Below are 57,377 nucleotides of genomic sequence, written 5' to 3' on the forward strand. Positions count from 1 at the left end.
CGGAATCGAGGTGTCGATGCACGATTGGGAGCGGATCGGCTTCGACGTGCCGCTTCTCGTCGACATGCAGCCGGCCGGCAAGTATCTCGGCGAAGAATATTATCGCGCCGGCGGATTGCCTGCCGTGCTGCATGAGCTGATACAGGCCGGCCGCATCCATGCGGATGCGCAGACAATCAATGGCAGGAGCATCGGCGAAAATGCTCGCGCGGCCAAGGCGCAGGATGCCGACGTGATCCGCCCTTACAAAACTCCTCTGAAAGAGGAGGCAGGGTTTCGCGTGCTGCGCGGCAATCTGTTCGACTCCGCGATCATGAAAACCAGCGTGATCTCGGAGGATTTCCGGACCCGCTACCTCTCGAATCCGGACGATCCGGAGGCGTTCGAAGGGCGCGCCGTGGTGTTCGAGGGACCAGAGGATTATCACGCCCGGATCGACGACCCCGCGCTTGCGATTGACGAACAATCCATTCTGGTCATTCGCGGCGTGGGACCGATCGGCTATCCCGGCTCGGCCGAGGTCGTGAACATGCAACCGCCGGCCGCACTCATCAAATGCGGCATCGAGGCGCTTCCCTGCATCGGCGATGGCCGCCAGTCCGGCACCTCCGGCTCGCCCTCGATCCTGAATGCTTCACCGGAAGCGGCCGCGGGCGGCGGCCTCGCCTTGCTCGCGACCGGCGACCGTTTGCGAATCGATCTTCGCAACGGCACCGCCGACATGCTCGTTCCTGAAGCGGATCTGGCACGGCGCCGGGCTGCACTGGAAGAAGCGGGCGGCTTCCCGGTGCCGAAGAGCCAGACGCCCTGGCAGGACATTTACCGCGGCACGGTCACGCAGATGGCCGATGGGCAGGTGATCCGGGGAGCCGACCGGTATCAGCGCGTCGCGCAAAAAAGCGTTCCTCGCGACAACCATTAGCGGCTTTCAGACTGCGAAAACGCGCCCGATCGTCAGCGTCGCACGCCGTCGATAGTGTTTGACTCGCCCCCCGCCTCCCGTCGATGCTTGCGGCATAAAATAAAACAAAGCCGCGACATGCGGCATCGGGAGGAAAACATGAACCTGCGAAGTCTTGTGGGCTCGTTTGCTGTTGCCGCGCTGGTGACGACGGCGAGCACGGCGTCGGCTCAGGAAACGATCCGGCTGCGGATCGCGTCCGGCCATCCGCCGGTGAACACTTACGTCAACCTGATGCAGAATTTCTTCGTGCCCGAAGTCACCAAGCGCGTGGCGGCAAAGACCAAACATAAAATCGAGTTCGTCGAGGGTTACGGCGGCGCCATGGTGAAGGTGGCCGACACGCTCGAAGGCGTGCAGTCCGGCATCATCGATATCGGTGGCTATTGCTTCTGCTTCGAGCCCTCGAACCTGCCGTTGCATGCCTTTCAGGTGATGCTGCCATTCGGCACCATGGATCCCGTCGCCAGCGTGAAGATCGCACGCGAGGTCTATGACCAGGTGCCGTTCATGTCGAAGGTGTTCGAGGACAAATACCGGCAGAAGCTGATCGCGCTGATTGCCGACAACGGCTACAACCTCGGCACCAACTTCGAGTGGAACAGCGTTGCCGACCTGAAAGGCCAGAAGCTTGCGGGTGCCGGCCTCAATCTGAAGTGGCTGGAATTTGCCGGCGCAACGCCGGTTCAGTCGTCGCTGCCGGAGGCCTACACGGCCATGCAGACCGGCGTCTATAACGGATGGATCATGTTCCCATCCGGCTGGGTGAACTTCAAACTGTTCGAAGTCGGCAAGTTCTACACCGAGATCGGCTTCGGCGCGATCACCTGGCACGGCCTGACCATCAACAAGGCGCGCTTCGACAAGCTGCCGAAGGAGGTCCAGGACATCATCGTCGAGGTCGGCAAGGAATACGAGGCGATGACCGGCACCGTGAATCAGGCGAATTATCCCAAGCAACTCGAAGACCTGAAGGCCAAAGGCACCAACGTCCGCAAGCTGCCGGACAGCGTTCAGGCCGATTGGGCGAAGTCGCTTGCGGCCTGGCCGAAGGAGAAGGCCAAGGAACTTGACGCACAGGGTCTGCCGGCGACGCAGGTGCTGGAAGCCACGCTGGCCGCGGCCGAGAAGAACGGGCACAAATGGCCGGTGCGCTACAGCGTCAAGTGAGGCACCGATCGACGCATACAATGCGCCCTTTCCATCACCCTCAGGCGCTCGCTCGACGTCGTCGGGCGAGCGTCGATGGGCGACGGCCCGGTCAGCCTCTGAATGGCATCCGGGAGGCAAGGCCCAATGCTTGAACAATTCGTCACCCGCCTCGTCCATACGCTGCTCGCGGTTGCCGCCGCAATCATCTTCCTGCTGAGCTTTCTTGTCGTCGCCGACGTGATCGGGCGCGCCGCGTTCAACTCACCGGTCAAGGGGACGCCGGAAATCGTCTCCATGTCGATCGTGATCATCTGCTTTCTGCTCGCGGCCTATGCGATCCAGAGCGGCGGCATGCTGCGTACCGACGTGATCGTCTCGCTGTTCGGACGACGCGGTTATGCGTTCGCCGATTTTGCCTCCGGCTTGCTCGGCGCCGGCTTTTTCCTGCTGATCGTGTGGGGCAGCTTCGAACCGGCCCTGCATGCATGGACCAGCAACGAGTTCGAGGGTGAAGGCGCCTTGCGTGTACCCGTGTGGCCAGCACGCTATGTGGTCATGCTTGGCTCGGCGCTCGTGGTTACGATCTATCTGGGACAGGCCCTGCTCGCTTTCCTCGCCCTGATACGTCCCGACAGCGCTCCGCCGCCGAAACCTTCCGCGCACTGATCGGGACACCAGCGATGTTCGGCCACAGCGAAATGATCCTGGTCATCGTGGTGTTGCTGGCGCTGGTATTTGCCGGCGTCCATATCGCGATCGCGCTTGGCGTCACCGCCGCGATCGGCATCTATCTGATGCTGGGCGACATCGAGGTGGTGCGGACCTTCGTCGCCAACACGGCCTACGAAGCGCTGCGCGATTATGTGTTCGCAGTCATCCCATTGTTCATGCTGATGGGCGATTTCCTCGCCAAATGCGGTGCCGCAACCGATCTTTACACGCTTGCGCACCGGCTCAGCCGCTGGCTGCCCGCAAGGCTTGCAGTCGCCACCATCGTCGCCAATGCGATTTTTGCTTTCGTCACGGGCGTCAGCATCGCCGCCGCAGCCGCCTTCTCCCGCATCGCCTATCCGGAGATGCGCCGCTACGGCTACAATCGTCAATTCGCGCTCGGCTGCATCGCCGGCAGTGCCTGCCTCGGCATGCTGATTCCGCCCTCGGTGCTGATGATCGTCTGGGGGGTGCTGACCGAACTATCGATCGGCAAGCTGTTCCTCGCCGGCGTATTGCCGGGGCTTCTGCTGGCCTTCGGCTTCTGTGCGTATGTCGTGATCGCAGCAATCATGAATCCGGCGTTGGTCGGAGGGTCAGGCAACACGATACGGACGGCTCCGCTCGGCGCTGCGGTTGCCTCTTCTCCCGATGACGAGGACGACCGTCCCCTCGGCGCGCTGCTGTTCAGCACAGCGCTGGTGCTGGCGCTGATCGCGGCGGTGCTCGGCTCGATCTGGCTCGGGCTCTGCACGCCGACCGAGGGTGCCGGCGTCGGCGCGGTCGGCGCGCTGGTGCTGGCTCTGATCAAGGGGATCACCTGGCGCGAAATCTGGCAGGTGGTTCTGAATGTCGGGCGCACGTCCGGACCGCTGCTGCTGCTGCTGTTCTGCGCGCAGCTTTACTCCCGCGTTCTCTCGATGACCGGCTTCACCGAAACCGCCAAGGCATTCCTCCTCGGCACCGGGCTCGGCCCGACCGGAATTCTCGCCGTCATGCTGCTGATCTGGTTCGTGCTCGGCTGCCTGATCGACTCGATCTCGATCATCCTGCTCACCGTGCCGATTTTCGCACCGATTGCTGCCACGCTCGGCATCGATCCGCTCGCCTTCGCCATCATCGGAATCCTGGCGGTCGAGACCGGTCTGCTGACGCCGCCTTTCGGCATTCTGGTCTTTACGGTGAAGGCGGCTGTGCCTGAGCCCAATGTGCCGCTGGCGGAGATTTTCCGCGGCGCCATTCCTTATTGGTTGATACTGCTCGCGGTGATCGTTGCGATCGTCATCTTTCCGCAGATCGCAACCTTTCTGCCGACGCTGTGATCGTTACTGGCTGGCCGGTCGGAGAGCGCCAATCCCCCCAGACCTGCCCCTCAGAACTCGCCTGTTGAGTGATCCGGCAGCGCCGGCTTCTTTCGCAGATGCGAGAAAATCCGAGGCAAGCGAGCGAGATGTCGGGAGGCGCCGGCATGTCAGCGATGCGCCGCACGGATACCTGACGACGGCGATTGTGGTTTAACAACCGCTCCTGCTGACCCACAATGCATATCCATAAGCCTCGAGCCCGGATTTCAGCATGCCATCGATCGCCGAAAAGCGCCGCACCTTTCGACAGCTTCACGACAGCGGATGCTTCGTCATCCCCAATCCGTGGGACATCGGGAGCGCACGCTATCTGCAGCATCTTGGATTCAAGGCGCTGGCGACCACGAGCCTCGGCTACGCGTTCGCAGCAGGCTACGCCGACGGCGCGGTTCCGCGCGACCTCATGCTCCCCCATATCGCCGAGCTTGCCGCGGCCAGCGACGTTCCATTCAATGCTGATTTCGAGGGCGGCTACGCGGACGATCCGGAGGGCGTGGCTGAGAGCGTGACGCTGTGCGTGAAGACCGGCGTCGCCGGGCTGTCGATCGAGGATTCGACCGGCGACAAGGCAAAACCGCTCTATTCGTTCGACCTCGCCCTTGCCCGCATCAAGGCGGCGCGCGCCGCCATCGACAAGACCGGCGAGGACGTGATGCTGACCGCGCGCACCGAAGGCTTCATCCGCGGGCGTCCCGACATGGACGAGACGTTGCGTCGTCTCAGGGCTTTCGCAGAGGCGGGCGCCGATTGTCTCTATGCGCCCGGCATCCGGACCCGCGAGGAGATCGAGACGGTCGTTAAGGCGGTGGCGCCAAAGCCGGTCAACGTTCTGATCGGATGGCCAAGCGACCTGACCGTGAAGCACATCGCAGCACTCGGCGCGCGACGCATCAGTGTGGGTGGGTCGCTTGCGCGGGCCGCGTGGGGCGGCTTCATCCGTGCCGCCCGGCAACTCGCCGACGGTGGCTGTTTCGGCGGCTTTGCGGATGCAGCGCCCGCAGCAGATCTGAACACCCTTTTCCGCGAGGACCGCGCCAAGCGGCCGGCAGCGTGACGGACCTTTTCTTCGCTGGCGCGGCACGGCCTGGGCCGGTCGTACTGACGGGACGATACGGCCGGGTCGAGAAACTCGATCCAGCCCGGCACGGCGCCTCCCTCTGGGAATCCGTCAGCGTGACGCCGGCGATGTGGGACTACATGCCCTATGGCCCGTTCGAAGATGTAAGCGCATTCCAGGCGTGGCTCAGAGAACGCGCGACACTCGATGACCCCTATGTCTATGCCGTCGTTGCACCGGATGGCCGCGCAATCGGCATTGCGGCGCTGATGGCCATACGCCCCGATATGGGAGTGATCGAGGTCGGACACATCGCCTACGCGCCGGCGCTGCAACGCACACCGCTCGGCACCGAGGCGCAGTATCTGCTCGCCCGCTACGCCTTTGATACGCTCGGCTATCGGCGTTATGAGTGGAAATGCAATGCGCTGAATGCTGCGTCGCGCCGCGCCGCAGAACGTTATGGATTCACCTTCGAGGGAATGTTCCGGCAGCACATGATCGTCAAGGGCAAGAACCGCGACACCGCGTGGTTTTCCATCATCGATTCTGAATGGCCTGACCGCCGAGCCGCCTTCGAGCGCTGGCTCGCACCGGCGAATTTCGATGCCGACGGGCGGCAGAAAGCCAGCCTCGCGTCTTTCATGGCGGCGAAAGCCTAGCCATGGCGGGCCGTCTGACGAACAAGATTGCCGTCATCACCGCTGCGGGCCAGGGCATTGGGCGCGCAATCGCCGAAACCTTTGCCGCCGAAGGGGCCCGCGTCATCGCCAGCGATCTCGAAGCCTCCAAACTGGCAGGGCTTTCAACCGAACGATCGCTCGCCCTGGACGTCCGCTCCGATGTGGCAATCGCGGCATTGGCCCGCGACGTCGAGCGGGATTATGGCGGCACCGATATTCTGGTGAATTGTGCGGGCTTCGTGCACCACGGCACCGTCCTCGACTGCAGCGACCCGGATTGGGACTTCTCGTTCGATCTCAATGTCAAATCGATGCATCGAACCATCCGCGCGTTCCTGCCGGCGATGCTCGCGAAAGGCGGCGGCTCGATCGTCAACATCTCCTCGGTGGCATCGTCGATTACGGGATTGCCGAACCGCTACGCCTATGGCGCATCCAAGGCGGCCGTGATCGGACTGACCAAGGCGGTCGCCATCGACTTCATCAAGCAGGGAATCCGCTGCAACGCCATCTGTCCCGGCACGATCGAGTCGCCGTCGCTCGAGGGACGGATCGAATCGCTGGCGGTAAATTCGGGACAATCTTTGGAGGCGGCGCGACAATCTTTCGTGGCCCGTCAACCAATGGGCCGGTTGGGCACGGCTCCGGAAGTCGCGGCGCTGGCACTTTTTCTCGCCTCGGATGAATCGCTCTACATCACCGGGCAATCGCATCTGGTCGACGGCGGGCTCGCGTTGTAAGGTTCGGACTGCCCGGAGAGATCCATGCGTATCTTCCCTCTCGCGATCCTGCTTGCGCTTGCGCCAAGTCTCGCGCTCGCGGCGAACTGCAAGCGTAACGGCAACGCCGTGATCTGCGATGACGGGCGCACCGGCATTTTCGCGGGCGATGCGATCATATGGCCGGACGGCACCCGCTCCTCGAATGCGGCACATCCAAGCCTCCGTATCGGGCACAAGGACTCCGTGCGCGTCGGGCCCGGAGTGTTTGTCGGATCACCATCGGGCCGTGGATCGGTCCCACTGGACGATCCGAATGCGCCGCACAAGCGCGACTGTGCCGTCCTCGACGGTATCAAGTACTGCTGACGGAAATCGAAACCATGCATGTTCTCGTCACCGGCGCGGCCGGCATGATCGGCCGCAAGCTGCTCGAGCGGCTCTCACGCGACGGTGGCCTGAACGGCCAGGCGATCGACACCCTCACCCTCACAGACATTGCGCCGCCGGAAGCGCCGGACGGGCTTGCCGCCAACACCGTTCTTAAGACCGCCGATCTCGCCATGCCGGGCGTGGCCGAAGACCTCGTGCGCGACCGGCCCGATGTGATCTTCCACCTCGCTGCCATTCCATCCGGCGGTTCCGAGACCGATTTCGAGGCCGGCTATCGCGCCAATCTCGACGGCACCCGCAATTTGCTGGAGGCGATGCGCAAGACCGGCGACGCCTACAAGCCGAAGGTGATCTACACATCCTCCATCGCCGTCTATGGCGCGCCGTTTCCGCCCTCGATCCCGGACGATTTCGTTCTCACACCACTGACCAGCTACGGCGCCCACAAGGTGATCTGCGAAACGCTGCTGGCCGATTACAACCGCCGCGGCTTCCTTGACGGCGTCGGCGTCCGGCTGTGCGGCATCACCGTGCGGCCGGGCAAGCCGAACCTCGCGGCATCGGGCTTCTATTCAGGCATTATCCGCGAACCGCTTGCAGGCCTCGAGGCAACGCTGCCGGTGACGGAGGACGTCACCAACACGCATGCCTCGCCGCGTGCGGCGGCAGGGTTTCTTGTGCATGCGGCAACGCTTAAACCGGAGCAACTCGGTCACCGCATCAACATGACGATGCCGGGCGTCTGCTGTACGGTCGGCGAGCAACTGGCAGCGCTGCGGCGGGTCGCCGGCGACCGGGTCGCCGACCGCGTCAAGCCGAAGGCTGATCCCTTCATCATGAAGATCGTCGAAGGTTGGCCCAGCCGGTTCGATTGCACCCGCGCCCGCGAGCTCGGATTTACCGCCGAATCCTCGTTCGACGAGATCATCCGCGTACATATCGAGGACGATCTGGGCGGCGATTTCGTGCGGTGACGGCGGTTTCCGGCCCCGAGTCTCGGGAAGGGCAGCCATCCGGATGTAAACTTGCATCGCCGTTCCGATCGCATACATTGCGAGAAAATCCCCTCCTCCGAGGACCTGCATGAATTATGTCGATGCCGCCCTTGCGCCGATGCGCAAGACCGGACAGATCAAATTGCACAAGGCGGAAGCATTCGCCGGCATGCGCAAGGCTGGCCGCCTGGTTGCCGAATGCCTCGATATGCTGGTTCCCGAGGTGCTTCCCGGCGTACCGACCGAACGGATCGACCGGCTGGTGCACGACTTTGCGATGGACCATGGCGCGCTGCCCGCGACGCTGATGTATCGCGGCTATCGCAAGTCCACCTGCACCTCGATCAACCACGTCGTCTGCCACGGCATTCCCAGCGACAAGCCGATGAAGGAAGGCGACATCGTCAATATCGACGTGACGCTGATTCTCGACGGCTGGCACGGCGATTCGAGCCGGATGTATGCGGTCGGCGAGATCCCGCGCCGGGCCGAGCGGTTGATCGACGTGACGTTCGACTCGATGATGCGTGGCATCGCCGCGATCAAGCCGGGCGGCACCACCGGCGATATCGGAGCCGCTATCCAGTCTTTCGTCGAGGCGCAGCACATGAGCGTGGTGCGCGATTTCTGCGGCCACGGGCTCGGTCGCCTGTTCCATGACGAGCCGAATATCGTGCATGTCGGGCGCGCCGGAGAAGGCACCGTGCTGCGGCCCGGCATGTTCTTCACCGTCGAGCCGATGATCAATCTGGGCCGTCCGCACGTGAAGGTGCTGTCGGATGGCTGGACCGCGGTCACGCGCGATCGCTCTCTCTCCGCCCAGTTCGAACATACCGTGGGCGTGACCGCAGACGGCGCGGAGATTTTCACGCTGTCGCCGAAAGGGCTCGACAAGCCGCCCTATGCCGTAAAGGGGTGATCCGGCCGATGCCGCGATCTTGCCCGCGGCGAAACCATCAGTTCACCGCGCGGTAAAGCCGCTCATCGTAGAGACTGCCGCTTTTCGGCAGCAATTGCTGACGAAACTCTTTCGTCGACGTTGCGGCGGTGTGGCGCTTCCAGGCTTCGAGGTTGTTCCACACCGCAACCAGCGTCATGTGGTTTGGGCGGCTGGCCTGCGTGAAGACATCGAAGCGGGCGTTGCCATCGCTGCGGCGCCCTTCGAAGGCAAAATCCTTCAGCATCTCTTCGCCCTGCGGACGGAACGTCGGCACGAAATCGACGTGAGTGACCGCGTAGATCGTTCCGCCTGGATTGTTCTGGCCGGTCGAAAGCTCCCGATGCGGCCGCTCGTCATAGGGTGCGGTCTCGATCGCCTGCAGGGCCTGGAGCGTGGCCTTCACATGCGGCTGATCGGCATGGGCCTCTCTGGCCTTGTTGTCTTGCCAATGCTCAATCAGTGCAAAATGATTGGGCTGGCCGTTGCGCTGAAGCACGATCATCGACTGGAAGCCGTTGTCCTTCGCGCTGGCCGTCTTGAGCGCCTTCAGCGCCGCAAGCGCTTTTGGTTCGCTGCCCGGCGCAACCTCGATATAGGTGATCACCCAATTGCCCAATGCCGGCTGCGAGCCCGGCGGCAGGCCCCCCTGCGGTGCCGGCGTCTGGGCCTGCGCGGCGCCGATGCCTGCCAGCAGCAACGCAAAAACGATCCCGCGTATCATCATGGTCAATCCTCCCGGCAGCCGATTGGCGGCGTCAGCCGGCTCCCGTTTCGATCGAAGCCTAGACAATTTTCCGCCCTGATGAAACGTGGTCGGCGACGCCCCATCGCGACATCCCCCGATCATTTCCGCATTGCAAATGATCGCAATCCCGTCATGCTTGGGACGCGAGGACATATGCGGCGAGTGCAAAAACCCAGCGGCGACGGCGAGCCTGCCACCGGTCTTGAGGACGCTACGCCGCATTATCACGGGCATCGTGAACGATTGCGCGGGCGCTTCCGCGAGGCCGGCCCCGATGCGCTCGCCGATTATGAACTTCTGGAACTGATCCTGTTTCGCGCCATCCCGCAGCGCGACGTGAAGCCGCTGGCCAAGAAGCTGATCGAGACATTCGGCTCGTTTGCCGAAGTCATCGGTGCGCCCGAGACGCGGCTGAAAGAGGTGAAGGGGCTTGGCGAGGCCGCCATCACCGAGTTAAAGATCGTGCACGCATCGGCCAGCCGGCTGGCGCGCGGCCAGGTGAAGGCCCGCACCGTGCTGTCGTCATGGTCCTCCGTGCTGGATTATTGCCGTACCGCGATGGCCTTCGCCGACAAGGAGCAATTCCGCATCCTGTTCCTCGACAAGCGCAACCAATTGATCGCCGATGAAGTGCAGCAGACCGGGACGGTCGATCACACACCGGTCTATCCGCGCGAGGTGGTGAAGCGCGCGCTCGAATTGTCGGCGACCGCGATCATCCTGGTGCACAATCATCCCAGCGGCGACCCGACGCCGTCGCGCGCGGACATCCAGATGACGCAGTCGATCGTGGAGGTGGCGAAGCCGCTCGGCATTTCGGTGCATGACCACATTATCGTCGGCAAGGACGGCCATGCGAGTCTGAAGGGGCTGCGGTTGATTTAGTCGAGGCGTAGCGTGATCACTGGTTCCGCAACGCGCTGCAGGGACCTAACCTCGATTGGACGGCGGCCGCTATTTCTTCTGCAGCACGATCTGGTCGCCGCCTTCCGGCACCCGCCACCATTTGCCCGGCTCGCGCTCCTCGAACCGCCACGCCTGACCGTTCGGAGACACCAGCACAAGCTCGCCCTTGTCGAGCCGCCACACATTCGGATTCAGCCGCGACATCGCCGGATCGCAAGGCTGCCGGACCTGCAGGCGATACTCGTCAAAGCCCTTGGTCGCTGTGGTGGTGAAGTTCAGCGAGCAGACCGGCTTGTCGGCTCTCACCATCGACCATTCGCCCGCGATCTGGTCGACCGAGCGCTTCGGTGTGAACACCGCCGCCGAAGCCGCAGTTTGCAGGAAGTAGAGCCCCTCTTCTTTCCGCTCGCCCTCGAACATGCCGATCTCCACCTCGGAGAATTCGAACACCACGCGCCCGCGTGCATCGATCAGCTTCAGCGTATGGTTGGCGAGGCTCCAGCCCTCCACATCCTTCAGCGCCGGAATGGCATCACGGCAGGTGGAATCAAATTCGACCTGCGAACCGTTGCGTGCCGGCTCCGGCTTGAAGGTGAGGTTGCAGACGCGATCGCGTTCGGAATTGGACAATTCCCATACGCCGGTCATCCCCTTGCCGGTATCGCCGGCCTGCGACGCGGGGGGCTCGGATTGCGGCGCCTGCGGGCTGGGCGCCTGCGCGAGAGCATGGCCCGCCGCAGCAACCAGGAACAGACTAAGGAGAACCCGACGCATCGCCGCCCTCGCTACCGATCGCGAAACGCGTTTTAGCACAGCGCTTGCGGCGAAATCACGCCGGCTTGCGCGGCGGATAAGGCGTTTCCGGAACCGGGGTTAGCGGACCCTTGCCCGAGAACCACGATTTCAGGTTGTCGACCACCAGCTGGTCCATCGCCTTTCGGGTCGCGACCGAGGCCGAGCCGAGATGCGGAAACAGCACGATATGCTCCATCTCGATCAGTTCCTGCGGCACCTGCGGCTCGTTGACGAACACATCAAGGCCCGCCGACATGATGGTGCGATCCTTGAGTGCCTTGATCAGCGCCTGCTCGTCCACCACCGAACCGCGCGCCATGTTGATCAGCACACCGTCCGGCCCAAGCGCCTCGAGCACCTCGGCGTCGATCAGGTTCCTGGTCGCCGCGCCACCGGGCACGATCACCATCAGCGTGTCGACGTCGCGCGCCATGTCGACCAGCTTCGGATAATATTTGTACGACACGCCCGGCTGCGGATTGCGCGAGTGATAGACCACCGGCACACCGAACGCTTCGAGGCGCCGCCCGATTGCACGGCCGATCCGCCCCATGCCGACCACGCCCACGGTCCGACCGCGCAGCGTGGGTGACAGCGGATATCCGCTCTTGAGCCATTTCCCGGCGCGGAGATAACGATCGGCCTGCGGGAATTCGCGAAGCGTGCAGAGCAGGAGGCCGAGCGCGGTGTCGGCCACTTCCTCGTTGAGGACGTCCGGCGTGTTGGTGACGACGAGGCCGTGCTCTCCCGCCCATTTCGCGTCGACATGGTCATAGCCGACGCCGAAGCTCGACACGATTTCGAGCTTCGGAAAGCGCGACATGAAGGCGCCGTCGATCTTGTTCGCGGTATAGGCGATCGCGATACCGCGGATGCGCGGGGCGACCTCCTTGACGAAGGCATCCTGATCCTTGGCTTCGGCCAGTTTGTGGACGGTCGCGAACGGTTCGACACCGCCGACTATGACCGGCTTGGCCTGTCCGATCAGCAAAATCTCGGGCTTTTCGGCGGCCATGTGATTCTCCATTCGCATTGATCTCGGTCAAAATATTGCGGCCGGTTTCGGCCGCATTTCATCTATACTAGTGTGCGCCCGTCCGCAAAATCGACGGTCTCTATCGGCCCTCCAGATCTTTCGGCTCCATGAAAATCCATACCGTCCAGGCGATCCGCAAGATCGTCCTCTATGTCGTGGTCGCGCTCGGCGCATTTGTGTTCGCTGTCACCACGTCGATTTACCCAAGCGGCGAAACCACCCATGAGATGGTCGAGTGGTTCGGCATTGTGCTGATCGTGAGTTGCATCCTCGGCCGGACCTGGTCCTCGCTTTACATCGGCGGGCGCAAGATCGAAGAATTTGTGCGAACCGGACCGTATTCGGTCATGCGCAATCCGCTCTATTTCTTCTCTTTCCTCGGTGCCGCCGGGGTCGGCATGCAGGTCGGCAGTGTAATCCTCGGCCTGATCTGCGCGACACTGGCCTGGTTGGTGTTCTATGTGGTGGTGCTGCAGGAAGAACAGGTGCTCGCCGATCGTTACGGCGACGCGTACCGGGACTACCTTCAGCGCGTGCCGCGGTTCTTTCCCAATCCGTCGTTATGGCATGACGAGCCAACGCTGACGATCCGGCCGCCCCGCGTGCTGATGACGTTTGCCGACGCCCTGGTGTTTCTGCTTGCGGTGCCGCTCGCAGAGCTTTTTGAGCATCTGCAGGATACCGGCGTCATTCCCGTGCTGCTGCGCCTGCCGTAATCGATAGCGCTTCGAGCAAAGTGGCGACCGGTCCGCGTGCAGAAAACGCGTCACCGCGAAGACGTCAATTCCGCACGACAATCGTCGCCGCTGCGCCGACCATCGCAAGCCCGGCCGTTCGGTTGACGGTCTGCAACGCACGCGGTGACGTGAACAGGCGGCGCGCATAGGCCGCGAGCAGCACGTAACCGGTGAGCACGATGCTGACCACCACCGCAACGATCGCGGCAAGCTCGGCCATGTCGGTGAGGGTGAGCCGCGTGAGGTCGATCACCGTCGGCATGAGCGCCAGATAGAACAGCATGATCTTCGGATTGCCGAGCGACAGCAGCAGCGCCGCGCCGAACAATTGCCGCCCCTGGCCGCGCACCGGCTCGGCCTGAACCGGCGCACCGGAATCCCGCCACAGCTTCCATGCGAGGAACAGGAGATAAGCAGCACCGGCATATTTCACGATCAGGAAGACCGGCTGAAACAGCGCCGCAAGAGCCGCAAGCCCGAACATCGCGCAGGACAGCCAGATCAGGTCGCCCAGCACCAGCCCGGCACAGAACGCGAGAATGCCGTCGGTGCCGCGCGCCATGATACGTGCTACCAAAGCCGCGATTGCGGGCCCCGGCGAGATCACCGCGACCAGCAGCACCATGGCGAAGGTGAGGAAAGCGATCTGTTCCACGGCATCGCACCAGCAGACAATTAAACCAGCATCGTAACAGGCTGCTCCAGATAGCCCTTGAGCGCGGCCAGCAATTGCGCACCCAGCGCGCCATCGACGACACGATGATCGCAGGACAGTGTCACCGTCATCTGGCTTTCGAAGCGCACACCGCCGTCGTCCGTCTCGACCGGACGCCGCTGCGCCGCGCCAACGGCAAGGATCGTCGATTGCGGCGGGTTGATGATCGCGGAGAAATCGCGCACGCCATACATGCCGAGATTGGAGATCGCGCTGACGCCGCCCTGGTATTCGTCCGGCTTCAGCTTCTTGTCCCGGGCGCGTTCGGCGAGCGCGCGCATTTCATTCGAGATTACGCTCAGCGACTTCGTATCGGCGGCGCGGATCACCGGCGTCATCAGGCCGCCTTCGAGCGCGACGGCGACGCCAATATCGGCGCGCTGGAAACGCAGGATGCGGTCCTGCGCCCAGATCGCATTCGCGGCCGGCACACGCTTCAGCGCAAGCGCAAGCGCCTTGATGACAAAATCGTTGACCGACAGCTTATAGCCGCTGTGGCCTTCCGGCGCTCCGGCGTTGGCTTCGCTGCGCACCTTCAGAAGCGCATCGAGCGTGACATCGGCGGTCAGATAGAAATGCGGGATCGTCTGCTTGGCTTGCGTCAATCGCGCGGCAATCGTCGAGCGCATGCCGTCAAGCGGCACCTCCTCGAACGGCACATCGCGATAAAGCGCCAGAATGTCCGACGCGGACGGACCAGCGGCGGCAGTCGCAGCCTGTCCCGCCAATCGCGACATACGGGATTCGACGTCGCGCGCAACAATTCGACCATGCGGGCCCGAGCCGGTGATCCGTGTCAGATCGATGCCGTTCTCGCCGGCGAGCCTCCGCGCCAACGGTGTAACGCTGACGCCTCCAATCCGCGCCGGACCGAAATTGCGTTCGGGGGTGCGGACTTCGCGGAACAGCTCCATCTTGACGGGTGCGGAGTGGCGAGGGGCCCGCTCATAGGCCTGGCTTATCGCCAGCGCTGGAATAGGCGTTTGAGAGACGGGCGCCGGATCCAGCTTCTGAACTTGCGGCGCGGACGGCTGCGCGACCTCGCCCTCACCGAGGATCACCGCGACCACAGCGCCGACCTTGGCCACATCGCCGACCTGAAAATTGATGTTCGACAGCGTGCCGCCAAAGGTCGCCGGCACTTCCATCGAGGTCTTGTCGGTCTCGATCTCGAACAGGTTGTCGCCCGGCGCGATGGTGTCGCCCGCCTGCTTAAACCACTTGACGATCTTGCCCTCGGCGACCGTTTCGCCGAGCTGCGGCATCAGCACGTCCATTTTCGCTCGCTTTCAGATCACCAGCTCACCGACACGTATTGCGTTTCAAGGAACTCCATCAGCCCCTCATGCGCGCCCTCGCGGCCGATGCCGGACTGCTTCATGCCGCCGAACGGCGCGGCCGGGTCGGAGACAAGTCCGCGATTGAGACCGATCATGCCGAAATCGAGTTTCTCCGACACCCGCATGCCACGGCCGAGATCCTTGGTGTAGAGATAGGCGACCAGTCCGTACTCGGTCTCGTTGGCGCGCTTGATCGCCTCATCCTCGGTCTTGAAGGTCTGGATCGATGCGACCGGTCCGAAGATTTCCTCGTTCAGCATTTTCGCTCCGTCCGGCACGTTGGTCAGCACCGTGGCGGGATAGAAGAAGCCCGGGCCGTCCGGGGTCTTGCCGCCGGTCAGCACCTTGGCGCCCTTCGACACCGCGTCCTCGACCAGTTCGATCACCTTGTCGCGGCCTTCCTTGTTCACCAGCGGCCCGAGATTGATGCCGTCATCGAGGCCGTTGCCCATCTTCAGCGACTGCATCTTGCCGGTGAGCTTCTTCGCAAACTCGTCATGCACGCTCTCGTGCACGTAGAAGCGGTTCGCGGCGGTGCAGGCCTCGCCCATGTTGCGCATCTTGGCGATCATGGCGCCTTCGATCGCCGCATCGATATCGGCGTCCTCGAACACCAGGAACGGCGCGTTGCCGCCAAGCTCCATCGCCGGCTTGATGATGTTGTCGGCGGCTTCGCGCAGCAGCACGCGTCCGACTTCGGTCGATCCGGTGAAGGAGACCACACGAACTCGTGGGTCATGCAGCATGGCGCTCACGACTTTCCCGGATGAGCGCGACGGAATGACATTCACCACGCCTGCAGGCACGCCGGCTTCCTCGAGGATCGGCATCAACGCCAGCATGGTGAGCGGCGTATCGGAGGCGGGCTTCAGCACCACCGGGCAGCCGGCCGCGAGTGCGGGCCCGATCTTGCGGGTCGCCATCGCCGCCGGGAAATTCCACGGCGTCACGAGGACAGCAATGCCGGCCGGCTTGTGCTGCACCAGGATGCGCGCGCCCGACGCCGGCGCCGTGGAGAGTGAGCCGAGATTGCGCACGGCTTCTTCCGCGTTCCAGCGGAAGAACTCGGCTGCGTAGGCGACTTCACCGCGCGAATCCGGCAGCGCCTTGCCGTTCTCGACCGTTATCAGCTTGGCGAGCCTTTCGGCGTCGCGCATGATCAGTTCGAACGCCTTGCGCAGGATTTCGCCGCGCTCTCTGGGCTTCTTCGCTGCCCATGCGGGAAAGGCGGCCTGCGCTGCATCGAGCGCGGCAATGGCGTCGTCTACCGTCGCGCTGGCGACCGAGGTGACCTTTTTCTCGGTCGCGGGATCCATCACATCGAAGCGCTGGCCGTCGGAGGATTTGCGCCACTGGCCGCCGATCCAGAGATCGGTCGGGACATTGGCGAGGAGATTTTCGTACATGAATTGCTTCCTTGTGCTACGCGCGGCGCCGGCGGGAGACCCGCCGCACCGCAGCGCACGACTCAATCCGGCCGCTTCAGCTCGATCAGGATGTTGCGATAGGTCGTGGCCCCGACATTGCGCAAATCGTGCACCTCGCCGGCCTCGCGCCAGATCGGGCTGCCGATCACGCTTTTCGGTTTTTCGATCTGGCCGGTCAGCGCGGATTCGATCTCGATCTCACCCTCGGTCATCGGGATAATCACATACGGCAGTTCGTGCTTGTGCCAGCCCTTGCTCTTGCCGGGCTCGACCGTGAAGTCCCACACCCGCACGCGATCGTTCTCGAACATCACCGTATCGCCGATGGGGCCGAGCTTCAGGGTGTTGATGTCGTACTTGGTTGTCATCTCCAGGATCATCCCACCTAGGATCCGAGCGAGCGCCGCACCGTCTCGGCGATGCGGTCCACATTCGGCAGCACGGCGTCCTCCAGCAGATCGGCGGACGGCAGCGGGATATGCGGCGTGGTGATGCGCACCGGCGGGCCATCGAGATCGTAAAAGGCCTCGTCAGCGACGATGGACACGATTTCCGCACCCCAGCCGCACAGCCGCGGATTTTCCTCCACGGTGAACAGCCGGTGCGTGCGCCCGACCGATCCGAGAATGGTCTGGGTATCGAGCGGCACCAGCGAACGCACGTCGACGACTTCGCAATCGATGCCGTGCTCCGCCTTCAGCTTGTCCGCCGCTTCGATCGCGCGCGGCACCATCAGCGCGAGCGCAAGGATGGTCGCGTCATTGCCGGGCCGAACGATCTTGGCGGTGCCGAGCGTGTCGACGATTTCGCCGTCCGGCACCTCGCCCTTCATCGGATAGAGCGACTTGTGCTCGAAGAAGATCACCGGATCGGGATCGCGCACCGCGGCCGCAAGCAGGCCGATCACGTCGCGGGGAGTCGAGGGCGCGACCACCTTCAGTCCGGGGATCATCATGCACCAGTTTTCGACGCTTTGCGAATGCTGCGCGCCGAAGCGCGAACCCGCGCCATTGCCGGTGCGCACCACCAGCGGACACTTCACCTGCCCGTTGGTCATGTAGCGGCTCTTCGGGAATTCATTGGCGATATAATCGAAACACACCGCAATGAAATCCGAGAACATGATTTCGGCGATCGGCTTCAGGCCGGTCATCGCCGCACCCATGGCCGCACCGAGGATCGCCTGTTCGGAAATCGGCGTATCGCGCACCCGCAACGGCCCGAACTGTTCGTAAAGACCAACGGTCGCCTTGAACACGCCGCCGGCCTTGGCCACGTCCTCGCCGAGAAACACCACGTCCGGATCGCGCGCCATCTCCTGTGCGATGCCGCGCGCAACGGCATCGCGATAGGTCAGTTCCGCCATGTCAGTTTCTCCACGCGAAGCCGCCGTCGGCATAGACGTCGGTGTGGATGATGTCGTGCGGCGGCGGCGGCGAGGCCTTGCACTTTTCGGTCGCTTCATCGACCTCGCGCAGGATGCCGGCCTCGATGCTGGTCATCACGTCAGGATCTATACCGAATTCCAGCAGGCGCTCGCGATAGATCTTGATCGGATCGCGCTCCTTCCATTTCTCGAGTTCGCCCTCGGGGCGATACTTGGCCGGATCGGCGCGGGAATGCCCGCTGTGCCGGTAGGTGATGCATTCGATCAGCGACGGACCGTCACCCTTGCGCGCCTTCGCATAGGCCGCCATCGCGATGCGATAGACCTCGTCGGCATCATTGCCGTCGACGATGATGCGCTCGAGCCCGTAAGCGGAGGCGCGGTCGGCGGCCGGATGCGGCACCGCCGTCACCTCGCCGATCGGGGTGTATTCCATGTAATGGTTGTTCTCGCAGACGAAGATTACCGGCAGCTTCCAGATCGCGGCGAAGTTCAGCGCTTCATGGAACGCGCCGATATTGGTGGTGCCATCGCCGAAGAAGCAGACCGAGACGTCGCCATCGCCCTTGTATTGAGCGCGCCAGGCCGCGCCGCAGGCGATCGGCAGATGCGCGCCGATGATGGCGTAGGAGCCCATCACCCCATGCTCCACCGAGGTGAGATGCATCGAGCCGCCCTTGCCGCGCATCAGGCCATTGTCGCGGCCCATCAATTCGCCGAGCACCTGCTCCACCGGAACGCCGCGCGCCAGCGTGTGGGCATGGCCGCGATAGGTGCAGAATGAGAGGTCGCCCGGCTTCATGGCGGCGGCAAAGCCGGCGGCGACCGCTTCCTGACCGAGCGAGAGATGGCTCGTGCCCTTGACTAGGTTCTGCAGGAACAGGTCGAAGGCGCGCTGCTCGGCCTGCCGCAGCAGCACCTGAAGGCGGAACAATTCCAGCCGCGTATCCTCGCCGATATCGTCGTTCAGGCCGGGTTTTGTCTCTTGGGCTTTGTCCAGCATTGCGGTCCTTGCGGCTTCCTCGTTATTGGCATTGCTGCCTATGGCGCGCGGCCGGACGGAAAACCGGTATCCGCTTTTCCTGGCCGTGCGAGCGCCTTTGCGCCGGACCATAGCAGGGTGGCGCGCCGGGGAAAAATGCGAAAAACGCGAGGCGCCGCGTCATGCCGTCCCGCGCACTCTTTCACGATGCAAAAGGTAAAGCCCGGAGGCCACCACCACCGCCGCGCCGGCCAGGGTCCAGCGGTTGGGCACATCGCCGAACACGAGATAGCCGAACGCAGTGGCCCACACGAGCTGGGTATACATGAACGGCGCCAGCACCGAGGCCGGCGCCAGCCGGTGGCCGACGATCAGGAGGTAATGACCGAAACTGCCGAAAGCCCCGAACGCCACCATCAGAAAAATGATCCAAGGATCGTCCGGCATCGTCCACACGAACGGCAGCACCGGCAGCATCGCCACCGCGCCGACCAGATTGGAATAGAACAATGTCGTGTCGGTGGTGTCCGTCTTCGAGAGCACACGGGTGGCGACGATATAGAGCGAATAGAACACCGCGCTCGCCAGCGAATAGAATGCGGCCCAATGCACGTCGCCGATGCCGGGGCGGGTGACCAGCAGGACGCCGGCAAAGCCGACCAGGATCGCGACCCAGCGCCGCCAGCCGATCCATTCGCCGAGCAGCGGACCGGCCAGGATCGCCACCAGGAACGGCGTCGAGAACAGGATCGCCAGCGCCTGATCGAGCTGCAGATAGCGGAAGGCCATGAAGTTCGTGACGGTCGAACCAAGCAGCATGGCCGAGCGCACGAGTTGCAGCACCGGCCGCGTGGTCCGCATCATCCCCGGCCGCGACACTGGATTGAAAATGAACAGGGTCAGGATGAAGGCGCCGGTATAGCGCGCCCACACCACCTGCAGCGTGTCCATATAGCCGTTGAGATATTTGGCGATGGCATCGAGGCAGGCGAACGACAGCACCGCGGCGCACATCAGGCCGATACCGGTCAGCCGGGCCCGCATCTGGTCGGATTCGGTGGATTGCGGACCTGATGTCATCCTTCTCTGTACCCAAGTTGGGCGGTGGGAGCGAGGCGCCGAATGGAATGGCCATGCGCAGGCATTGCAAGTCTCCAGATCCCGACCTACTCTGACCGTCGCGGGGCCTGCGACGGTCGCCCCGCGTTTCCGAAGGCTCGCAAGGCCCAAGCACCGTCTCCTTCCTTGACGGAGGAGGCGTCGGCCTATGCATTTCTCAATCACCCCCGAAAGTCTGTGGCGAAAGATCGGGACGTCCTCCGCGCCCGTCGTCGTCGATGTCCGCAAGCCTGAAGCCGTCGTCGCGTCGAACGGATTGCTGCCTGGCGCGATCCTGCGCGATCCGCGCGATGCGGCGTCGTGGACTTTCGAGCAGAGTTCCGGAGCCGTCGTGCTCGCCTGTGTCCATGGGCACCAGCGCAGCCAGATGGCGGCGGCGCAGTTGCGGGCACGCGGCGTCGACGCCTCCATTCTCGCAGGCGGCACTGACGCATGGCGCGCAGCCGGGTTGCCGCTGGTCGATTGCGGTGCGGTCCGGCGCTTTGCTCCGAACCCGCCGAGCCTCTGGGTGACGCGACGGCGGCCGAAGATCGACCGCATCGCCTGCCCGTGGCTGATCCGCCGCTTCATCGATCCGCAGGCGCGCTTCCTGTTTGTCGATCCGCAGCAAGTGACCGACGTCGCTCGCGAAACCGGCGCCATCCCATTCGATATCGAAGGCGTGGAACTGTCGCATGAGGGCGAGCGGTGTTCGTTCGACACCATTCTCAGACTCTTCGGTCTGGAAAACGAGCCTTCGCTCGCACGCCTCGCGCTGATCGTGCGCGGCGCCGATACCGCGCGTCCCGATCTCGCACCGGAAGCGGCCGGGCTGCATGCGGTATCGCTCGGTCTGTCCGAACTGGCCGGCGACGACGATCATGGCCTGCTTCGGAGCGGGTTTGCAATTTACGACGCGCTGTTTGCGTGGTTACGTTTCGCGTCATCCGAGCGTCACAACTGGCCCGCAAAAGCCGCCTGACATGCCAAGCATAGAACAAGCAGCTCCTGCGAACGCGGCACCCGGCTTTCCCGAATTCCTGCGCACCTTCTTCAAGATCGGCTGCCTCGGCTTTGGCGGCCCCGCCGGCCAGATCGCACTGATGCACCGCGTTCTGGTCGACGAGAAGAAGTGGATCGAGGAATCCCGGTTCCTGCATGCGCTCAATTTCTGCATGCTGCTGCCGGGGCCGGAAGCGCAACAACTCGCCACCTATACCGGCTGGCTGATGCACGGGGTGCGCGGCGGGATCGCAGCCGGCATCCTGTTCGTGCTGCCGGGCGCTTTCGTGATGCTGGCCCTGAGCCTGATCTATGCGCTCGGTCAGGGCGTCCCGCTGATCGAGGGCGCGTTGTTCGGCATCAAGGCTGCGGTGCTGGTGATCGTGGTGGAGGCGCTGATCCGGATCGGCAAACGCGCGCTCAAAACCAACGTGCTGGTCGCAATCGCGGCCTTTGCCTTCATTGGCATTTTCTTTCTGGCGCTGCCGTTCCCGCTGATCGTGATCGGCGCGGGACTGATCGGCTATCTGGTGGCGCGGCAGGCGCCGCATCTGCTCGCGATCAAGATCGATGGCACCTATCCCCCGCCCGTCCCCGGCCGCTGGAGGCAGGCGGCGAACGCAATCGGGTTCGGGCTCTTCGCCTGGTGGGCACCGGTGGCAATCGCGGCCTTGTTGCTGGGCCCGACCCACGTGCTGGTCGATATCGGTATCTTTTTCTCGAAGCTTGCAACGGTGAGCTTCGGCGGCGCCTATGCACTGCTCGCCTATATGGCGCAGGAGGCGGTGGACAAGCAGGGCTGGCTGAGCGCGGCGGAGATGGTGGACGGACTTGGCCTTGCGGAGACCACACCGGGCCCACTGATTCTGGTGACGCAATTCGTCGGCTTCCTCGCCGGCTATCGCGACGCCGCGCCGTTCACACCCGTGACCGCCGGCGTGATCGCCGCCGCGATGACGACCTGGGTGACGTTCTCGGCCTCCATGCTCTGGATCTTCGCCGGCGCGCCGTTTGTCGAACAACTGCGATCGAACCGCATGCTGACCGGAGCGCTGGCGGCGATCACCGCAGCCGTGGTCGGCGTGATCCTCAATCTGACGGTCTGGTTCGCGCTGCATGTGCTGTTCGGAGATGTCACCGAGCAACGCACCGGCATCTTCCGCTGGTATGCGTTCGATCCGCTGGCGCTCGACCTGAAGACCGCGGCGCTCGCGGTCATCGCGGCGCTGCTGGCGTTCCGCTTCCATCGCGGACTGGTGGAAATCGTGGCGATCATGGCGGCGTTGGGGATCGCGGTAAGATTGGTGTTTTGAAGACAAAGCGCCGCCCGCCCTGTTCTTTGCAGCGGACGCGCTTGTGCGGCCCTATTGTTATGACGGCGCGGGCGCGCCCGTATTCCAACTCGCATTCCTCATCCCCTTGGAAACCCAAGGGCGCGCGGAACGCCGGGCTTTCAGCCAAGCCCATGGCCCATGCGCGAAGTGAGTAAGCGCATGAGATTGTAATCACCACGGACCGCCGAAAGATTCCGGCGTTCCGCGCGCGGTGTGAGTGGCTTGCTCTGCGACAACCCCGGAGGACAGACACCGTTGACCGGCATCGCCGGGCGGACTTTCTTTGTATCCTCCGCTGGTGACCCACGGCCGGTGAGCCGGATCATCGCAGCTTGGGCCTCCGCTGCACGACGCACGTCTTGCGCCTTACAACGGCCACCGCATCCCGCCCCGCGTCTCATGACGCTGATCAGACGCCCCTTGGACGAGGCGGGATGAGACGGAATAGATCAGAGGAAGATGGCGGAAATAAGGATTTTATTCCTGAATCGCATCTTTGGGCCTCGTATCCCGGACGCGCCGCAGCATGGAGCGAAGCGTAATGGTGCGGTGCTGAGCCGGGACCCATCGTAGCGTGCGCCAGTTTTGCGTGGGTCCCGGTTCTGCAGCGCACCGTTTCACGCTGCGCTGCGCCCGGGACACGAGAGCTGTCGTCGCATTGAGCGAGGTGAACTGAGAAGGGAGACTACGAGTCCCCCACTGCGCTGTCGTGCCAGCGTCGCAGCACGAGATGCGAGATCAGCGACAGCACCGCGAAAATCACCACGCCCGCGACCGAGAGCAGAATCAGCGCCGCGAACATGCGCGGGATGTTGAGCCGGTAGCCGGACTCCGCGATGCGATAGGCGAGGCCTGAGCCCGCGCCCGCAGAGCCGGCGGCGATTTCCGCGACCACCGCGCCGATCAGCGACAGGCCGCCCGCGATCTTCAGTCCGCCGAGCATATAGGGCAGCGCCGCCGGCAGCTTGAGATCGCGCAGCACCTGCCATCCGCTCGCGCCATAAAGCCGGAACAGTTCGGCGAGGTTGCGGTCCACCGAGTTGAGCCCGAGCGTGGTGTTGGCCAGCACCGGAAAGAACGCGACGATCCAGGCACAGGCCAGCACCGCCGCCTGCTGCGGCAGATAGATCAGCAGCAGCGGCGCGATCGCGATCACCGGCGTCACCTGCAGGATCACCGCATAAGGATAGAAGGAATATTCGACGACGCGCGACTTGTTGAAGGCGATCGCCAGCGCGACACCACCGACGAAAGCCAGCAGCAGCGCCTGCAAGGTCACGCTCAGCGTCACCAGCAGCGACGACCACAACAGCGACCAGTCCGCGATGAGCGTTCGGAATACAAGGCCCGGCGACGGCAGCACGTAAGGCTGGATGTCGTTGATGCGAACCACCAGATCCCAGACGAGGATGCCGAAGCCGAGCGCCACGAACGGCAGCACGCCGCGCATCACACGTTCGCGGCGCGAGCGCTCCTGCGCTTCTTCGGCGCGCGTGGCGGGCCGCGTGGTCATGCGGCCTCCTCGGCCATCGCCTCGACCAGCGCTTCCGACACCGTGCGGCAGAGCGCGGCATATTCCGGCGAGGTGCGAAACGCCTCGGTGCGCGGATAAGGCGCTTCCACCGCGATCTCCGCATGCACGCGGCCGGGGCGCTGCGTCATCACCACGATACGACTGGACAGATAGACCGACTCGAACACCGAATGAGTGACGAAGATCGCGGTCTGGCGCATCGCAGCCCAGAGCACGAGCAGATCGTTGTTGAGCTTGAAGCGGGTGATCTCGTCGAGCGCGGCGAACGGCTCGTCCATCAGCAGCAATTTCGGATTGGTCACCAGCGCGCGGGCGATGGACACGCGCATCTTCATGCCGCCGGACAATTCGCGCGGATAGGCATCAGCGAAAGCCGCGAGCCCGACGCGCGCCAGCGCCTCCGTGATACGCGGCATGGCTTCGGACCGGCTGATGCCGGCGAGCTTCAGCGGCAGATAGACGTTGCTCGCGACACTGGCCCAGGGCATCAGCGTCGGCTCCTGGAAGACGAAGCCGATATCTCCGCTGGCGCCATCGGGCGCGGCATTGCCGCGCCACACCACGTCGCCGTCCGAGGGTTCGATCAAGCCGGCGAGAATGCGCAAGGCGGTGGACTTGCCGCAGCCGGACGGGCCGAGCAACGACACGAATTCATGCTCGCGCACGGAGAAGCTGGCATCGCGCAAGGCAACGACGCCGTTCGGAAAGGTCTTGCCCACGTTGTGGAGGGAGACGAGGGGTGATGCTGTTGAAGACAGTGCTTCCACGCTTGGCGTCTTTCTTCACCTCTCCCGGCTTGCGGGGAGAGGTTGATTTGCGAGCAGCGCGAAGCAAATCGGGTGAGGGGCTGCGTCCGCATGGCAGAGCCCCTCACCCGGCTCGCATCTGCGATGCTCGCCACCCTCTCCCCGTAAGAACGGGGAGAGGGACGAGAGATCACGCTCGCGGCACCAAGACGTCACGTGCTTTCGCCACTCACTTCGGCCGGATATCGTTGCCGACGCCCTTGTTCACGAATTGCAGCGTGTAGGCTTTTTTGTAATCCAGGTCCGGTTTCAGCACGCCGGAGCGCGCCATCTTGTCGAAGAAATCCTTGATGCGCGCGTCGGTCATCGCGCCGATGCCGAGCTTGATCGAGTCGCCCGAGTCGACAATGCCGTATTGCTTCATCTTCTCGATCGAATAGGCGAGGCGCTCGTCGGTCATCTCCGGGTTCTGCTTTTTGATCAATTCATTCGCGGCCTTGTTGTCGCCGTAGATGTAATTGGCCCAGCCGACCGCGGAGGCATCGACAAAGCGCTGCACGAGGTCCGGCTTCTTCTCGACCAGATCGCGCCGCGTTTCGATCAGCGTCGAATAGGTCGAGAAGCCCTGATCGGCCAGGAGGAAGATCACCGGCTTGAACTTGCCCTGGGTCTCGACCGCATAGGGTTCGGAGGTGACATAGCCCTGCATCGCCATTTTCTTGTCGGCGAGGAAGGGCTGCGGGTTGAAGGTGTAGGGCCGCACCTGCGCGTCGGTGAAGCCGTAATCCTTCTTCAGCCACTGGTAATAGCCGGCCATGCCTTCCTTCGAGACCAGGATGGTCAGCTTCTTCAGGTCCTCGAACTTGTCGATGCCCTGCCCCGGATGCGCCATCAGCACCTGCGGGTCCTTCTGGAAACTCGCGGCGACGGCGACCGTCGGGATGTTCTGCGCCACGGCGTCGAAGGCCTGCAGCAGATTGGCGCTCATGTAGAAGTCGATCTTGCCGACCGGCAGCAGGATGCGGTTGTTGGCATTCGGTCCGCCCGGCAGGATGGTGACATCGAGGCCGTATTTCTTGTAGGTGCCGTCGGCGAGCGCCTGGTAATAGCCGCCGTGTTCGGCCTGCGCGACCCAGTTGGTGCCGAACGTGATCTTGTCCAGCGCCTGCGCGCCGGACGGATTCGCCTGCACCAGCAGCGCGAACGAGAGCGCGCCCCAAAGCAAACTTCGCATCGTTGGATTCCCTGCTTCGCCCGGCAAGGGAACATAGGCGAGGATGGCGGTTTTGCCCAGCCTCGCACCGATCGATCAATCCAGACTTGCGAGCGGGCGCGCCACCTGCTCCAGCGGCTTGCGCTCGGCCGCGACGCCATACCGCAGCGCGACGAAGGCGGCACCGATCATCAGCACGGCGGCGAACAGATAGCCGGCGAACACGGTCGGACGCGATCCGGTTTCGATCAGCATGCCGAACACGATCGGGCCGGCGATGCCGCCAACGCCGGTGCCGACGGCATAGAAGATCGCAATGGCGAGTGCGCGGACTTCCAGCGGAAAGGTTTCGCTGACGGTGAGATAGGCCGAGCTAGCGGCGGCGGAGGCGAAGAAGAAGATCACCATCCAGCAGATCGTCTGCGTAGTCGCGGTGAGGTATCCTGCCATGAACAGCCATCCGGTCAGCGCCAGCAGCAATCCCGACATCAGATAGGTGAAGAAGATCATCGGCCGGCGTCCGATCGTATCGAACAGGCGGCCGAGCAGGACGGGTCCAAGGAAATTGCCGGCCGCGAACGGCAGGATGTACCAGCCGACCTGATAGGCCGCGATGCCGAAGAAGTCGGTCAGCACCAGCGCATAGGTGAAGAAGATCGCGTTATAGAAGAACGCCTGCGCCGCCATCAGCGCGAGGCCGACCCAGGCGCGATCGCGATGGATGACGAACAAGGCGCGCGCGGCTTCGATCAGCGGCGTGTGGCTGCGCGACCGCAGCCGCACCCGCGGCAGCGGTTCTGTCGGCGCGACATAAGCCGGGATGCGCGCCTCGATGCCCGCGACGATGCGTTCGGCCTCCGCGGCGCGGCCATGCGTCATCAGCCAGCGCGGACTTTCCGGCAGCCACATCCGCATGAACAAAATGATCAGGCCGAGGACACCACCGATCAGGAAGGCGAGCCGCCAGCCGGTCTCCGGGTCGATGATGGCCGGGTTGAGCAAGATGATCGATCCGGTGGCTCCGATCGCGGCGCCGATCCAGAAACTGCCGTTGATCACGAGATCGGTCCAGCCACGCACCCGCGCCGGGATCAGTTCCTGGATGGTGGAATTGATCGCGGCGTATTCGCCGCCGATCCCCGCGCCGGTGAAGAAGCGGCACAGCGCGAAGGTCCAGAGATTCCAGGTGAAGGCGGTCGCCCCGGTGGCGACGAGATAGACGGCGACGGTGATGAAGAACAGCTTCTTGCGGCCGAAGCGATCGGTCAGCCAGCCGAAGAACAGCGCCCCCAGCACCGCGCCGGCGAGATACGCGCTGCCGACAATCCCGATATCGGTGTTGGAGAATTGCAGCACCGGGCTGTCCTTGAGAGCGCCCGACAGCGCACCCGCGAGCGTGACCTCGAGCCCGTCGAATATCCAGGTGATGCCGAGCGCCACGACCACCAGCGTGTGGAACCGGCTCCAGGGCAGCCGGTCGAGCCGCGCAGGTATGTCGGTCTCGACAACTTCGCTCATTTCGGCATGCGTCCCGTGCACAACGGCCGGGGTTCTAACCAATCTTTGTCTGGACGGTTCCGCAAAAATCTGGCGCTTTGCGGCGGCAGGGTGGGCCTGACGGATAATCCTCGATTCATGCCACGACGCGAACGCGTGACCTTACCGCAGCGGACGGTATCGAGAGCCCTGCTCATGCTCCTGACGGTGGGCGGCGCGCTGCTGTCCATCTACGCCGCGCGCGAGGAGTCGCAGCAATATCGCGCGCTGGAGCGGCTTCGCATCGGCGAGGTGGTGGATGCGCATTTCTCGGCGGTGAGCGAGCATCTGCAGGAGCGCGCCAATCTGGCGAAGACGGTGTCACGGTTTTTCCTCCCGCCGCCGCTGCGAACACCCACGCCACTTGGAACTTTCGGCATGCGGGCGGTCGGGCTGGCCGACGATCTCGCCACCGTCGGCTGGCTCCCCGAAGTCAACGCCACAGATGCCGGACAGGTGCTGGATTCTCTGCGGGCGTCCGGCGCTCCCAATCCGACCCTGCGCGCGGGCAACGGACAGCCGATCGATCCGGCGACACTCGACCGGCCGATGTTCCCGGTTGTCGATATCGCACCTGCGCATAACCGGTTCGCGGTCGGAATCGATGCCGGTTCCTTTCCCGACCGGCTGACGGCGATCCTCAAAGCCAGGCAATCGCATGAGGTGACGCGCACGCGGCCGGTCCAGCTCCTGCAAGCGCCGGATGACAGAGCATTGCTGCTCTATGCGCCGATCTTCGATGCCGAGGACCGCTTCATCGGCGTGATGGGCTTCGGCTTTCCGATCGACCGGCTGTTCCGGACCGCGCTGGCCGACGCGAAAAGCCCCGCCGGCACCGCGCTCAACGTTTATTCGCACGGGCTGGACGAACCGCTGTTCAGCCTGCCCTCCGATAACGAGATGGGGCGGCCGACGCTGTTCGAGCGGACCATGGATTTCGGCCAGGGCGAACTGAAATTCGTCTATGCAGTGCCGCGCAACCTTCAGCGCGAAGGATTTCTGCGCGGATTGAGGATCGCGGGCGCCGGCATTGCGATGACGCTCGGCGCCGTGTTCATCATGGGCTTCGTCACCCATCGCGCGGCGCTGCTGTCGGACGAGGTCGCCTCGCGCAAATCCGCCGAGGAGCGGCTGAAAGTCCTGATCCATGAACTGAACCATCGCGTGCGCAATGTGATGGCGGTGACGCAGGCGGTGGTGCGGCTCAGTTTCACGCCCGGCCTCAGTCTGTCGGAAATCCAGAAGACCTGCGAAGGGCGGCTGCAGGCGCTGGCCAAGGCGATGTCGATCCTCACCGCCAGCGACTGGAAAAGCGTCGGCCTGCGCAGCCTGATCTCGGACGATATCCTCCCCTTTGCCGGCCGCATCGAGATGGAAGGGCCTGACATCGCGTTGCGCGCGCGGACCGCGCAGACCTTCTCGCTCCTGCTCTACGAGCTTGCCACCAATGCCGCCAAGCATGGCGCGCTGTCGGTGCCGGAGGGACGCGTGACGCTGCAATGGTGGATCGACAATCTCGGCGGCGATCCGCTGTTTCACCTGCACTGGAAGGAGAGCGGCGGCCCGGTTGTGGACACGCCGACGCGCAGGGGGTTCGGCGAATTGCTGGTGCGCCGCATCGCACCGCGCGACATGGCCGGCAAGAGCGAGGTGCGCTACGCGCCTGAGGGTTTCGAATACCAACTGCAAGCGCCGTTGCGGGAACTGATCGACACGAAATCGGCGGCGAAGACGGTGGCGTGACAGGGTCCCCCTTGGCGGGTGATCCTCCTCGATGGGCGAACCCGAGGCTTTCGAACCTCCAAGCCTGTTCCTCCGGAACCTTCTCATTTTCTCCTTGCCAAGCGGACCAAAGCCCGGAATCTATAAGAACAAATAGAGAACTTATCGCTTATCCTGCGAGGCTCCTGGAGCAGCTGATGACCGGCGCGCAAGCCCCGGATGCGCTCGCGCGCCTCCGGCAGACCATAGAGAATACTCAGTCTTATCAATATGATAAGGCTGCGCGCCCGCTGTCGCTTGGGCTCGGCGGGCCGGACGCCCTGCTGGGCGGCGGGCTCGCCCGCTGCGCCCTGCATGACATCTCGCCTGTCGCCCCCATCCATCTGGGCGCCGCGACGGGCTTCGCCCTGGCGCTGGCGGCGTTGTCTGGCAAGGCGGGTGCCGGCAGGGCGGGTACGGGCGGCCGGGAGACGCTGTTCATCCAGACCGACATGGCCCGGTTCGAAGCCGGTGCGCCTTACGGCATCGGCCTCGATCTGTTCGGGCTGCCGTCGCGGCGGCTGCTGGTGCTGCGGGCGCGGCGCCCGATCGACGCGCTGTTCGCGATGGAGGAAGCCCTCAAATGCCGCGGCATTGGAAGCGTGATCGCCGAAATGCCGGACGATGCCGCCGACCTGACCGCCACGCGGCGGCTGTCGCTCGCCGCCCGCACCCATGACGGCATCGGTTTCCTGCTCCGGCATCGGTCCACATCGGCGCCGAGCGCCGCGATGACGCGCTGGGAGGTCGCGGCAAGCTCAGGGCCGCGCGACGCTTTCGGCGGCGTCGGCACCACCGCCTTCCTGCTCTCTCTGGTGAAGAACCGGCGCGGTCCCTGCGGCGGTTTTCGTATTGCGTGGAGTCATGATGAGCTCGCATTCGTCGAGGCGGATCCTGTCGCTGTGGCTGCGGCGCCTGCCGACCGACCGGCTGACGCGGCAATCGCCTGAGCGTGCCGGCCAGCCGCTGGCCGTGGTCGCAACGGTGCGGTCGGCACGGCAGATCGCAGCGCTGAACGACGAGGCGGCACGGCTCGGCCTGCGCGCCGGGATGGCGCTCACCGACGCGCGCGCGATGTATCCGCAGCTTGCGGCGATCGATGCCGACGACGCAGCCGACGCGGCAACGCTCGCGCATGTCGCCGACTGGTGCGACCGCTATACGCCGCTGATCGGGCTCGATCCGCCGGATGGCTTGTTCCTAGACATCAGCGGTTGCGCGCATCTGTTCGGCGGCGAAGAAGCGTTGCGACGCGATCTGGTGCGGCGTCTGGCGGCGCAGGGATTCCATGCGCGCGCGGCGATTGCCGATACGCCGGGATGTGCCTGGGCGGTGGCGCGATATGGCGTTGCTGTCTCTGACCGGGACTCACACTCCGTTCCTTCCCGCGCAAGCGGGGATCCAAACTCTTACAGCGACTCCTTGCTGCGCGATTCTGGGTCCCCGCTTTCGCGGGGACGAGCGGAGGAGGGAGATGCGCAACGTATCGTCTCCACACTGCACTCTCTTCCCCTCGCCGCCTTGCGCATCGATCCGAAGATCGCCGCTCCTCTTGCGCAAAGCGGCCTCAAGACCATCGGCGACGTCATCGACATGCCGCGCGCGCCGCTCGCCGCCCGCTTCGGGCAAGGTTTCGTGCGCCGCATCGATCAGGCGCTCGGCCGCGAGGACGAGCCGATCGTGCCGCGTCTGCCGCTGCCGTCCTTTCTGGCCGAGCAGCGCTTCGCCGATCCGATCGGACGCGAAGACGATGTGCTCGGCACCGTCGTTCATCTCGCGCAGGAACTGGCTCGCGCGATGGAGCGGCACGGCAAGGGCGCGCGGCGTTTGCAGATCGCGTTGTTTCGCACCGACGGCAAGGTGGCGCGCATCGACATCGGCACCTCCGAGCCGCTGCGCGATCCCGATCGCATCAGGCGGCTGTTTCTCGACCGGCTGGCGGTGATCGGAGATGAGGCCGATCCCGGTTTCGGCTTCGACATGATCCGGCTGTCGGCACTCGCGGTGGAGGATTTCGATCCGGTGCAGGCCGGACTTGTTCAGACCGGACTTTTAGGCGATCCGGCGCGCGAGACTGCGCATCTGGTCGACCGGCTGATTGCGCGCTTCGGCGCCGACCGGGTGCAGCGTCTTGTTCCGCAAGACACGCATATCCCGGAATTCGCGAGCGTCGCCGCGCCGGCGCATCTGCGGCAGCAGGCTCAAACGGCTTCGCATGATTTCGTACAGGACAGCCACATCCCGGCGCGGCCGATCCGGCTGTTCGAGCGACCCGAACCGATCGAGGCCAATGCGCAGGTGCCGGACGGTCCGCCGGTGCAATTCAAATGGCGGCGCGTCACCCATGACGTCGCCCATGCCGAAGGCCCGGAGCGGATCGCGATGCAATGGTGGCGCGACGAGCAGGGCCGCGCGCTCGCCCGCGACTATTTCCGGATCGAAACGCGGCAGGGCGCGCGCGTCTGGCTCTATCGCGAGGGCATCTATGCGGCGGGACAGGCGCTGCCGCGCTGGTTCCTGCATGGGATTTTCGCATGAGCGATATTCTCGATTTTCCCACGCGCTCAAACGATCCGTCGAGAGGCGCTGAAGCGCGCACGGCACCGCCGCCCGCCTATACCGAATTCGCCGTCACCACCAATTTCTCCTTCCTGCGCGCGGCCTCGCATCCGGAGGACATGATCGAGCAGGCGGTACTGCTCGGCCATACCGGCATCGGCATCGCCGACCGCAATTCGGTCGCGGGCGTGGTGCGCGCGCATGTGATGGCGAAGGAGCGCAAGCTGAAGCTTGCGGTTGGCGCGCGGCTCGTTTTCGCCGATGGCACGCCCGACATTCTCGCCTATCCGTCGAACCGTGCCGCCTGGGGACGGCTGACGCGGCTCCTCTCGCTCGGCAAGCGGCGCGCCGAGAAGGGCGATTGCATCCTCAATCTGGCCGACCTGCTCGACAAAGCCGAGGGCCTCAATCTCATCGTCATGCCGCCGGCGCGCATCGACGCCGCGCGGCTGACGGCGCTGATCGGAAAACTGACGCAGCACGCATCGAAGCGCTCGGTCTGGCTGGCGGCAGGCTTTCTCTATCGCGGCGACGATACCCGCCGGCTGCGCAGGCTCGCCCAGATCGCGCATGATGGCTTCGTTCCGCTGATCGCGATCAACGACGTGTTCTATCATGTGCCGGAGCGCCGCATGTTGCAGGACATCGTCACCTGCATCCGCGAGCATGTCACCATCGACCAGGGCGGGCGGCTGCTGTCGCTCAATGCCGAGCGTCATCTGAAATCGCCGCAGGAAATGGCGCGCCTGTTCGCGCTGTATCCGGATGCGCTGGCGCAGACGCAAGTCCTGCTCGCACGCTGCCATTTCTCGCTCGACGAGATGCAGCACGATTATCCGCATGAAGCGCATCACGGCACGCCGCAGGAGCGGCTGATCGCGCTGGCCGAAGCCGGCATGACACGGCGCTTCCCGAACGGGCCCAAGCCGAAAGTGCGGCGCGCGCTCGATCACGAATTGCAGGTGATCGGCGAACTCGGCTATGCGCCGTTCTTCCTCACCGTCCATGACATCGTCCGCTTCGCCCGCACGCGAGAAGAGCCGATCCTGTGCCAGGGCCGGGGATCGGCGGCGAATTCGATCATCTGCTATTGCCTCGGCATCACCGATGTCAGCCCCGACACCGTCGATCTGTTGTTCGAGCGGTTCGTGTCGGCCGAGCGGCGCGAGCCGCCGGATATCGACGTCGATTTCGAGCACGAGCGGCGCGAGGAGGTGATCCAGCACATCTACGAAAAATACGGCCGCGAACATGCCGGCCTTGCCGCCACCGTGATCTCCTATCGCGGCCGCAGCGCCGTGCGCGAAGTCGGCAAGGCCTTCGGGCTTTCGGAGGATGTCGTGTCGGCGCTGGCCGCAACGCTGTGGGGCTGGTCGATGGACGGCATCGCCGAAAAGGAAGTGCGCCGCGCCGGCCTCGATCCGTCCGACCCGCGGCTGCAGATGACGCTTCAACTGACGCAGGAATTGCAGGGCTTCCCGCGGCATCTGTCGCAGCATGTCGGCGGCTTCGTCATCACCCGCACGCGGCTCGACGAAGTGGTGCCGGTGGAGAATGCGGCGATGGAGGATCGCACCGTCATCGAATGGGACAAGGACGATCTCGACGCGCTCGGCCTGCTCAAGGTCGACGTGCTGGGACTCGGCATGCTGAGCTGTTTGCGCCGCGCGTTCAATTTCCTGCGCGTGCATTACGATGAACCGCGCGACCTCTCGATGCAGGACGAGGACGATGCGACCTACCGGATGATCCGGCGCGCCGACACCGTCGGCGTGTTCCAGATCGAAAGCCGCGCGCAGATGTCGATGCTGCCGCGGCTGAAGCCGGAAAAATTCTACGATCTCGTCATCGAGGTCGCGATCGTGCGGCCCGGTCCGATCCAGGGCAAGATGGTGCATCCCTATCTGCAGCGGCGCGAGGCGCCGCATCTCGTGACCTATCCGTCGCCGGCGCCGCCCTGGCCGGCCGACGAACTCGAACAGGTGCTCGGCAAGACGCTCGGCGTGCCGCTGTTCCAGGAACAGGCGATGCGGATCGCGATCGTGGCGGCCGGCTTCAAGCCGGCGGAGGCCGACAAGCTGCGCCGCGCGATGGCGACGTTCCGCCGGGTCGGCACCATCGGCACGTTCCAGCGCAAGATGATCGATGGCATGGTGGCGAAGGGCTACGAGCGCGAATTCGCCGAGCGCTGCTTTGAGCAGATCAAGGGCTTCGGCGAATACGGCTTTCCGGAAAGCCATGCGGCGAGCTTCGCCAATCTGGTCTATGCCTCGTGCTGGCTGAAATGCCATTACCCGGATGTGTTCGCGGCGGCTTTGCTCAACAGCCAGCCGATGGGATTCTACGCGCCGGCGCAGATCGTGCGCGACGCGCAGGAACACGGCGTCAGCGTGCGCGACGTCGACATCAATGCATCGGACTGGGACTGCACGCTGGAGCCTACTTCTCCCCTCCCCCCGCGAAGCGGTGGGGAGGGGCCGGGGGTGGGGGGCCTTTCAAATCAAAATCGAGGAGGCACCCCCCATCCGACTCCTCGCTTCGCTCGGAGCCACCCTCCCCACCACGCTGACGCGTGGGGGGAGGGTAAGGAAGAGTGCGTGCGGCGCGTCTCAAACCTCCATACCCGCCATGCCTCGATGCGGGACGACATCCGCACCACCCATGCGCTGCGGCTGGGGCTGCGCCAGATCAGCGGCCTGTCGGAAACAGATGGCCGCATCGTCGAGGAGAAGCGCGGCGCGGGCTACGATTCGATCCGCGATCTGTGGCTGCGCACCGGCTTGCGTCCCTCGGTGCTGGAGACGCTCGCCAATGCCGACGCGTTCCGCTCGCTCGGGCTGTCGCGCCGCGATGCGCTCTGGACCATCCGCGCGCTGCACAGATCCGGCGACAAGGACGACCTGCCGCTATTCGCGCGCGTCGTCATGCCGGAGATGGAGCCCGATGTCGCGCTGCCGCCGATGCTGCCGGGCGAACAGGTCGTGGAGGATTACCGGCACCTGAAGCTGTCGCTGCGCGCGCATCCGGTGTCGTTCCTGCGCGCCGATCTCGATTCCCGCGGCATCCTGCGCAACGAGACGCTCACCCGCACATCGTCCGGGCGCAGAGTCAGCATCGCCGGCATCGTGCTGATCCGGCAGCGGCCCGGCACCGCCAAGGGCGTGATCTTCATGACGGTGGAGGACGAGACCGGCATCGCCAACACCATCGTATGGCCGAAGACCTTCGAGACCTTCCGTCCGGTGGTGCTTGGCGCGCGTCTCGTCGGCGTCACCGGCCGGCTGCAGAACGAGAAGGGCGTGATCCATGTGGTGGCGGAGCAGATCGACGATCTGACGCCGCTGCTGGGCCGGCTGTCCGAGCATGGGCCGAGCATCGAGTCGCTCGCCCGCTGCGACGAGGTCAAGCGCCCCGAGCCCGGCAACCGTTCGGCGAAGAATCTCGCCAAGGGCGCGCATCCGCGCCGCGGCGATGCGCTGGTGCGCCTCCTGCGCGAGCAGCCGGAACTGGCCGAGGACCTGATCGCCATGCACAAGGTGATGCCGAAGGGGCGGAATTTTCATTGAGGGCCATTTGACACAACCCCTCCCGCTGCGGCATCGAATGCGCCGGTTCCGAACGGGAGCATCCTGAGTGGGCGACTTCGTCAACAAGCGGCACTTCACCATCGACTGGGCCTATTGCGACCCGGCCGGCATCGTCTTCAACAGCCGCTTCTTCGAATTTTTCGATACCTCGAGCTGGCACCTGTTCGAGGCCGCGCTCGGCGTCAAGCCGCAGGAGATGGCAAAAACCTTCGAAATCCTCGGCGTGCCGCTGGTCGATGCGCGCGCCAAATTCATGGTGCCGGCGAAATTCGGCGACGTTGTCGAGATGCATTCCTGGGTCGGCGAGATCCGCCGGTCCAGCTTCGAGGTCTGCCATCGCATCTTCGTGGATGGGCAACTCGCGGTCGACGGTTCCGAAACCCGCGTCTGGGCGATGCTGGACGAGCACGGCCAGCTGAAGACCAAGCCGATCCCCGCCGACGTGATCGCGAAATTCAAGACGCCCTGAGCGGGGCGCTTCCGGACCGCCGCGGACGGCCGCTTCGCCAGAACGCATCCAGACCAGGCATTTTTCCACCGACGCGGGTCCGGCTCGTGCGCGAGCGGAACGACTGCGCGAAAAAGTGGCCAGCGATTCCCGGCTCTCCGGATTGCATAGTTGGGGATCAAACTATTACACTGTAGCGATTCAAAACACCGCGCCGGACCACCGGCCGGCCAAGAAACGACTGCTGGAAACGCACCACGGGAAACGCATCGATGGCGAGACTGCTCGAGCTCGTGCTCAACGGCCGCAAGCGCGTGGACGCGGTCCAGGACAACCTGCTGCTGCTCGACTACCTGCGTGAAGTCACCGGGCTGACCGGCACCAAGACCGGCTGCGACGGCGGCGAATGCGGCGCCTGCACGGTGCTGGTCGACGGCAAGCCGGTACTGTCCTGCCTGACGCTCGCGGCCAGCGCCGCCGGCCGCAAGGTCGAGACCGTGGAATCGCTCGGCCATGACGGACAGCTCTCGGCGGTGCAGCGCGGCTTCCACGAAAAGCTCGGCTCGCAATGCGGCTATTGCACGCCGGGCTTCATCATGGCCTCGGTCGGCCTCCTGCGCAGCAATCCGAACCCGACCGACGACGAGATCCTGGAGGCGCTGGGCAGCAACATCTGCCGCTGCACCGGTTATGTGAAAATCATCGAGGCGGTGAAATACGCCGCGGGGCTGAAGGCCGAAGGAGTCGCGCCATGAACAAGCCGGTTCCCGCACGCGACGCGCTCGCGCATGAGGTCGTGCCGTCGCACAATATCGGCGATTATGTGCCGCTGGTGGACGGACCGGAAAAGGTCTCCGGCCGCGCCAAATACACTGCCGACATTCTCGCACCCAATATGCTGGCTGGCCGCATCTATCGCAGCCCCTATTCGCATGCCGAGATTCTCGACGTCGATATCTCCGAAGCGTTGAAAGTCCCCGGCGTGAAGGCGATCGTCACCGGCGCCGATTGCGACAAGACCTTCGGCGTGCTGCCGATCGCGCGCAGCGAACATCCGCTGGCGCGCGGCAAGGTGCGCTATCGCGGCGAACCGGTCGCGGCGGTGGCTGCGGTCGATGACGCGGCGGCGCGCGAGGCGATCCGGCGGATCAAGATGACGGCGCGCGAACTCCCCGCCTATTACAAATCGCAGGACGCGCTGGCGCCTGACGCCGTGCAACTGCACGAGAAGAAGCCCGGCAATCTCGAACGCGACGTGTTTTTCGAACTCGGCAATGTCGACGATGCCTTTGCCGATGCCGATCTGGTGCGCGAGGGCGTCTACAATTGCCCGGAAGTCTGCCAGGTGCAGATGGAGATGCACGCCGCCATCGCCGATTACGACGCGGTGCGCGACCGCATCACCGTGCATGCCTCGACCCAGGTGCCGTATTACGTGCACATGATGCTGTCCGACATTCTCGACATGGACATGTCGCGCATCCGCGTGATCAAGCCGCATGTCGGTGGCGGCTTCGGCTGCCGCACCGAGACGCTGAATGTCGAGCTGATCACCGCGCTGCTGGCGCGCAAGGCGGGCGGCATTGTGCGCACGGTCGTCAACCGCGAGGAGACCTTCATCACCCATCGCGGCCGGCCCGAAACCGATATCAAGCTGAAGATCGGCCTGAAGAAGGATGGTCGCATCACCGGCGTCGAATGCGAGGCGATCCAGCGCGGCGGTGCGCATTCTGGCTACGGCGTGGTCACGATCCTCTATGCCGGCTCGATGCTGTACGCGATCTACGATCTCAAGAACGTCAAGTATGTCGGCAAGCGCGTGCTGACCAACACGCCTCCCTGCGGCGCGTTTCGCGGCCACGGCACCGTCGATATGCGCTTCGCGTTCGAGAGCCTGCTCGACCAGATGGCGCACGAGATGGGGATCGACCCGTTCCTCGTGCGGCGCGCCAACCTGCTGCACGCGCCGACCTTCACTGACAACGACCTGATGATCAATTCCTACGGCCTGCCGGAATGCCTCGACCTGGTGGAAGAGGCGAGCGGCTGGAAAGCCCGGAAAGGCAGGCTGGGCAACGGCAAGACGAGCCTGAAAAAAGGCTTGGGCATGGCCTGCTCGCATTACATTTCCGGCGCCTCAAAGCCAGTGAACTGGACCGGCGAGCCGCATGCCACGGTGAAGATCAAGGTCGATTTCGACGGCTCGCTGGTGGTGATGTCCGGCGCCGCCGATATCGGCCAGGGCTCATCCACCATCCTGGTTCAGGCGGTCGCCGAGGTGCTCGGCCTCGACATGTCGCGGGTGCGCGTGGTCACCGGCGACAGCGAGGTGGTGCCGAAGGACAACGGCTCGTATTCGTCGCGCGTGACCTTCATGGTCGGCAATGCCGCGATCGATGCGGCGCGCAATCTGAAAGCCCTCTTCATAAAGGCCGCGGCACGCAAGCTCGATGCGCGGCCGGAAGATATCGAATGCCTCGGCGAGGTCTATCGCGCCGGCGCACAGGACAAGGGCGCGACCTTCGAGGAGGTCGTGGTCGAAGCACTGAAAGATTCCGGCACCATCACCGTCACCGGCAATTACTCGACCATCCCTGAATCGCATGGCGGCAAGAAATATCGCGGCTCCGCCATCGGCGGCACCATGGGCTACAGTTATTCGGCTCAGGTCGTGGAGGTCACCGTCGACGAGGACACCGGCGTCGTGACCGTCGACAAGGTGTGGGTCGCGCATGATTGCGGCAAGGCGCTCAACCGGCTCAGCGTCGAAGGCCAGGTGCAGGGCTCCGTCTGGATGGGCATGGGCCAGGCGATGAGCGAGGAAGTGGGGTATCACGAAGGCCTGATGGTGACCGGCAACATGCTGGATTACCGGGTGCCGACCATCCAGGACTCGCCGCCGATGGAGACCTTCATCGTCGAGAGCAACGATCCGCACGGGCCGTTCGGCGCCAAGGAGGCGGGCGAAGGCTCGCTTGCCGCATTCCTTCCGGCGCTGACCAACGCAATCCATGACGCGATCGGCATCCGCTTTAACGATCTGCCGATGACGCCGGATCGCGTCTATGAGGCGATCGAGAAGAAGAAGCGCGCCGAAGCGCGTGGCAAGAAGAACGGGGGCTGATGACATGGACGCCTTGCCCGAATTCTCGCTGCTCCGCCCCGGCAGCCTCGACGAAGCGCTGAAGGCGCGCGCCGCGAACCCCGATTCAAGGCCGCTCGGCGGCGGCACCGATCTCACCGTCAATATCCGGCGCGGCATCGTCGCGCCGTCGGTCCTGATCGAGATGAATAATGTCGCCGAACTGCGCGCGATCAAAGCCGATGCGAACGGGATCGAGGTCGGCGCCTCGGTGACGCTCGCCGAACTCTCCGAGCATCCGCAGGTGCGCGCGCATTATCCCGTGGTGGCGCAGGCCGCACACGAGATCGCGGGTCCGACGCATCGCATCATGGGCACGGTCGGCGGCAATTTGTGCCTCGATACCCGCTGCATCTATTACAATCAGAGCGAATGGTGGCGCGACGCCAACAATCACTGCCTCAAGACCACCGGCACCATGTGCCATGTCGCGCCGAAAAGCCGCGGCGTGTGCTTTGCGACGTTCTCGGGCGATCTGGCGCCGGCCTTTCTCACGCTCGGCGCGGAAGTCGATCTTGCGGGCCCGGAGGGACGGCGCACGGTGCCGCTCAACGATATCTATATCGGCTTTGCCCGGCAGGACATTCCGGTGACGGAGACGCAAGGCGACGGCAAGTTTTTCCTTGCGCTGCGGCCGGGCGAGATCGTCACCGCGGTGCGCGCGAAGAACACGCCCGGACTGCGCTCGGCCTATGGCAAGATCCGCATCCGCCGCTCGATCGAATATCCGGTGGCGGGCGCTGCCGTGGCGCTGAAGCGCGAGGGCGACACGCTCGCCGATCTGCGCGTTGCCTTCACCGGCACCAATCCGCGTCCGGTGCTGCTCACCGGTACGCGGGACTTATGCGGCGGTCCGCTGGATGAGGCCTTCTACAAGGGTCTCGACGATCTGGTCCGCGACCAGATCATGGCGATGAAGACCACCTTCACGCCGGGGCATTATCGCCGCCGCGTCGCTTCGGTGCTGGCACGCCGGCTGGTGACGACCCTGTTCGAACAGGGCTAGTTCGCGCGTCAGCCCGCCAGACGAAGCACCCGCTTCCAGGCGCGCTCGTACCAGGGCTTCGGCTCCTCGTCGGCCAGTTGCAGGCCGATGGTCAGCGCGTGATCGTCCTTTACCCGGTGCACCACCAGCGCCACGTCGCCGAGCCGCATGGTCTCGCCGGCATGCGGCGCACGGCCGAGCCGCTTCTTGAACAGCTCCGCCACAGTCATCGCCTGCTGCGACGGCTCAGCCGCGATCCCGTAGATCTCCACCAGCGAGCCGAGCGTGGTATCGCCGCCGATGAAGAAATCGCCGAGCAATTCCGGATCCGGTGAGGATGGCGGCGGCAGATTGGCGAAGAAGCGGTCGAGCGAGGTTGCCTTCTCCTGCGGGGCGAGCAGAAAGACGTGGTCGCCCTCGTGCAGGCCGCGCGATTCCTCCGGCGTCAGAACCTTCTCGTCACGGATGACCAGCGCGAGCTTCGCCCAGGACGGCAGAATGCCACCGCGCAGATACGGGCTTCCGGACGTCACCCGATAGCCGACCAGCTCCTGCGCGCGCTGACCCGGCAGATCCAGTTCGATGCGCGGCTGGAAGGTATCGAGCCTACGTTTGGCGATCCGCATCTTGCGCGCGACGTAGGGCACGCTCCAGCCCTGAACCAGGAGCGACACAACCACCACGACGAAGCCGATGTCGAAGTAGAGCTGGCTGTTCGGCAAGCCGACGAGGAGCGGAATCGAGGCCAGAAAGATGCCGACCGCACCGCGCAGGCCGACCCAGGAGATGAACGTCATTTCGCGAAAGCTGAAACGGAACGGCGTCAGACACAGGAACACCGCAATCGGACGCGCCACCAGGATCAGGGTCGCTGCGATGGCAAGCGCCGGCAATAACCGGTCTGGCAGCGAGGCTGGCCAGGCCAGCAGACCGAGCAGCACGAACATCACGATCTGGCCGAGCCAGGTGGCGGCATCGAGAAATGCGACGATCGTGGAATGGGCGCGCTTGACTCGATTGCCGACCATCAGTCCGGCGAGATAGACCGCAAGAAAGCCCGATCCATCGACCACCGCGGCGACACCGAAGGTCACAACGGCACCGGTCGCGACGAACGGCGCGTGCAGACCCTGCGGCAGCGTCAGGCGGTTCAGCACCGCGGTGATGGCGTAGCCGCCGGCAATGCCCATGATCAGGCCGATCACGCCCTGTTTCACCAACATCAACGCAAGATCGGCAGGGGCCTGTGCGCCGTGCAGAATGATCTCGACCAGGACAATGGCGAGGAAAATCGCGAACGGGTCGTTGGTCCCCGATTCCACCTCGATGGTGGCGCCGACACGCGGCCGCAGGCGCAAGCCGCGCGAATGCATCAGGAAGAACACCGCCGCGGCGTCGGTGGAGGCGACGACGGCGCCGACAAGGAGCGACTCGGTCCATCCGAGATCCAGGAGATAATGCGCCACCGGAGCGGTGACGGCGGCGGTCAGCAACACGCCCAGGGTCGCGAGGGTGCCGGCCGGCGCCAGCACAGAGCGGAATGTCGCAAAGCGCGTGCGCAGGCCGCCGTCGAACAGAATCAGCGCCAGCGCCACCGATCCGACGGTGTAGGTCATGGCGACGTTGTTGAAGCTGATGCCGCCCGGGCCGGACTCGCCGGCGAGCACGCCGACGGCCAAAAAGATCAACAGCAACGGGGCACCGAACCGCAGCGCCACCAGGCTCGACAGGATGCCGGTCAGAACCAGCACCGCTCCGAGCAGAATGACGATATTGATCGATTCGAGCGCCGCCATCCGTGATGTTTCTCCGCACCCTTGGTAACGGCTGGACGCTGCGGTGCAATAAAAATGTGCGCGATCAGCGCGGCCGATCAGGCCGGCTGATCGTTCCGTTCGACGCTGTCCGTCACCGGCCCATCGGCTCCCGGCGTCTGCGATCGTGCGCTCGCCTCAGTGTCCTGCGGAATGGCTGCGATCATGGCGTTGGCGATCTCGTGCTCGCCCATGATGACATCAGTCGCACCATGCTTCTTCAGATGCGCGGTCTCGTCCTCGGAATGCGAGCGCGCGATGATTGGCAACGCCGGATTGGCCTTGCGGCCGAGTTCCGCTGCAAACCCGCCCTCAAAGGCATCCGGAACCGCGACCAGAAGGCAGCGTGCATTCGCGAGATTGGCCGCGGCAAGCACCTCCTTGTTCACGACATTGCCGCGGAGCGTCTCGACCCGCGTGCCGCTCAGGCGCTTGAGCGCTTCGGCATCGGTATCGATGACCAGCAGCGGCAGTCCCGCCTCGATCACGCGCGGTGCGACAAACCGTCCGACGCGGCCATAGCCAAGCAGCACCACGTGGTCGGTCAGCCGGGTCTGCGGGATCGGCTCGCGCGTGGCGCGCCTGCGGGTCTCTTCCTCCTCCTTCATCCGCGGCTTCTTCTTCGCGAGATAGCGGTCGAGCATGGCGAAGAAGAGCGGATTGAGCAGGATCGACAGGATCGCCCCGGCGAGGATCAGGTCCCGCGCATCCGGCGGCAACAGCGCCAGGGTCACGCCGAGACCCGCGAGGATGAAGGAGAATTCGCCGATCTGCGCGAGGCTGGCCGAAATCGTCACCGCCGTGGAGGGCGGATAGCGGAACAGCCGCACGATCAGATAAGCCGCGATCGACTTGCCGAGCACGATGATCAACAGCGTCGCCAGCACCGGCAACGGCTCGCGCACTACGATCATCGGATCGACCAGCATGCCGACCGACACGAAGAACAGCACCGCGAAGGCGTCGCGCAGCGGCAGCGTCTCCTGCGCGGCGCGCTGCGACAATTCGGATTCGGCCAGGATCATACCGGCGAAGAACGCGCCCAGGGCGAACGAGACGTCGAACAGCACGGCGGCGCCGAAGGCCACCCCGAGCGCGATCGCCAGCACCGCCAGCCGGAACAATTCACGCGAACCGGTATGGGCGACCCAGTGCATGATCCAGGGAATCACCCGGCGGCCGACGATCAGCATGATCACGACGAAGGCCGTCACCTTGGCGAGCGTGAGCGCGAGCGGCCACAGCAACTGGTCCCAGGTCAGGTCCTGCCCGCCGCTTTTCAGCGTGTCCGCCAGCACCGGCAACAGCACCAGCGCCAGCACCATGGCGATGTCCTCGACGATCAGCCAGCCGACCGCGATACGTCCGCGCTCGGTTTCGACCAGCCGGCGCTCCTGCAGAGCACGCAACAGCACGACGGTGGACGCGACCGACAGGGCGAGACCGAAGACCAGCCCGGCCGCGACCGGCCAGCCCATCAGATAGGCGAGCCCCATGCCGAGCCCGGTCGCGACCGCGATTTGCACGATCGCGCCCGGAATCGCGATCGCCTTCACCTTGAGCAGATCGTCGAGCGAGAAATGCAGGCCGACACCGAACATCAGCAGGATGACGCCGATTTCGGCGAGCTGATCGGCGATCTTCTGGTCCGCCACATACCCAGGCGTGAACGGCCCGATCAGAATGCCTGCAAGGAGATAGCCGACCAGCGGCGATATCCTGATGCGTTGCGCCAAAGCCCCGAGGATGAAGGCAACGACAAGACCGATGACGAGCGTGGAGATGAGCGGCGTATCGTGATGCATTTGCCTTTCTTAAAGGCACAATGCGCCGATGGCGAGACACCGCGACGATCCGCGCGGCGATGGCCGCGCGGATTTCCCATCGGGCAGCGAGGAGGGACGTAAGGTCAGAACCCGACCTTGTCGCCGCCCTTGAGCGCGAGGATTTCGCGGGCATCGTCGGGCGATGCGATTTCGAGCCCGAGGCCTTCGAGAATCTTGCGCACCTGCGTGACCTGCGCGGCATTGCTCTCGGCGAGCTTGCCCGGCCCGACCCACAGCGAGTCCTCCAGCCCGACGCGCACGTTGCCGCCCATCGCTGCGGCGATCGCCGCGACCCGCATCTGGTTCGCACCGGCGCCCAGCACCGACCAGTGGTAATTGTCGCCGAGCAGGCGGTCGGCGGTGCGCTTCATCTGCATGATGTCTTCCGGGTGCGCGCCGATGCCGCCGAGAATGCCGAACACCGATTGCACGAAGACCGGCGCCTTGATCACGCCGCGATCGAGGAAATGCTTCAGCGTATAAAGATGGCCGATGTCATAGCATTCGACCTCGAAGCGGGTGCCGTTCTCGGCGCAGGTGGTGAGGATATATTCGATATCGGCGAAGGTGTTCTTGAACATGCCCTTGCGCGACCCCTCGAGATACGGCTCCTCCCAGTCGTGCTTGAACTGGCCCTTGTAGCGCGGGATCATCGGGTAGAGCCCGAAATTCATCGTGCCCATATTGAGCGAGGCGACTTCCGGCTTGAAGGTCGCAGCCGGACGTACGCGCTCCTCGATCGCCATGGTCGGCGCGCCGCCGGTGGTGATGTTCACTACCACATTGGAGCGCTGCTTGATCACCTGCAGGAACGGCGCGAAAGCCTCCGGCGTCTGGTCGGGGCGGCCGTCCTGCGGATTGCGCGCATGCAGATGCACGATCGCTGCGCCCGCCTCCGCCGCGCCGATCGCGGCATCGGCAATCTGCTGCGCGGTGACCGGCAGATGCGGCGACATCGACGGCGTATGAATCGAGCCGGTGACGGCACAGGTGATGATGACTTTGCGGCCCTTCGCCATATTTCCAACCCCGGATTTTGTCGTTTCAGAAGCGGCGGATTGAGCGCATCGCGCGCCCCATTCGTCAAGCGTCAAAGCGTGCGCAGACGCTCCAGCAGCCGCTTCACATCGTCCGCATTGTGGTACAGACCGAAGCCGACACGCAGCCGCGTGTCGCGCACATCGACCACAATATTGCGCGCCTTCAGCCGCGCCTGCCATTCCGATGCTTCGGGATGATCGAAGGTGAGGAAATTGCCGCGCGACATTTCCCGCGCCGGCACCACAAGACGCGCGGGATCGAACAGGCCGATCGGGCTTTCCGAAATACCGGCGAGGAAGATGTCCTGCAGCGCCATCACATGCGCATGGATCCTTGCCGCGTCGAGACCGCGCGAGGCCATCCAGTCCAGCGCGGCACGCATGCGATAGAGCCCGCTCGGATCGAAGGTCGCGCCCATGAAGCGCTGGCCGTCGGTCGCGTAGCGCACGCGATCCTGCGGACCCGACAACGAGGCGAAGCTCGCATACCAGCCGGTGTTGCGCGGCCTCTCGCCAAAGCCGGGCGGACAATGCATGAAGCAGGCGCCCTCGCCCGCCATCGCATATTTGTAGCCGCCGGCGAGATAGAAGGCGCGGTCCGCGACATGCGAGAGATCGACCGGCAGCGCCAGAAAGGCGTGATAGCCGTCGATCACCGTCAGCCGGTCCGGTGCGGCGACAGCATCGACCAGCGCATCGAGATCGGGCAGCGCGTAGCCGGAATTGAAGTACACCTGGCTGACGAACACCATGTCCGGCGCATGCGCGCTCACCGCCTCGACGATGCGCGCCGGCAAGGTGGCGAACGGCTCGGTCGGCACCGCGACCAGGCGGATCAGGCCATCCTCGGCGAGCCGTTCGGTCTGCCGCCTGAAGGAGTGAAACTCGCCGTCGGTGGTGACGATGACGGGCGTGCGGCCAAGCGGCAGCGCCGAGATCAGCCGGTTGACGAATTCATGGGTGTTGACCGCGGAGACCAGCGTCGCCGGATCCGGCAGGTTCAAATGCCGCGCGATCCCGCCGGTCACCGCGGGCCAGACTTCGCCCAGCACGCGGGTCCATTTTTCGTCGACCAGACGGGCGGCATCGTCCCAGAGTTGAATCTGCGCCTCGCGCGTCACATCCGGCCAATAGGCATGGCTATGCGCGGCGAAGTGCAGCCGGTCGGGATCGGCGTTGCGGAAGCGGGAGAAGTCGGCGGTCAGGTCGAGCGGGGCTTGCATGCCTGCATGCATATTGGGTCTTTGGGATCATTGCCACACCGGCATGGCGCACTAGAGTAGCGCCAGCAAATCAGGATCGGACAAGAAAAGTGGCAACCAACGAGTCACCGCCCGCAAGCCGCATCGGCGACGACATCCATGTCGACCTCGCCGGCCGCATGACCTATGGCGATTATCTCCAACTCGGCACCCTGCTGGCCGCCAAGAAGCCCCTGTCCGGCAAGCATGACGAGCACCTTTTCATCACCATCCACCACGTGCAGGAATTGTGGCTCAACCTGATGGGCCACGAACTCGATGCCGCGGTCGATTTCATCCTGCGCGACCAGCTGCCGCCGTCGTTCAAGTCGATGGCGCGGATGACCCGCATTCTCGAGCAAATGATCAGCGCCTGGAACGTGCTGTCGACCATGACGCCATCGGACTATCTGGAATTCCGCGGCGATCTCGGTCAATCGTCCGGCTTCCAGTCCTTCCAGTACCGCGCGGTCGAATTTCGCCTCGGTGCGAAGGACCCGAAGATGCTGCTGCCGCACCGGCACGACAGCGCCAATTACGACCGGCTGAAGGCGGCGCTCGATGCACCGAGCCTGTACGACGCCGCGCTGATGCTGCTTTACCGTCGCGGTTTTGCGATCCCCGACGAGATCGTGAAGCGCGATTTCTCGGTCCGGCATGTGCCAAACGACGCCGTGCGCGACGCCTGGCTGAAGGTGTATCGCGAGTCCAAGAAGTATTTCGACCTGTACGAACTGGCCGAGGAGCTGGTCGATCTGGAAGATTGGTTCCAGCAGTGGCGTTTCCGCCACATGAAGACCGTCGAGCGCATCATCGGCTACAAGCGTGGCACCGGGGGCTCGAGCGGCGTCGGATTCCTGAAGTCAGCGCTGGATCACTCGTTTTTCCCTGAATTATGGGCGGTGCGCACCGAGCTCTAGTCCAATCGCCCCGCCAGTGAGGTCGGCGCAAGCGGCCGTTAGCGTCGGTCACGGTTCGTTTACGATAACAAATGATGACCGGAACCCTTTAAGCTGCCGCAAATCCATCGTTGGTCATATGATCAGGGGACCCGGTGGGGGTTTGAGTTCGTTATGCGTGCGTGGATGGGACGGGTGTTTGGCTGCGCCGGCTGGCGGCGTGCGGCCACGGTTGCGTTGGCTGCGGTTCTGCTGACCGCCTGCGCCAGCGTCGAGCGCATCCCCTATACCCAGCAGGAACAGGAACTGGCGATCATCCCCGGCATCCCCGACGCGCGGGTTTGGGCGGACGATCCTGCGCTCGCGCGGCGCAACCCGATCACCAACATACGCCCGGGCGATAACCCGGCGATTCTCGCCTTGTCCGGCGGCGGCGCAGACGGCGCGTTCGGCGCGGGCTTGCTGAACGGCTGGACCCAGCGCGGCGACCGGCCACGATTCACCATCGTCACCGGCGCGAGTGCCGGCGCGCTGATTGCGCCATTCGCCTTCCTCGGACCGCAATACGATTCCGTTCTGGCCGACGTGTTCTCCAGCGGCGCGTTCGAGGGCTTCCTCAAATTCCAGGGTGTACGCGGGCTGTTCGGCACCAGCCTGTTCGAAGCCGCGCCGCTGCGGCAGCTGATCGCCAAACACGTGACGCCAGATGTCATCGAAGCAGTAGCGCGGGAATACCGCGCCGGGCGGCGGCTGTTCATCGTCAGCACCCAACTCGACGCGCAGCGCACCGCGATCTGGGACATGGGCGCCATCGCTTCAAGTGTCGATCCGCGCGCGCCTGAGCTGTTCCGCCAGGTGATCGAGGCCTCCGCCAGCATTCCCGGCATTTTCTCGCCGGTGCTGATCGATGTGGAAGCGCAGGGCAAGCGCTTCGCCGAGATGCATGTCGACGGCGGCATCATCTCCAACGTGCTGGTGATCCCGGAAGCGATGCTGCTGTCGAACAAGCCGATTGCGCCAAGCGGGGTGCGCCCGCGCATCTATGTCATCCTGAACAGCAAGCTCGGCCCGTATTTCGATGTGGTGCCGGCCAACACGGTGCGGATTGCCGTGCGCGCCTTCGAGACATCCGTGCGCGCGAATACACGCAACACGCTGCTCGCATCCTATGAATTCATCCGCCGCCGCAACTGGACGCTAACGCTGGCAGCGATCGACGACAGTTTCCCGTCGCAGGCATCGGCCGGCTTCGACACCGCCTATATGAAGGGCCTGTTCGAATTCGGTGTCGAACAGGGCCGCACTGGCGCTGCCTGGCGGCGTGGTCCGGGCTCGGACGCGCCGCCGCCGATACGCGCGCCGCGGGTCAGCCAGCGCGCGGTGACGCAGTAGCGTCTACTTCCTAACCGCCGCCAGGAAATCGAAGTCGCAGCCCTCGTCCGCCTGCTGCACATGCTCGCGATAGAGTTTCGCGTAACCGCGCTGCGCATCGTCGGGCACCGGCGGCGCAATCCATGATTTGCGGCGCTCTTCCAGTTCGGCATCGCTCACCAGCAAATCGAGGCTGCGGTTCGCGACATCGAGCTTGATCCGGTCGCCAGTCCGAACCAGCGCCAACGGCCCGCCAACGGCGGATTCCGGCGAGACATGCAGCACGATGGTGCCGAACGCCGTACCGCTCATGCGCGCATCGGATATGCGCACCATGTCCTTCACGCCCTGCTGCGCCAACCGCTTCGGAATCGGGATATAGCCCGCTTCGGGCATGCCGGGCGCGCCGATCGGGCCGGCATTGCGCATCACGATCACGTCGTCGGCGCCGATATCGAGCGAAGGATCGTCGATCCGGTTGGTCATGTCCTCGACCGATTCGAACACCACGGCGCGGCCTTCATGCTGCATCAGTTTCGGTGACGCCGCCGCCTGCTTGATCACGGCGCCGCGCGGACACAGGTTTCCGCGCAGGATCGCCATGCCGCCTTCCTTCTTCAGCGGCGCGCTGCGCGGACGGATCACGGTCTGGCCGGGCACGTCCTCGAAGGTCTTGATGGCGTCGCCGAGCGTGCCGCCCATGACGTGCTTCGCGTCGAGCTTCAGCACGTCCTTCAATTCCTGCATCAGCCGCGGCACGCCGCCGGCATAATGGAAATGCTCCATGTAGTGATCGCCGGACGGCTTCAGGTCGACCAGCACCGGCGTCCGCTTGCCGATCTCGTCATATTCCTCAAGCGACAGCGGCGTGTCGGTTCGGCCCGCGATGGCGGAGAGATGCACCACGCCGTTGGTCGAGCCGCCGATCGCCTGCAGCATGACGATCGCGTTATGCAGCGCGTCCTTGGTAATGATGTCCGACGGCTTCGGCCCGCCACTCTTGGCAAGGGAAGCAGCCTGCTTGCCCGTCGCTTCCGCGACGCGAACACGATCGGCATGCGGCGCCGGAACGGTCGCCGCACCCGGCAGCGCCATGCCCATGGCTTCCATCATGCAGGCGATGGTGGACGCGGTGCCCATCACCCCGCAGGTGCCGACCGAAGGCACCAGCCGTTCGTTCGCCACTTCGATGTCCTCGCCCGAGATGCGGCCGCCGCGAAATTCGCCCCACAGCCTGCGGCAGTCCGTGCAGGCGCCGAGCACCTCGCCCTTGAAATGACCGACCAGCATCGGCCCGACCGGCAACACGATGGTCGGACGGTCGGCGCTCACAGCCGCCATCACCTGCGCCGGCGTGGTCTTGTCGCAGCCGCCAATCAGCACCACCGAATCCACCGGCAGCGCGCGCATCATCTCCTCGGTGTCCATCGCCATCAGGTTGCGCAGGAACATCGAGGTCGGATAGGCGAAGCTTTCGTGGATCGAGATGGTCGGGAACACCATCGGCATCGCGCCGGCCAGCATCACGCCGCGCTTCACCGCCTCGATCAGTTGCGGCACGTTGCCATGGCACGGATTGAAATCGGAATAGGTGTTGGTGATGCCGACGATGGGGCGATCCAGCGCGTCGTCCGAATAGCCCATGCCCTTGATGAAGGCCTTGCGCAGGAACAGCGAGAAATCCTTGTCGCCGTAGCTGGTCAGGCCCTTGCGCATTCCGCTGGTCACGCCACCACTCCGTTCGCTCCGTCATCCTGAGGTGCGAGCCCGAAGGCGAGCCTCGAAGGATGAACGGCCACCGCTTTTTAGCCGTCGCCCTTCGAGGCTTGCGCTTTGCGCAAGCGCCTCAGGGTGACGGCGAAAGGTTCGTTGGTGGTGTAGGCAGGAAGCCGCAGCGGCGCAATGCTCTTGCCACGCAGCTATTGCAGCGTCACGCCGGCTTTTTTCACAATCTCGGACCAGAGGTCGGCTTCCGCCTTGAGGCCGGCGGCCCATTGCTCCGGGCTCTCCTGCGGAACGCCAAGGCCGATCGCCTTGTAGCGGGCAATCACGTTCGGTTCCTTCAACGCCGCCTGCACCGCCTCGCGCAGCTTCCTGATCACCGGCTCGGGCGTGCCCGCAGGCGCCGCCATGCCCCACCAGTTTGCGCCGGTGAAGCCGGGCAGACCGCTTTCGATCAGCGTCGGCGTGTCCGGCAGTTCCGGCAGCCGCTCCGCCGTCGCCACCGCAAGCGCGGTAAACTTGCCATCCTTGAGATGGCCGAGACCCGCGGCCAGCCCAACCGTGAAGAGCTGGATGTCGTTCTGCAGCAGCGCCAGAACGCCCTGCGGCGAACCGCGATAGGGGATGTGCTGCATATCGAGATTGCGGGCGAGCTTGACGCGCTCGAGCAGCAGGTGATTGACGGTGCCGGGCGCCGGCGAACCGAAATTGACCTTGCCCGGATTGGCCTTCACGTAGTCCATGAACGCGGCGAAGTCCTTCGCCGGAACCGTCGGGTTGGAGAACAGAACCAGCGGCACGTCGGCCAGTTTCGCCACCGGCGCGAGCGCGGCGAGCGGATCGATCGGCATCGCCATCGTGAACTGGTTGATGACGAAATTGTTGGTCGCCGTCACCACCAGGGTGTAGCCATCGGGCGCGGACTTCGCGACCTCGATGGTGCCGATATTGCCGGCCGCGCCCGGCTTCGCTTCGATGATCAGCTTCTGGCCGAGCACCTCCTCCATTTTCGGCGCCAGCAGACGCATGATACCATCGGAGACGCCGCCCGCGGTATAGGTCAGCACGACGCGGATCGGCTTATCCGGAAAGTCCTGCGCATGACCTGAAAGCGCGGACAGCGAGAGCATCATTCCGGCGGCGGCAAGACGAAGAAAATTCGTGCAACGCATAACCCCTCTCCCATCGTGTCAGTTGGCTCGGTGCTGCTCCAGCGGGGCTATTCCCTGACTTTTCTTGTGACCGGCAGGTTCGAATATCGCGAGATCAGAATTTCGGAAACAATTGCTTGTCGGCGAGCCAGCGCGACATCTGCAGCCGCTGTTTGCGCGAGCCGGACAGGAAGGCCTGATGCTCCTTCTTGTTCGGCCAGACGTGATCCGGCGTCACCGCCATGCGAACGAGAATGTCGTCCTTCGTGACGTTGAAGACCATCAGATCCTGCGCCAGCGTCAGTGGGCCCTTCCAGGCCTGACGCACGTCACGCTCCATCTCGGCCGCGGTGTCGAAGTCGTTGAAAAAATGATAGATCACGGCGTGCCGCGGGTTGGTCTTCGCAAACACATGCCCAACCTCCGATGGCGCGGTGTGCGCGATGGTGCCGATGCCCTTCGCCATGCGCTCGTCATAGCCCGAGCGCTGCATGAGCTGCGACACGGTATTGAAGGCTTCATGCACCAGAAGGTCGGCGCCCTGCGCGTTATCGACGAAGAACTGGCTGGGCGTGGTGTCGCCGGAAAAGACGAAACACAGCCCGTTCCATTCCAGCCGCAGGCTCACCGGCCCGTCGTAGATATGGATCGCCGGGAAGCTTTTGATGACGACGCCGTTCTTGTCATAGATCACGCCGGTTTTGGTGAAGTCGAATTCATGCACCTCGACCTCGGCGCCGGCATCCGGAAGCAGTCCGTGCCGGGTATCGGTGTCCCATGCAAAGGACTCGATCTGCTTCTCGACGAAATGCTTCATGCCGTATTTCGGCTCGGGGCCCGACGGACCATACATCACCAGCGGCTTTGACCGCCCGCCCGCCCAGCTTCCGATCCAGACCTGCGCGAAGTCGCCGACATGGTCGGCATGCAGGTGGGTGGCGAAATAGGCGGTGACGTCCTGGTGCGGAATTTCGAGCGCCGTGAAATTGGTCTGCGAACCCGAGCCGAAATCCCAGATGAATTTGTCGCCGTTGCCGAGCTCGATCAGAAACGAGGTATTGGCCTGCGCACGCCGCACGAACGGGCGCCCGGTGCCGAGCGCCGTTATGCGCATCTCGTCCGCTGCGAGCTCCTCGGTGTTGGGAAAATAATAGTCGCGCTTCGCACTCATTCCGCACCTGTTGTCATGACATGTCGTCGAGATCGGCAATATCCGCCATCCTGCGCGTGTTGGCCTTGATCTGGCGAAGCACGCGCATCAGCATCTCGAATTCACCTTTGTTGACGCCCTTGAACGCCTCGCGATAGTGCCGCCGGGCCACCGCCCGCGCGACCTCGAAGGTGCGCCGTCCTTTGTCCGAAAGGCTCACGACCAGGGCGCGGCGATCGTCCGGCAACGGCTCGCGTTCGACCAGCCGATCGCGCGCCATGTCGTCGAGCAGACGCCCGAGGCTCGAGCGGTCGAGCACGGTGAGTTGAGCCAGTTCGCCGATGGTCTGGCCATCCTTCTGCCGGAGCGCCGCCATCGCCCGCCACATCGGCACCGAGATGCCCACGCCGCGCAAGGCGCGCGCCAGGTTGAGCTGGTTCTGCCGCTGGATGGCGGCGAAGTAATGCATCGGATAATCGGTGATGCGGTAAGGCTTTTCGACCGCGCGCCTTGCACCGGCGAGCGAGGCCGCTGTGGCGCGGCGGCGCGCCGGCACGTCAGCCGATGGCGCGGACTTGGCGGGAGTGGCTGGTTTCTTGGCCATGCAGATATAATACTTGTATTATATCTGGCAGACAATGGCCGCTATTTCGCCATCAGGCCGACAGCACACATGGCCGGAGCGGAGATCACCGGGGAGATCACAGCCCGGCGGCGTCCAGCGCAGGCCGTCGGCTGGGCGCCGGCGACCTGACAGGACGCGGAAGAGTTGATTCTTCTCAATCCACCGCGTCGACGGGACGGTTAGCTTTAGTCGCGATGACCCATTTACCCCCCTGCGTAGCCAGCATCGGCGGCTCAGTCACATTGGAATCGTGCACCGCCCGCAGCGAGACATGCAGCGGGTTGCATTGCCATGCGCGCGTCCTCGCCAAGGATACGTACGTCTTTCACCAGCAGGATCGCCCGACCCACATCCACTGGGTGCGCAGGGGATTGCTGCGGCTCTACCAGACCCTTGCCAACGGCAAGCGTCAGATCGTGGGCTTCGCCTTTCCCGGCGAGTTTGTCGATCTCGCCGTCGAGCGCGAATACGCCGTCAGCGCGCAGGCGGTGACCGAAACAGAGCTTCGCAGCATGCCGCGCTCCAGCTTCACCGCCGCCGCGCAGGCGGATCCGCAATTCTCGTTTCAGCTCTTTGTCTCGGTCTCGGAGCGGCTCGCGCGCGCCTCCGATCTGGCGCTGACGGTCGGTCAGCGCACCGCGGAAGCGAGTCTTGCGGTGTTTCTGATCGAAATGCACAATCGGATCAGCCTCGGCGATCCGGCGCGGCGCGACCTGTATCTGCCGATGCCACGCTCGGATATCGCAGATCATCTCGGACTGACACCGGAGACCGTTTCGCGCCTGTTCACGCGGTTCGCGCGTGAGGAGCTTATTGCGCTCTGCAAGCGGCGCGGCGTCAACCTGCTCGACCTCGACGGTCTGCGGCGGCTCGCGCAGGGCCTTCCAGCCCGCGACGGATCGTGACATGCCGTTGCGGCACCTGTGCAACACGGCACCGCCGTGTGATCAAACCTGATCCAGATCAATTACGCGCCCTGGCCCGGATCGTCCTTTGAAGGCTGCACATTCGTATGTGCCAACGTTTTGGGGGCTGAAAACAATGATCCGAAAGCTGGTTTTGACAACCTTGGCGGCAGGCGGGCTGACCGTCGCTGCGGCCGGCATGCCGCCGGCTTATGCCGCCGACATGGCGCCGATGGTGACGAAAGCTGCGCCGCCGCCTGTCGTCTGGAATCCCTGGATGATCCGACTGCGCGCGCTCGTGGTCGATCCGAAGAACGACACCACATTCGACCAGTTGCCGGGCGGCAATGCCACGTGGTCGACCTCTGTCGTGCCGGAGCTCGACATCACCTACTTCTTCACGCCGAACATCGCAGCCGAACTGATCCTCGGCGTCACGCCGCACCGGGCGACCGGCACCGGGATCGTGACCGGCGGCGCGGCCCCCGGTCTCAACATGCAGGGACTGCCGATCGGCAAGACCTGGTTGCTGCCGCCGACGCTGACCTTCCAGTATCACGCCACCAATTTCGGCGCGTTCAAGCCTTATGTCGGCGCCGGCGTGAACTACACGGTGTTCTTCAACGAATCGGCGGCCAATACCCTCGGGGGAAACCCGGCGGTGCGGATCTCCAGCTTCAAGGTCAACAACGCCTGGGCACCGGCCGTGCAGGCCGGCTTCGATTACATGCTCGACAAGAACTGGGGCATCAACTTCGACGTCAAATATTTGTGGCTGCGTCCGACTTTCTCGGCGGCGGTCAATGACGGGGCGATCGCGCTGACCGGCAAGGCCAAGCTCGATCCGTGGATCTGGGGCGGCGGCATTACCTACAAATTCTGAACCGCATCTGCGACACGATCACGAGATGAAGATGGGCGCTACGGCGCCCATCTTCATTTGGCTCCGGAAGATGCTGCACCCGGCTCTGCCGCCATTCTGGACTCCGCCGAGATCGTATCGGCGGCCTGGTGCAGGCAGTCGAGCAGCCGGCTTGTGGCATTCGAAGGACTGCGTCCGCGCATCCGCACCGCAGAGAGCGCCGCGGCGGTGCGCAGCGTCTCGACCGGCAACCGTTTCAGCAGACCCAGCGCTTCGAAATAGGCGGTGATATCCTCCGACAGCACCCACAGCATGTCGCGCGCATTCATCAGGCTGACATTGGTCTGGATCGACGACGATTCGATCATGCAACGGGCGGGCCTGCGCTTGACGCGCCGGAAGATGCGCTCGATGCCGGCGCGCATCGGCGTACCTTCCTGCGGCAGGATCCAGTCCTGCTCGGCAAGCGTGGCCCAGCCAACCGCCGCACCGCGCGTCAACGGATGCTGCGGGCCGGCCACGATCAGGATCGCCGGATCGTAAAGCTCGTCCATCGCAAAATCGCGGTCGACCAGGGCCGGTTCGACGCGTCCGATGACAAGATCGAGCCTGCCGTCGCGCAGCATCGCGAAATGCTCCTCCATCGCGCCTTCGCGCATGGTGACGACGACATCCGGGGCGCGATCAAGCACCAGCGAGAGCGCGCGCGGCATCAGCACATAGCAGGCGCCGATGCCGGCACCGACCGCGACCGTGCCGGACAGCCCGCTTTCGATCGCCTCGATCTCGGCCTGCGCCCGATCGAGATTGCCGACGAGATTGGCCGCATGGCGGATCAGCGCACGGCCGGCGGCGGTCGGGTGCAGCGAGCGGCCCGCCTTCTCGAACAGGGCAACGTCGAGATCGGACGCCAGGGCGGCGAGCAGCTTGGACGCGGCGGGCTGCGACAGCCGCGCCTCGCGCGCTGCCGCGCTCAGCGTCGGGGCGTGTTCGAGCGCCGCCAGCAATTCGAGTTGGCGCAGCCGGATGCGGCGGCGCAGCGTCTGACCGGATTTGCGCGGCTTCGCCTGCGGCTTTGCGTTCGGCTTGGGCGGCTTGCTGGAGGGTGTTCTGGACATATGCCCATTATGACATGAATTCGCGTCAACTATTCATTTGAAGAAAGTGTACCGATTTTTCAGAATCGTTCCAGCTTCCCGCATCGAAAGCGCTAAAGTCCGGGCCGATCATGGATTCCTCCCCTCATTTTTCCCGCCCCGGACTGCAGATGACGAAACCCGCCCCGTTTATCGATCGCTTCGGTTTGTGGACCGCCGAGCAGAAAAAGCAGGCCCGCGCGCTCAAGGCGCTCGCCGCCAAACACAAGCTGAAGCTGATCCGGCTGGTGTGGTCCGACACCCACGGGCACGCGCGCACCAAGGAAGTCACGATCCCGGCTTTCCTGTCGGCGCTGTCGAGCGGCTACAACATCAATGTCGCGACCACGACGCTCGATGCCTCGGGCGCGCGCACTTTCGCCTCGTTCACGCCGGGCGGCGGCATGGGGCTCGAGGAAATGACCGGCTCGCCCAATCTCACCATCGTGCCGGACCCGTCCACCTTCCGCGTACTGCCATGGGCGCCGGGCATCGGCTGGGTGATCTGCGACGAATATTTCAACACCGGCATGCCGTTTCACTTCTCGCCGCGGCAGCTTTTGAAGAAGCAGCTCGCGCGTTTGAAGCAGCAGAAGTTCGGGCTGACGATCGGGCTGGAGGTGGAATGGTATCTCTTGCGTCTCGCCGGCGATCCGATTGCGCCGGAAAACACCAATGCCATCGGCCTCAAGGGCAAGCCGGTCCGCACCTATCCGGTCGAGACCGGCTATTCCTATCACTCCGAATCCAACTTCGACATCATGCAGCCGGTGCTGACGGCCTTGTGCGAGCATTTCGAAGCGATCGACCTGCCGCTGCGCTCGATCGAAAACGAATGGGGACCGGGCCAGGTCGAATGCACCTTTGCGCCACGCGATGCGCTGACCACCGCCGACAACCTGATCCTGTTCCGCAGCGCCACGCGCCAGATCACGCGCCGCATGGGCTATCTCGCAAGCTTCATGGCGCGGCCGGCCATTCCCGGCTTCTGCGCCAGCGGCTGGCATCTGCATCAGTCGCTGACCGACCCGAGCGGCAAGAAGAATCTGTTCACGCCGAACGGCAAAGACGCGTCAGTGGGGGACCCGTTGTCGCCGGTCGGCATGCACTATCTCGCGGGGCTGCTCGCGCATGCGAAGGCCGCCACGCCCTTTACCACGCCGACCATCAACGGCTATCGCCGCTACAAGCCGAACTCGCTCGCGCCCGACCGCGCCACCTGGGCGTATGACCATCGTGGTGTGATGGCGCGCGTCCTTGGCGCGCCTTTCGATCCGGCGACGCGGATCGAGAACCGGATCGGCGAGCCTTCGGCCAATCCCTATCTCTACATCGCCGCGCAGATCGTATCGGGGCTCGACGGCATCGCCAACAAGAGCGAGCCCGGACCGCAGGAACTGAACCCGTACAACTCGGACTTTCCGCTGCTGCCGAAGACGCTGCCGGATGCACTTGCGGCGCTGGAAGCGTCCGCATTGTTCCGCGAACATTTCGGCGAGACCCTCATCAATTACTTCACAGCCTTCAAGCGCACCGAACTCGGCCGCTTCGAGAAATGGAAGAGCGAACACGGTGTCGCCGGTCATCCCGCGGACGAACCCACCGAATGGGAGCAGAATGAGTATTTCGATTATTTTTGAGAGTT

The 57,377-nt window shown here is 64.3% G+C and carries 50 protein-coding genes (1 of these 50 cut by a window edge); 27 read left to right on the forward strand and 23 right to left on the reverse strand.

Annotated elements, in window-relative coordinates; translation table 11 throughout:
- From AC5I5I_RS02750 to map, 10 genes are all read left to right on the forward strand, one after another.
- Positions 1-922, forward strand: partial view of an IlvD/Edd family dehydratase gene (locus AC5I5I_RS02750; protein WP_495969596.1) — the 3' portion only. 872 nt of this gene lie to the left of the window's left edge; only the last 922 of its 1,794 coding nucleotides appear in the window; its start codon lies beyond the left edge, outside the window; the stop codon is at positions 920-922.
- 138 nt (positions 923-1,060) lie between these two features.
- Positions 1,061-2,131, forward strand: a complete 1,071-nt coding sequence (locus AC5I5I_RS02755; RefSeq protein ID WP_495969598.1) for a C4-dicarboxylate TRAP transporter substrate-binding protein — start codon at positions 1,061-1,063, stop codon at positions 2,129-2,131.
- A gap of 126 nt (positions 2,132-2,257) precedes the next feature.
- Positions 2,258-2,779, forward strand: coding sequence for a TRAP transporter small permease subunit (locus AC5I5I_RS02760; protein ID WP_495969600.1), 522 nt, complete (start codon positions 2,258-2,260; stop codon positions 2,777-2,779).
- Positions 2,780-2,793: 14 nt separating this feature from the next.
- Positions 2,794-4,146, forward strand: coding sequence for a TRAP transporter large permease (locus AC5I5I_RS02765; protein WP_495969602.1), 1,353 nt, complete (start codon positions 2,794-2,796; stop codon positions 4,144-4,146).
- Positions 4,147-4,399: 253 nt separating this feature from the next.
- The gene (locus AC5I5I_RS02770) at positions 4,400-5,242 is read left to right on the forward strand and encodes an isocitrate lyase/PEP mutase family protein (RefSeq protein WP_495969604.1); all 843 of its coding nucleotides are present in this window, start codon (positions 4,400-4,402) and stop codon (positions 5,240-5,242) included.
- Positions 5,239-5,907 carry a GNAT family N-acetyltransferase gene (locus AC5I5I_RS02775; protein WP_495969606.1) on the forward strand — a complete coding sequence of 223 codons (669 nt, stop codon included), beginning with the start codon at positions 5,239-5,241 and terminating at the stop codon, positions 5,905-5,907. Before AC5I5I_RS02770 ends, AC5I5I_RS02775 begins: the two co-directional genes overlap by 4 nt.
- A 2-nt stretch (positions 5,908-5,909) precedes the next feature.
- Entirely contained in the window at positions 5,910-6,668 is a 759-nt protein-coding gene (locus tag AC5I5I_RS02780) for an SDR family oxidoreductase (protein ID WP_495969608.1), read from the forward strand.
- A 24-nt stretch (positions 6,669-6,692) separates the two neighbouring features.
- The gene (locus AC5I5I_RS02785) at positions 6,693-7,016 is read left to right on the forward strand and encodes a hypothetical protein (RefSeq protein ID WP_495969610.1); all 324 of its coding nucleotides are present in this window, start codon (positions 6,693-6,695) and stop codon (positions 7,014-7,016) included.
- Positions 7,017-7,030: 14 nt separating this feature from the next.
- Positions 7,031-8,014: a D-erythronate dehydrogenase gene (gene denD / locus AC5I5I_RS02790; RefSeq protein WP_495969612.1), complete on the forward strand. Its 984-nt coding sequence runs from the start codon at positions 7,031-7,033 to the stop codon at positions 8,012-8,014.
- 109 nt (positions 8,015-8,123) lie between these two features.
- The gene (gene map, locus AC5I5I_RS02795; RefSeq protein ID WP_495969614.1) at positions 8,124-8,954 is read left to right on the forward strand and encodes a type I methionyl aminopeptidase; all 831 of its coding nucleotides are present in this window, start codon (positions 8,124-8,126) and stop codon (positions 8,952-8,954) included.
- A gap of 37 nt (positions 8,955-8,991) precedes the next feature.
- Here map and AC5I5I_RS02800 read toward each other — a convergent pair whose 3' ends face one another.
- The gene (locus tag AC5I5I_RS02800) at positions 8,992-9,699 is read right to left on the reverse strand and encodes a putative quinol monooxygenase (RefSeq protein ID WP_495969616.1); all 708 of its coding nucleotides are present in this window, start codon (positions 9,697-9,699) and stop codon (positions 8,992-8,994) included.
- 174 nt (positions 9,700-9,873) lie between these two features.
- On the opposite strand from AC5I5I_RS02800, the gene radC reads away from it, so the two are divergent.
- Positions 9,874-10,605, forward strand: coding sequence for a RadC family protein (radC, locus tag AC5I5I_RS02805; RefSeq protein ID WP_495969618.1), 732 nt, complete (start codon positions 9,874-9,876; stop codon positions 10,603-10,605).
- Between the two features lie 69 nt (positions 10,606-10,674).
- On the opposite strand, the gene AC5I5I_RS02810 is transcribed toward radC, so the two are convergent.
- Entirely contained in the window at positions 10,675-11,400 is a 726-nt protein-coding gene (locus tag AC5I5I_RS02810) for an AprI/Inh family metalloprotease inhibitor (protein ID WP_495969620.1), read from the reverse strand.
- Between the two features lie 55 nt (positions 11,401-11,455).
- Positions 11,456-12,436 (reverse strand): 2-hydroxyacid dehydrogenase, encoded by a 981-nt coding sequence (locus AC5I5I_RS02815; RefSeq protein ID WP_495969622.1) that lies wholly within the window; start codon positions 12,434-12,436, stop codon positions 11,456-11,458.
- A gap of 128 nt (positions 12,437-12,564) precedes the next feature.
- On the opposite strand from AC5I5I_RS02815, the gene AC5I5I_RS02820 reads away from it, so the two are divergent.
- Positions 12,565-13,173: a methyltransferase family protein gene (locus AC5I5I_RS02820; protein WP_495969624.1), complete on the forward strand. Its 609-nt coding sequence runs from the start codon at positions 12,565-12,567 to the stop codon at positions 13,171-13,173.
- A 64-nt stretch (positions 13,174-13,237) separates the two neighbouring features.
- Here AC5I5I_RS02820 and AC5I5I_RS02825 read toward each other — a convergent pair whose 3' ends face one another.
- The 7 genes from AC5I5I_RS02825 to AC5I5I_RS02855 form a co-directional block, all read right to left on the reverse strand.
- A complete protein-coding gene (locus AC5I5I_RS02825; protein WP_495969626.1) occupies positions 13,238-13,849 on the reverse strand; it encodes a LysE family translocator in 612 nt (203 codons plus the stop codon).
- A 20-nt stretch (positions 13,850-13,869) separates the two neighbouring features.
- A complete protein-coding gene (locus AC5I5I_RS02830; protein ID WP_495969628.1) occupies positions 13,870-15,186 on the reverse strand; it encodes a pyruvate dehydrogenase complex dihydrolipoamide acetyltransferase in 1,317 nt (438 codons plus the stop codon).
- A 17-nt stretch (positions 15,187-15,203) separates the two neighbouring features.
- Positions 15,204-16,655: an NAD-dependent succinate-semialdehyde dehydrogenase gene (locus AC5I5I_RS02835; RefSeq protein ID WP_495969630.1), complete on the reverse strand. Its 1,452-nt coding sequence runs from the start codon at positions 16,653-16,655 to the stop codon at positions 15,204-15,206.
- 62 nt (positions 16,656-16,717) lie between these two features.
- Complete coding sequence (locus AC5I5I_RS02840; protein ID WP_495969632.1) at positions 16,718-17,044, reverse strand: cupin domain-containing protein; 327 nt, start codon at positions 17,042-17,044, stop codon at positions 16,718-16,720.
- A gap of 17 nt (positions 17,045-17,061) precedes the next feature.
- The gene (locus AC5I5I_RS02845; RefSeq protein WP_495969634.1) at positions 17,062-18,042 is read right to left on the reverse strand and encodes an alpha-ketoacid dehydrogenase subunit beta; all 981 of its coding nucleotides are present in this window, start codon (positions 18,040-18,042) and stop codon (positions 17,062-17,064) included.
- 1 nt (position 18,043) lies between these two features.
- Positions 18,044-19,066, reverse strand: coding sequence for a thiamine pyrophosphate-dependent dehydrogenase E1 component subunit alpha (locus AC5I5I_RS02850; RefSeq protein ID WP_495969636.1), 1,023 nt, complete (start codon positions 19,064-19,066; stop codon positions 18,044-18,046).
- Positions 19,067-19,225: 159 nt separating this feature from the next.
- Positions 19,226-20,125 carry a DMT family transporter gene (locus tag AC5I5I_RS02855; protein ID WP_495969638.1) on the reverse strand — a complete coding sequence of 300 codons (900 nt, stop codon included), beginning with the start codon at positions 20,123-20,125 and terminating at the stop codon, positions 19,226-19,228.
- A gap of 187 nt (positions 20,126-20,312) precedes the next feature.
- Between AC5I5I_RS02855 and AC5I5I_RS02860 the strand changes: the two genes are divergently transcribed.
- Together AC5I5I_RS02860 and chrA are read left to right on the forward strand one after the other, a co-directional pair.
- Entirely contained in the window at positions 20,313-21,125 is an 813-nt protein-coding gene (locus AC5I5I_RS02860; RefSeq protein ID WP_495969640.1) for a chromate resistance protein ChrB domain-containing protein, read from the forward strand.
- A gap of 1 nt (position 21,126) precedes the next feature.
- Positions 21,127-22,458, forward strand: coding sequence for a chromate efflux transporter (gene chrA, locus AC5I5I_RS02865; protein WP_495969642.1), 1,332 nt, complete (start codon positions 21,127-21,129; stop codon positions 22,456-22,458).
- 706 nt (positions 22,459-23,164) lie between these two features.
- Here chrA and AC5I5I_RS02870 read toward each other — a convergent pair.
- From AC5I5I_RS02870 to AC5I5I_RS02885, 4 genes are all read right to left on the reverse strand, one after another.
- A complete protein-coding gene (locus tag AC5I5I_RS02870; RefSeq protein ID WP_495969843.1) occupies positions 23,165-23,929 on the reverse strand; it encodes an ABC transporter permease in 765 nt (254 codons plus the stop codon).
- A gap of 59 nt (positions 23,930-23,988) precedes the next feature.
- Positions 23,989-24,780: an ABC transporter ATP-binding protein gene (locus AC5I5I_RS02875; protein WP_495969644.1), complete on the reverse strand. Its 792-nt coding sequence runs from the start codon at positions 24,778-24,780 to the stop codon at positions 23,989-23,991.
- A 208-nt stretch (positions 24,781-24,988) separates the two neighbouring features.
- Positions 24,989-25,993 (reverse strand): ABC transporter substrate-binding protein, encoded by a 1,005-nt coding sequence (locus AC5I5I_RS02880; protein ID WP_495969646.1) that lies wholly within the window; start codon positions 25,991-25,993, stop codon positions 24,989-24,991.
- Between the two features lie 75 nt (positions 25,994-26,068).
- Positions 26,069-27,490 carry an MFS transporter gene (locus tag AC5I5I_RS02885; protein WP_495969648.1) on the reverse strand — a complete coding sequence of 474 codons (1,422 nt, stop codon included), beginning with the start codon at positions 27,488-27,490 and terminating at the stop codon, positions 26,069-26,071.
- Positions 27,491-27,664: 174 nt separating this feature from the next.
- Between AC5I5I_RS02885 and AC5I5I_RS02890 the strand changes: the two genes are divergently transcribed.
- The 8 genes from AC5I5I_RS02890 (at position 27,665) to hcrB (ending at position 40,011) form a co-directional block, all read left to right on the forward strand.
- Positions 27,665-29,251: a sensor histidine kinase gene (locus AC5I5I_RS02890; RefSeq protein WP_495969650.1), complete on the forward strand. Its 1,587-nt coding sequence runs from the start codon at positions 27,665-27,667 to the stop codon at positions 29,249-29,251.
- 176 nt (positions 29,252-29,427) lie between these two features.
- Positions 29,428-30,219 (forward strand): ImuA family protein, encoded by a 792-nt coding sequence (locus AC5I5I_RS02895; RefSeq protein ID WP_495969652.1) that lies wholly within the window; start codon positions 29,428-29,430, stop codon positions 30,217-30,219.
- Positions 30,137-31,807 carry a Y-family DNA polymerase gene (locus AC5I5I_RS02900; protein WP_495969654.1) on the forward strand — a complete coding sequence of 557 codons (1,671 nt, stop codon included), beginning with the start codon at positions 30,137-30,139 and terminating at the stop codon, positions 31,805-31,807. The genes AC5I5I_RS02895 and AC5I5I_RS02900 overlap by 83 nt, the downstream gene beginning before the upstream one ends.
- Positions 31,804-35,394, forward strand: coding sequence for an error-prone DNA polymerase (locus tag AC5I5I_RS02905; protein WP_495969656.1), 3,591 nt, complete (start codon positions 31,804-31,806; stop codon positions 35,392-35,394). Before AC5I5I_RS02900 ends, AC5I5I_RS02905 begins: the two co-directional genes overlap by 4 nt.
- 67 nt (positions 35,395-35,461) lie before the next feature.
- Positions 35,462-35,884, forward strand: coding sequence for an acyl-CoA thioesterase (locus tag AC5I5I_RS02910; RefSeq protein WP_495969658.1), 423 nt, complete (start codon positions 35,462-35,464; stop codon positions 35,882-35,884).
- 251 nt (positions 35,885-36,135) lie between these two features.
- Complete coding sequence (locus AC5I5I_RS02915) at positions 36,136-36,618, forward strand: (2Fe-2S)-binding protein (protein WP_495969660.1); 483 nt, start codon at positions 36,136-36,138, stop codon at positions 36,616-36,618.
- Entirely contained in the window at positions 36,615-38,987 is a 2,373-nt protein-coding gene (hcrA, locus tag AC5I5I_RS02920; RefSeq protein WP_495969662.1) for a 4-hydroxybenzoyl-CoA reductase subunit alpha, read from the forward strand. Before AC5I5I_RS02915 ends, hcrA begins: the two co-directional genes overlap by 4 nt.
- A 4-nt stretch (positions 38,988-38,991) precedes the next feature.
- Complete coding sequence (gene hcrB, locus AC5I5I_RS02925; protein ID WP_495969664.1) at positions 38,992-40,011, forward strand: 4-hydroxybenzoyl-CoA reductase subunit beta; 1,020 nt, start codon at positions 38,992-38,994, stop codon at positions 40,009-40,011.
- Between the two features lie 8 nt (positions 40,012-40,019).
- On the opposite strand, the gene AC5I5I_RS02930 is transcribed toward hcrB, so the two are convergent.
- The 4 genes from AC5I5I_RS02930 to AC5I5I_RS02945 all read right to left on the reverse strand — a co-directional run bounded on the left by AC5I5I_RS02930 (position 40,020) and on the right by AC5I5I_RS02945 (position 45,893).
- Positions 40,020-41,786: a potassium/proton antiporter gene (locus AC5I5I_RS02930; RefSeq protein ID WP_495969666.1), complete on the reverse strand. Its 1,767-nt coding sequence runs from the start codon at positions 41,784-41,786 to the stop codon at positions 40,020-40,022.
- Between the two features lie 77 nt (positions 41,787-41,863).
- On the reverse strand, positions 41,864-43,609 hold the full coding sequence (gene ybaL, locus AC5I5I_RS02935; RefSeq protein WP_495969668.1) for a YbaL family putative K(+) efflux transporter: 1,746 nt from the start codon (positions 43,607-43,609) through the stop codon (positions 41,864-41,866).
- 104 nt (positions 43,610-43,713) lie between these two features.
- Entirely contained in the window at positions 43,714-44,649 is a 936-nt protein-coding gene (gene kce, locus AC5I5I_RS02940) for a 3,5-dioxohexanoate:acetyl-CoA acetone transferase (RefSeq protein WP_495969670.1), read from the reverse strand.
- 71 nt (positions 44,650-44,720) lie between these two features.
- The gene (locus tag AC5I5I_RS02945) at positions 44,721-45,893 is read right to left on the reverse strand and encodes an aminotransferase class V-fold PLP-dependent enzyme (RefSeq protein ID WP_495969672.1); all 1,173 of its coding nucleotides are present in this window, start codon (positions 45,891-45,893) and stop codon (positions 44,721-44,723) included.
- Positions 45,894-46,051: 158 nt separating this feature from the next.
- Between AC5I5I_RS02945 and AC5I5I_RS02950 the strand changes: the two genes are divergently transcribed.
- Entirely contained in the window at positions 46,052-46,831 is a 780-nt protein-coding gene (locus AC5I5I_RS02950) for a tryptophan 2,3-dioxygenase (RefSeq protein ID WP_495969845.1), read from the forward strand.
- A gap of 153 nt (positions 46,832-46,984) precedes the next feature.
- The gene (locus tag AC5I5I_RS02955) at positions 46,985-48,202 is read left to right on the forward strand and encodes a patatin-like phospholipase family protein (RefSeq protein ID WP_495969674.1); all 1,218 of its coding nucleotides are present in this window, start codon (positions 46,985-46,987) and stop codon (positions 48,200-48,202) included.
- A 3-nt stretch (positions 48,203-48,205) separates the two neighbouring features.
- Here AC5I5I_RS02955 and AC5I5I_RS02960 read toward each other — a convergent pair whose 3' ends face one another.
- The 4 genes from AC5I5I_RS02960 to AC5I5I_RS02975 all read right to left on the reverse strand — a co-directional run bounded on the left by AC5I5I_RS02960 (position 48,206) and on the right by AC5I5I_RS02975 (position 52,808).
- The gene (locus AC5I5I_RS02960) at positions 48,206-49,909 is read right to left on the reverse strand and encodes an IlvD/Edd family dehydratase (RefSeq protein WP_495969676.1); all 1,704 of its coding nucleotides are present in this window, start codon (positions 49,907-49,909) and stop codon (positions 48,206-48,208) included.
- A gap of 191 nt (positions 49,910-50,100) precedes the next feature.
- Complete coding sequence (locus AC5I5I_RS02965) at positions 50,101-51,075, reverse strand: Bug family tripartite tricarboxylate transporter substrate binding protein (RefSeq protein ID WP_495969678.1); 975 nt, start codon at positions 51,073-51,075, stop codon at positions 50,101-50,103.
- Between the two features lie 94 nt (positions 51,076-51,169).
- Entirely contained in the window at positions 51,170-52,225 is a 1,056-nt protein-coding gene (gntH, locus tag AC5I5I_RS02970) for a guanitoxin biosynthesis MBL fold metallo-hydrolase GntH (RefSeq protein WP_495969680.1), read from the reverse strand.
- Positions 52,226-52,238: 13 nt separating this feature from the next.
- A complete protein-coding gene (locus tag AC5I5I_RS02975) occupies positions 52,239-52,808 on the reverse strand; it encodes a MarR family winged helix-turn-helix transcriptional regulator (RefSeq protein ID WP_495969682.1) in 570 nt (189 codons plus the stop codon).
- A 263-nt stretch (positions 52,809-53,071) separates the two neighbouring features.
- Between AC5I5I_RS02975 and AC5I5I_RS02980 the strand changes: the two genes are divergently transcribed.
- Positions 53,072-53,734, forward strand: a complete 663-nt coding sequence (locus tag AC5I5I_RS02980; protein WP_495969684.1) for a Crp/Fnr family transcriptional regulator — start codon at positions 53,072-53,074, stop codon at positions 53,732-53,734.
- A 136-nt stretch (positions 53,735-53,870) separates the two neighbouring features.
- Entirely contained in the window at positions 53,871-54,617 is a 747-nt protein-coding gene (locus AC5I5I_RS02985; protein ID WP_495969686.1) for an OmpW/AlkL family protein, read from the forward strand.
- A 53-nt stretch (positions 54,618-54,670) separates the two neighbouring features.
- On the opposite strand, the gene AC5I5I_RS02990 is transcribed toward AC5I5I_RS02985, so the two are convergent.
- Positions 54,671-55,714, reverse strand: coding sequence for a LysR substrate-binding domain-containing protein (locus AC5I5I_RS02990; protein WP_495969688.1), 1,044 nt, complete (start codon positions 55,712-55,714; stop codon positions 54,671-54,673).
- A 149-nt stretch (positions 55,715-55,863) separates the two neighbouring features.
- Between AC5I5I_RS02990 and AC5I5I_RS02995 the strand changes: the two genes are divergently transcribed.
- Complete coding sequence (locus AC5I5I_RS02995; RefSeq protein WP_495969691.1) at positions 55,864-57,372, forward strand: glutamine synthetase family protein; 1,509 nt, start codon at positions 55,864-55,866, stop codon at positions 57,370-57,372.
- The last annotated feature ends 5 nt before the right edge of the window (positions 57,373-57,377 follow it).

The sequence above is a fragment of the Pseudorhodoplanes sp. genome (assembly GCF_059499825.1).

What these genes read in the sequence shown, in the direction of transcription:
- AC5I5I_RS02755 (WP_495969598.1), top strand. Translation starts at nt 1,061, where the DNA reads ATGAACCTGCGAAGTCTTGTGGGCTCGTTTGCTGTTGCCGCGCTGGTG.
- AC5I5I_RS02760 (WP_495969600.1), top strand. Translation starts at nt 2,258, where the DNA reads ATGCTTGAACAATTCGTCACCCGCCTCGTCCATACGCTGCTCGCGGTT.
- AC5I5I_RS02765 (WP_495969602.1), top strand. Translation starts at nt 2,794, where the DNA reads ATGTTCGGCCACAGCGAAATGATCCTGGTCATCGTGGTGTTGCTGGCG.
- AC5I5I_RS02770 (WP_495969604.1), top strand. Translation starts at nt 4,400, where the DNA reads ATGCCATCGATCGCCGAAAAGCGCCGCACCTTTCGACAGCTTCACGAC.
- AC5I5I_RS02780 (WP_495969608.1), top strand. Translation starts at nt 5,910, where the DNA reads ATGGCGGGCCGTCTGACGAACAAGATTGCCGTCATCACCGCTGCGGGC.
- AC5I5I_RS02785 (WP_495969610.1), top strand. Translation starts at nt 6,693, where the DNA reads ATGCGTATCTTCCCTCTCGCGATCCTGCTTGCGCTTGCGCCAAGTCTC.
- denD (WP_495969612.1), top strand. Translation starts at nt 7,031, where the DNA reads ATGCATGTTCTCGTCACCGGCGCGGCCGGCATGATCGGCCGCAAGCTG.
- map (WP_495969614.1), top strand. Translation starts at nt 8,124, where the DNA reads ATGAATTATGTCGATGCCGCCCTTGCGCCGATGCGCAAGACCGGACAG.
- AC5I5I_RS02800 (WP_495969616.1), bottom strand. Translation starts at nt 9,699, where the DNA reads ATGATGATACGCGGGATCGTTTTTGCGTTGCTGCTGGCAGGCATCGGC.
- radC (WP_495969618.1), top strand. Translation starts at nt 9,874, where the DNA reads ATGCGGCGAGTGCAAAAACCCAGCGGCGACGGCGAGCCTGCCACCGGT.
- AC5I5I_RS02810 (WP_495969620.1), bottom strand. Translation starts at nt 11,400, where the DNA reads ATGCGTCGGGTTCTCCTTAGTCTGTTCCTGGTTGCTGCGGCGGGCCAT.
- AC5I5I_RS02815 (WP_495969622.1), bottom strand. Translation starts at nt 12,436, where the DNA reads ATGGCCGCCGAAAAGCCCGAGATTTTGCTGATCGGACAGGCCAAGCCG.
- AC5I5I_RS02820 (WP_495969624.1), top strand. Translation starts at nt 12,565, where the DNA reads ATGAAAATCCATACCGTCCAGGCGATCCGCAAGATCGTCCTCTATGTC.
- AC5I5I_RS02830 (WP_495969628.1), bottom strand. Translation starts at nt 15,186, where the DNA reads ATGGACGTGCTGATGCCGCAGCTCGGCGAAACGGTCGCCGAGGGCAAG.
- AC5I5I_RS02835 (WP_495969630.1), bottom strand. Translation starts at nt 16,655, where the DNA reads ATGTACGAAAATCTCCTCGCCAATGTCCCGACCGATCTCTGGATCGGC.
- AC5I5I_RS02840 (WP_495969632.1), bottom strand. Translation starts at nt 17,044, where the DNA reads ATGACAACCAAGTACGACATCAACACCCTGAAGCTCGGCCCCATCGGC.
- AC5I5I_RS02845 (WP_495969634.1), bottom strand. Translation starts at nt 18,042, where the DNA reads ATGGCGGAACTGACCTATCGCGATGCCGTTGCGCGCGGCATCGCACAG.
- AC5I5I_RS02850 (WP_495969636.1), bottom strand. Translation starts at nt 19,066, where the DNA reads ATGCTGGACAAAGCCCAAGAGACAAAACCCGGCCTGAACGACGATATC.
- AC5I5I_RS02855 (WP_495969638.1), bottom strand. Translation starts at nt 20,125, where the DNA reads ATGACATCAGGTCCGCAATCCACCGAATCCGACCAGATGCGGGCCCGG.
- AC5I5I_RS02860 (WP_495969640.1), top strand. Translation starts at nt 20,313, where the DNA reads ATGCATTTCTCAATCACCCCCGAAAGTCTGTGGCGAAAGATCGGGACG.
- chrA (WP_495969642.1), top strand. Translation starts at nt 21,127, where the DNA reads ATGCCAAGCATAGAACAAGCAGCTCCTGCGAACGCGGCACCCGGCTTT.
- AC5I5I_RS02870 (WP_495969843.1), bottom strand. Translation starts at nt 23,929, where the DNA reads ATGCGCGGCGTGCTGCCGTTCGTGGCGCTCGGCTTCGGCATCCTCGTC.
- AC5I5I_RS02880 (WP_495969646.1), bottom strand. Translation starts at nt 25,993, where the DNA reads ATGCGAAGTTTGCTTTGGGGCGCGCTCTCGTTCGCGCTGCTGGTGCAG.
- AC5I5I_RS02885 (WP_495969648.1), bottom strand. Translation starts at nt 27,490, where the DNA reads ATGAGCGAAGTTGTCGAGACCGACATACCTGCGCGGCTCGACCGGCTG.
- AC5I5I_RS02890 (WP_495969650.1), top strand. Translation starts at nt 27,665, where the DNA reads ATGCTCCTGACGGTGGGCGGCGCGCTGCTGTCCATCTACGCCGCGCGC.
- AC5I5I_RS02895 (WP_495969652.1), top strand. Translation starts at nt 29,428, where the DNA reads ATGACCGGCGCGCAAGCCCCGGATGCGCTCGCGCGCCTCCGGCAGACC.
- AC5I5I_RS02900 (WP_495969654.1), top strand. Translation starts at nt 30,137, where the DNA reads ATGAGCTCGCATTCGTCGAGGCGGATCCTGTCGCTGTGGCTGCGGCGC.
- AC5I5I_RS02905 (WP_495969656.1), top strand. Translation starts at nt 31,804, where the DNA reads ATGAGCGATATTCTCGATTTTCCCACGCGCTCAAACGATCCGTCGAGA.
- AC5I5I_RS02915 (WP_495969660.1), top strand. Translation starts at nt 36,136, where the DNA reads ATGGCGAGACTGCTCGAGCTCGTGCTCAACGGCCGCAAGCGCGTGGAC.
- hcrA (WP_495969662.1), top strand. Translation starts at nt 36,615, where the DNA reads ATGAACAAGCCGGTTCCCGCACGCGACGCGCTCGCGCATGAGGTCGTG.
- hcrB (WP_495969664.1), top strand. Translation starts at nt 38,992, where the DNA reads ATGGACGCCTTGCCCGAATTCTCGCTGCTCCGCCCCGGCAGCCTCGAC.
- AC5I5I_RS02930 (WP_495969666.1), bottom strand. Translation starts at nt 41,786, where the DNA reads ATGGCGGCGCTCGAATCGATCAATATCGTCATTCTGCTCGGAGCGGTG.
- ybaL (WP_495969668.1), bottom strand. Translation starts at nt 43,609, where the DNA reads ATGCATCACGATACGCCGCTCATCTCCACGCTCGTCATCGGTCTTGTC.
- kce (WP_495969670.1), bottom strand. Translation starts at nt 44,649, where the DNA reads ATGGCGAAGGGCCGCAAAGTCATCATCACCTGTGCCGTCACCGGCTCG.
- AC5I5I_RS02945 (WP_495969672.1), bottom strand. Translation starts at nt 45,893, where the DNA reads ATGCAAGCCCCGCTCGACCTGACCGCCGACTTCTCCCGCTTCCGCAAC.
- AC5I5I_RS02950 (WP_495969845.1), top strand. Translation starts at nt 46,052, where the DNA reads ATGACCTATGGCGATTATCTCCAACTCGGCACCCTGCTGGCCGCCAAG.
- AC5I5I_RS02955 (WP_495969674.1), top strand. Translation starts at nt 46,985, where the DNA reads ATGCGTGCGTGGATGGGACGGGTGTTTGGCTGCGCCGGCTGGCGGCGT.
- AC5I5I_RS02965 (WP_495969678.1), bottom strand. Translation starts at nt 51,075, where the DNA reads ATGCGTTGCACGAATTTTCTTCGTCTTGCCGCCGCCGGAATGATGCTC.
- gntH (WP_495969680.1), bottom strand. Translation starts at nt 52,225, where the DNA reads ATGAGTGCGAAGCGCGACTATTATTTTCCCAACACCGAGGAGCTCGCA.
- AC5I5I_RS02975 (WP_495969682.1), bottom strand. Translation starts at nt 52,808, where the DNA reads ATGGCCAAGAAACCAGCCACTCCCGCCAAGTCCGCGCCATCGGCTGAC.
- AC5I5I_RS02985 (WP_495969686.1), top strand. Translation starts at nt 53,871, where the DNA reads ATGATCCGAAAGCTGGTTTTGACAACCTTGGCGGCAGGCGGGCTGACC.
- AC5I5I_RS02990 (WP_495969688.1), bottom strand. Translation starts at nt 55,714, where the DNA reads ATGTCCAGAACACCCTCCAGCAAGCCGCCCAAGCCGAACGCAAAGCCG.
- AC5I5I_RS02995 (WP_495969691.1), top strand. Translation starts at nt 55,864, where the DNA reads ATGACGAAACCCGCCCCGTTTATCGATCGCTTCGGTTTGTGGACCGCC.